Here is a 57671-nt window from a genome sequence, read left to right as displayed (position 1 = left end):
CGGGCGAAGGCGCGGGGGCGGGCACGGCGCAGGCGGACAGCAGGGCCGCCGCAGCCAGCGCGGCCGGCAGGAGGGGCGTGCGCAGCGTCATTGGCCCACCACCTTCAGGTTCTTGGTGGGGAATTCGGGGCGCTCGTCCTCGGCCGTGAACAGCACGGCGTCGCTCTTTTCGAGGTAGTAGACGTCGGTCTTGCGCGCCAGGTACTGGTTGTTGCGCACCACCGTCGTCGTCAGCACGAGTTCGGGGTTGGGCAGGCGCTTGCCGTGGCGCACGACCTGGGCGCCGTAGCTCACCTGCAGCTGGGCCTGGGCCGGCTGCAGCATGACGGTCACGCCGCTTTGCACGAGCTTGGTGATGATCAGCTCACGAAAACCCTTGTCGAACGGGCTGGGCTCGGCCGGCAGGGCCACGTGGACCGGCGTGGTGCGCTCGATGCCGGTCTTTTGCAGTGTCTCCAGCGTCTTGGCGACGACATCGTTGGCCACGGAGTCCCAGTGGCCGGCAGCGCCGATCTTGGGCTGGGCCGTGGCTTCGAAGTAGCTGGTCATCGGTGCATTGACGCAGCCCGCCAGGGCCAGGCAGAGGCCCGCCAGGGCCAGGCCGCCGGCGGATTTGAACGATCGCATGGATTTCTCCTCGGTGCGGGGGCGCGCTGCGGCGGATTGCTGCAGCTGCGCAAAGTGTCGATTGTGGCTTCGCCGCGAGGCACTGACAAGAAAGTGCCCCGTATCCGGATGTTGCCGTGCTCAGCCGTTGGCGCGCTTTTGCAGGATCTCGAAGGCAGGCAGGGTCTTGCCTTCCAGCACTTCCAGGAAGGCGCCGCCGCCCGTGGAGATGTAGCCGACCTTGTCCTCGATGCCGTACTTGGCGATGGCGGCCAGGGTGTCGCCGCCACCGGCGATGCTGAAGGCGTCGGACTCGGCAATCGCCTGGGCCACGACCTTGGTGCCGTTGGCGAACTGGTCGAACTCGAACACGCCCATGGGGCCGTTCCAGACGATGGTGCCGGCCTTGCGCAGTTGCTCGGCCAGGCGGGCGGCGGTCTCGGGGCCGATGTCCAGGATCATGTCGTCGTCAGCCACTTCGGTGGCCTTCTTGACGGTGGCGGGCGCGTCGGCCGCGAAGGTCTTGGAGACCACCACGTCGGTGGGAATCGGCACCTCGGCGCCGCGTGCGGCCATGGCGTCGATCACGGCGCGGGCCTCGCCGACCAGGTCGGCCTCGGCCAGGCTCTTGCCGATCTTCAGGCCCGCCGCCAGCATGAAGGTGTTGGCAATGCCGCCGCCCACGATGAGCTGGTCCACGTTCTTGGCCAGCGACTGCAGGATGGTCAGCTTGGTCGACACCTTGGAGCCGGCCACGATGGCGGCCAGCGGGCGGCGCGGATTGGCCAGGGCCTTGGTGATGGCGTCGATCTCGGCCGACAGCAGCGGTCCCGCGCAGGCAATGGGCGCGAACTGGGCGATGCCGTAGGTGGTTCCCTCGGCACGGTGGGCAGTGCCGAAGGCGTCGTGCACGAAGATGTCGCACAGCGCGGCCAGCTTGCGGGCCAGTTCTTCCTTGTTCTTCTTCTCGCCCACGTTCACGCGGCAGTTCTCCAGCAGCACGACCTGGCCGGGCGCCACCTGCACGCCGTCCACCCAGTCGGCGACCAGGGGCACTTCGCGGCCCAGCAGCTCGCCCAGGCGGCGGGCCACGGGCGCCAGCGAATCGGCGGGCTTGAACTCGCCTTCGGTGGGGCGGCCCAGGTGGCTGGTCACCATTACGGCGGCGCCGGCCTTCAGTGCCATCTCGATGGCGGGCACGGAGGCGCGCACGCGCGTGTCCTCGGTGATCTCGCCAGCATCGTTCAGGGGCACGTTGAGGTCGGCGCGGATGAAGACGCGCTGGCCCTGGGCCTTGCCCTGGGCGCACAGATCGGAGAAACGGAGAATGTTCATGACGGCGGCGTTGCGATCGGTGGCGATCGCCATGGAATTGAAACGAAAAAGAGGTAAAGCGCGGCCATTGTAGGCGGCGTGCCCGCCCCGGCAGCGGGCGGGCGCACCGGCGATCCGGGGCATCGGGAGCGCCTGTAATCCGGTTTCAGCCGGGCAGCCGGGCGCTCTCGGTCGCTCTGGGCCGCGCTGCGCCTACCAGCCCAGGCCGATATGCAGTGGCAGATAGACCGCCATGCCAAGCGCGATCGTTCCCATGATGCTGCGCTTGTAAAAAAAATACATGACCGCGCAAGCCAGGGCCGGCAGGCGCGCATCGACCACGGTGGAGATCAGCCGGCCGTTGGTCATCACGATCTCGGGCGCAATCACGGCCGCCAGGGCCGCCAGCGGCGCGTACTTGAGGCCGCGCTTGAGCCATTGCGGCAAGGGCACCTCGCGCTCGGGAATCAGGAAGAAGGCGCGTGTGAACAGCGTGATGGCCGCCAGGCCCACGCAGGCCAGCCAGGGCCACAGCCAGGACAGATCCATCAGAGCGTTTCCTTTTCCTTGGTTGTTTCCACGGGTCGGACGTCTTCGTCCAGCGGCAGCCGGGCATGGCGCTCGCCATGGGCTGTATCGGGCGGGAGAATCACCGGGCCTGGCTCCTCTTTTTCAGGCGCCTGCAGTGCGCGCAGGCGCTGCTGCAGCGATTCCGCCAGCAGGCCTGCGGCCACGGCTGCAGCGATGGCCACGAGGATATTGAGCTTGAGCGGCAGCGCAAAGGCCGCCACGGCCGCGCTGGCCGCAACCACGCCTGCCACCCAGGTGGCACGGTCGTTGAGCATGGACAGCAGCACGCCCATCAGGGCCAGCACGCCCGCAAAGCCCAGGCCCCAGGACAGGGGCACCTGGTCGGCCAGCAGGATGCCCAGCGTGGACGGGATCTGCCAGGCCAGCCAGTTGGTCGATGCGGCGCCCCAGAAATAGGGCAGCTGCTCGGGCTGGGGCCGGGCATCGGGGTAGCGCTTCATGAAGCCCACGAAGATCACGTCGCCGCTGAAATAGGCGATGGCCAGGCGGTGGCGCAGGCGCAGGTGGGCAAAGTAGCTGCGCCACATGCTGCTGAGGATGACGAAGCGCAGGTTCACGCAGATGGCCGTGAACCAGACCACCCACATGGGCGCGCCCACGGCCATCAGCGGAAGCACCGCCAGCTGGGCACTGCCGGCATAGACCAGCAGGCCCATGAACAGCGCCAGGGGCAGGGACATGCCGCTCTTGATCATGGCCACGCCCGTGACCAGGCCCCAGGCGCCTATGCCCAGCGCCGTGCCCGACATGTCGCGCACGCCGGTCATGAAGGCGGGATCGCGCGCAATGCCGCGTGCGCGTTCCACCAGGGGCTGCAGGTTCATGGCGTGCCGCCGCTGGCAGCACCGTCCAGGATGGCTCCTTCAGGCAGATCGAAGCCGCGCAGGAAATCGCCTGCCGCCAGCCGCTTGCCGCCCGCGCGCTGCAGCAGCGTCATGCACAGCACGCCCTGGCCGCAGGCCACGCGCACGCCGTCGGCGCCTGCGGACAGCACGGTGCCGGGCACTGCCGCCGCCACGGCGGCGGGGTCGGCGTGAGCCTCCCAGACCTTGATGGATTCATCGCCGTACTGCGTGGCGCCGCCCGGGAAGGGATTGAAGGCGCGCAGGCGCCGGGCAATGGCCTCGGCATCCTGATGCCAGTCGATCTGGCTTTCGGCCTTTTCGATCTTGTGCGCGTAGTTCACGCCCTCGGCAGGCTGGGGCGTGCGCGGCAGGCCGCCGCAGGCGCTCATCTCCAGCGCCTCGACGATAAGGCGCCCGCCCAGGTCGGCCAGCTTGTCGTGCAGGCTGGCCGTGGTGTCGTCGGCGGTGATGGGCAGGCGCTCGATCAGGCACATGTCGCCCGTGTCCAGGCCCGCATCCATCTGCATGATGGTGACGCCGGTCTCGGCATCGCCGGCCTCGATGGCGCGGTGGATGGGCGCGGCGCCGCGCCAGCGCGGCAGCAGGCTGGCGTGGATGTTCAGGCAGCCGCGCGGGGGCGTATCGAGCACCCACTGCGGCAGGATCAGCCCGTAGGCGGCCACGACCATGACATCGGCCTGGGCCGCTTCGATGGCGGCGCGGGCGGCGGCGGCCTCTTCGGGGTATTTGCCGTCCAGGCGCAGGCTGCGCGGCTGGGCCACGGCAATGCCATGCTCCAGCGCGCACTGCTTGACGGGCGAGGCCTGCAGCTTCATGCCGCGCCCGGCAGGACGGTCGGGCTGGGTCAGCACCAGGGGAACGGTGAAGCCCGCGGCGAGCAGGCGTTCAAGGGCAACGCGCGCGAACTCGGGCGTGCCGGCAAAAATGACTCTCATGCAATCCAGTAGGGACGGTGGGGACGGTGTGCAGGCTCAACGCCGATCGTCGTCATTGAACACTTCGTCGGTGAACATCACGCGGCGCACCACGCCGGCGGGGTCGATATGCACATGGGCCTGGCGGCGAATGCCATTTTCCAGGATACGGTAGGTCCAGATGTCGCCGTTGAAACTGTAGACCCTCTCGATCAGCGCAGGCGGGCCGAAGAGCTGGCGTACGCTTTCCCGGGTGTCCTCGCCATTGCGCAGGGCGTGGAAGCGTTCGATGGTGAGCGCCTGCTCCACGCGCACCAGGCGCTGGCTGGCGTCGAAATCCATGTGATAGACCTGCTGGCCTGCAGGCTGCCAGCTGTAGACCAGGCGCGTGCCGCCGCCGTCCAGCGGCAGGCTCAGGGTCGGGCGGCCCATGGAGCGCTCGATGTCGGCCCGTGGCGTGCCGGGCTTTTGCCACTCGGGTACGGTGCAGCCGACCAGCAGCAGGGACAGGGCCAGCAGCGCCCAGGCAACGAGGCCCGCGCCGTCCATCTTCCAGCGCGGCATGAAGCGAGGCGCTGGCAGGCGGGTCATGCGCGTTCTGCCTGTTTCTGCTGCTTGAGCAGCTTGGTCTTGATGCGGTTGCGCTTGAGCGGCGACAGGTATTCGACGAAGACCTTGCCCATCAGGTGGTCCATCTCGTGCTGGATGCAGATGGCCTTGAAGCCTTCGGCCTCGATGATGCGTTCGTTGCCGTTCTCGTCCAGCGCCTTGACCTTGATGGCCGTGGAGCGTTCGACACCGTCGTAGATGCCGGGCACGGACAGACAGCCTTCCTCGCCCAATTGCTTCTCGTCGCTGGCCCAGAGCAGCTCGGGGTTGATCAGCGCAAAGGGCTCGTCGCGGCCTTCGGAGACATCGACCACGACCACGCGTTCATGCACATTCACCTGGGTGGCGGCCAGTCCCACGCCCTGGGCGTCATACATGGTGGCGTACATGTCCTGCACCAGTTGGCGAATGCGGTCATCGACCTTGGCGACCGGCTTGGCGACGGTGTGCAGGCGGGGGTCGGGATAGCAAAGAATGGGCAGAATGGACATGGCGTGGTCGGTGAATGTCGTTATTTTCGCCACTTTTCTGCCTGGGCGCAGCGGGACGACGCAATAAGCGTTGCCCTCTCATGGCCTTGCACGCAGAATCTTTGCTGATTTGTAAGACCTGTATGGCCGTTCATGACAAGATCGGCCGTGCCGCAGTGCCTAGGAGGGACGCTGTGTCAGACACAAGAAGAGGAATTCCATGACTGCATTCGCCACAGCTCGTACCTGGACTGTTGCCTCGGCCCTGATCGCCGCGTGTGCGGCGGCCCACGCGCAGCAGTATCCGGTGACGCCATCGCAGCGCTCGGCAGCCCAGCAGGTGGCGCAGCAGGGCGTTCCCGTGGGTGAGCTGGCGCCCGATGCGCCCGACAGCTACACCGTCAAGCGCGGCGACACGCTGTGGGGCATCTCCGGCATGTTCCTGCGCCGTCCCTGGCGCTGGCCCGAGCTGTGGGGCATGAACATGCAGGCCATCGCCAACCCCCATCTCATCTATCCGGGCCAGGTGCTGTACCTGGACAAGCGTGACGGCTACGCCCGCCTGAGCACGGCCCGCCCCATGGGCGATGGCGGCGAGCCCGGCGTGGTCCGCATCACTCCGAGCACGCGCAGCGAATCCCTGGCCCAGGCGGCCCTGCCCACGCTGCAGCCCCATCTGATCGAGCCCTTCCTGGCCGAGCCCCTGGTCGTCGATGCGGAAACGCTGCTGCGCGCGCCACGCCTGATCGCCACCACGGACGAGCGCGTGCTCATGGCCAGCGGCGACCGCGCCTATGCACGCGGCACCGCCGAGGCGCCGCTGCGCAAGGGCGACGGCCTGCCGCGCCAGTACCGCGTCTTCCGCGATGCCGTGGCGCTCAAGGATCCCATCTCCGGCGAGGTGCTGGGCTATGAGGCCAAGTACCTGGGCCTGGCCGATCTCATCGAGGGCGAGACCACGCTGGAGATCGTCGACAGCAAGGGCGAAAAGCACCAGCAGAACTCTCCCGCCACGGTGGACCTGTCGCGTTCCAAGACCGAAATGCGCGCCGGCGACCGCCTGCTGCCCGCGCCCGAGCGCACCTACATGAACTACGCGCCCCACGCGCCGCAACAGGCAGTGAAGGCCCATGTGGTTTCCCTGTACGGTGATCAGGCCGTGCGCTGGGCGGCCAACAACCAGGTCATTGCCATCAACAAGGGCACGCAGGACGGCATGGACGTGGGCACGGTGCTGGAGCTGATACGCCGCGGCGCACGCATCGTGGACAAGACGGGCGAGAAAAAGGAAGAGGTGCAACTGCCCGACGAACACAACGGCCATGCCATGGTGTTCCGGACCTTCGATCGCGTCTCCTACGCGCTGATCATGGAGGCGCGGCGCGGTGTCGAGGTCGGCGACAGCCTGACCTCGCCGGCTCCTTGAGCCACCACGGCCTGCCGGCAGCGCCATGGCGGCCGCCCTGCAGTCCACGGACCGGTTGGCTCCTGACGAACTCTCTGCCTGGCTCCGGCTGCTGCTGACGCCCGGCGTGGGCCGCACCACGGCCCGGCGTCTGTTGGCGGCCTGCGGTGGTGCGCAGGACATCTGGAGCGGCCCGCCGTCCGCCTGGCACGGACTGGTGACCGCCGCTCAGGCCCATGCCCTGCAGACGGTGCCCCAGCGCCTGGAGCAGCTTGTGGCGGCCACGGCGCAATGGCTGGACCAGCCCGCTTCCGGGCAGTTGCATGCCGTGCTCGTGCTGGGCCATCCCCAGTATCCGCAGGCGCTGCTGCAGACCGAAGATCCGCCACTGCTGCTGCATGTGCAGGGCAGCGAGCGCTGCATGGCAGGGCCGGCGCCCTGGTTCCCCTATCCCCAATCCCTGGCCATGGTGGGCAGCCGCGGGCCGACGGTCCAGGGCGCGGCCAACGCGCGTGCCATGGCGCAGGCGCTGGCCGAGGCCGGCCTGTGCATCGTCTCCGGACTGGCGCAGGGCGTGGATGGCGCGGCCCATGAAGGCGCGCTGCGCGCGGCGCCACGCCTGGGCGGGCTGGGTGCTCCCATCACCATTGCCGTCGTCGGCACGGGCCTGGACCAGGTCTACCCGCGGCGCCATGCCGCCCTGGCCCGCGAAGTGGCCAGCCACGGGCTGATCGTCAGCGAATATCCGCTGGGCACCGGCCCCATGGCCGCGCACTTTCCACAGCGCAATCGCATCATTGCGGGCCTGTCCCAGGGCACGCTGGTGGTTGAGGCGGCCCTGCAGTCGGGCTCGCTGATCACGGCCAGGCTGGCCAGCGAACAGGGCCGCGAAGTCTTTGCCATTCCTGGCTCCATCCACGCGCCCCAGTCGCGCGGCTGCCATGCGCTGTTGCGCCAGGGCGCCAAGCTCGTGGAAACGGCGCAGGACGTGCTCGATGAGCTGCAGGGCACGACCACGCCCCTGCCGCTTCCCAAGCCTGTATCGGCAGCGGCAGCTTTCCAGTCCGCCCAGGACCCTGAGAGCGACGCCACCCTGCGCGCCCTGGCCCACGACCCGCTGTCGCTGGACGAGCTCATGGACCGCACAGGCATGGACGCCTCAGCCCTGCAGGCCCGCCTGCTGGAGCTGGAACTGGACGGCCGCGTGGAACGCCTGCCCGGCGGCCTGTTCCAGCGCCTGGCCCAGGCCTGATCTCAAAAACTGGCGCATCCCCAAGCGGGAGATGCCGAGCAAGAGCCGCCTCGCGGTGGGGGCGCCTAGCCGAGGGCATCGTCCCCCTCCCCCGCGAAGCGGGTAGAGAGGCGCCGTGCCTCAGGGGGAGCTTAGCCTTTCAGGGTTCGCCTGAATCTTCTGCAGCGCATCCCGCGTCGCGCGCACGGTGAGCGCCTCCTCGTCATGCACGGCCAGCAGGCCGGACTGCAGGTAGGAGGCCATGCGCCGCAGCTGCAGCAGGTGGCAGGTGCCATCGAGCGCGGCGAACAGGTGCAGTTGCTTGCGGCGGCTGCGCCAGGTGTATTGCACCTGGATGCGCGCGCCGTTGTGGTCCAGGGTGAACCAGCGGCCCGTCTCCAGAGAGGCCGCCCATTCCAGCATCACCGGCTCCACGGCCGTGTTCGTGCTCGGGATGACGTTGAGGCCGGCCGTGTCCACGCCCAGGATCATCTCGATGTTCTCGGGCGACAGCGGCATGTCCTCGTCGAGCATGCCGTCTTCATTGATGTACTGCTCCAGATGGGCCAGCCGCTGCGCCATGGCCTCGATGCGGGCCGGGGCGATGGTCGCGGTCTTGGAGACAAAGGCCTCGGCCAGCGTGTCGGTGACCAGCTTGATGCGCGTGGACTGGGCGTCGCCCGTGACACCGATCAGGGCCAGTCCTTCGCGCAGGGTCTGCAAAAGCGTCGGCAGCGTCTGGATCACGCGCGAGCGTTCCTGGCGCGTGGGCTTGGCGCTGGCGGCCCAGACCAGTTCGCTGGCGGCCTGCTTGAAGCGCATGGTGCGCGCGTCCTTGGCGCCGTGGCGCACGGCGGCCAGGGCCAGCACCTCGGTCCAGGTCTTGAACAGGAACTCGCGGATCTCCTTGCGCACCGGCATGTCGGTGAGCAGGTGGCGCAGCTCGATCGTGTATTGGATGGCCAGGGTTTCCTTTTGCTCCACCTGCTGGGCCACGGTGACGATCTTGGCCTTGTCCTGCGACTGGGTCAGGTAGCGCGCCAGGAAATCCTCGAACTCGCGCAGCACCAGCACGAACACTTTCTGGCCCGTTTCGGGGTATTGCTCGATGACCTGGACGATGCGCCGGATCTCGGACTCCAGCGCGCTGCCGCTGATGCTGGAGGCGTCGAATCCCATCACGCAGGAGCCCAGGCGGTCGATCAGCAGCCGGGCCGGATGGCGCAGGTTGCTGAAGAATTCCGGCTCGGCCAGTGCCACGCGCAGCACGGGCACCTGCAGCCGGGCAAACCAGACGCGCACCGAGGGCGGGATGCGGTCCTCGGTCAGGATGGCCTGGAACATCAGGGCCACGATCTCGATGGTGGCCTTTTCGCCCGAGGTGGTGGCCTTGCGCTTGAGGTCGGCCGAACGTTCGCGCACCTGCCCGACCAACTGGCCGATGGCAGCCGGGCTGACATCGATGTGCAGCGTGGTCAGGCCCTGGGCCAGCATCTGCTGGTACTGCGTCTGGGCCACCACGCGCTGCTCCAGCAAGGCCTGGGTCAGCGCGGCCGATGCGGGCGCCTGGGGCATGCCTGCGCCCACACCGGGCACCAGGCCCTGCACGCCCACGCCCGGCTGCATGAGCAGGCGGCGCAACTGGCCCACGACTTCCTGGGCGCGGTGGCGTGCGCGCGAAAGGGTTGTCAGGCCTACGGGCATGGCGGGCATCGCCGGCATCTGGCCATGGGGGGGCGCCGCAGTGTCGGGCGGGTAGGCGGCAGCGCCGGGCACGCCGCCCATCTGCGTGGGCGCATAGGCCGAGGAATGCTGTGATGCAGTGGCATGCTGCGATGCCGCAGCAGGTGGCGCGGCGGTCTGGCCCAGGCCCATGGCGCGCGTGGAGTTGCCTGCCTCGGTGCGCCGCACGCGCATGGCCACGTCCTGTGAGCGGGTGACGCCCTGGCCGTCCAGCAGCACATGGGCGGCCTGGTACTCGGTCACCAGCACGGGCGCCAGGGCCGTCTGCAGCAGGTCCAGCACGCGCTGCAGATCACCGCGCTGCAGGCCCGTGGCCAGCCATTGCTCGACCAGGTGCCGGCACACGGTTTCGGTGCGCAGGATATCGTCCGAGGGCAGCTCGCGGCCCTCGATGAACTGCATGCGCAGACGCAGCGTGTCGAAGGCCGGCGCTGCGGTCTCTCCCATGGCCAGGGCCATGCGGGAGGCCAGGATCTTGTTCTCCACCACATCGTCGCTGAGCAACTCGAACTGCAGCGCGCCGCGCTGCGGCACGGCGGCAGGCGCGGCTTTGGCCGGCTGCAGCGCGCCTTGCAGGGCCTGCATGCTGGCGTTCAGCCAGGCGTTCTGGTGCTGGCGGTAGTTGCCCCAGGCTTCACGCCGCTCCTGCATTTCGCGCTGCGTGCCCACGGCATGGGCCTGTTGCTCCATCTGCGCCAGCAGCTGCTGGGCCACGCCGGGCAGGCCCTTGCACAGTCCTCGCACCCAATGCAAACGCGCCTGCTGGCCCAGGGAGGACTGGGGGCCAGCAGGCGCGTTGGAAGGGTGGGGCAGGGAGGGCATGCCCGGGAGTGTAAGCCGGTCCAGGGCTAAAACATCCGCTTACACGGTGGCGCCGGCGTTGGGGTCGTTGGGGTCCGTGGAAGCCTTGGGCGCCTTGATCAGATCCTCGCGCTTGACGCCCAGCCACATGGCGATGGCGGCGGCCACGAAGACCGAGGAATAGATGCCGAACAGGATGCCGATGGTCAGCGCCAGCGCGAAGTAGTGCAGGCTGGGACCGCCGAAGAAGAACATGGACAGCACCATGGCCTCGGTGGAGGCGTGGGTGATGATGGTGCGGCTCATGGTGCTGGTGATGGCGTGGTCGATCACCTCGGTGGTGCTGAGCTTGCGGAACTTGCGGAAGGCTTCGCGGATACGGTCGAAGATCACGACCGACTCGTTGACCGAGTAGCCCAGCACGGCCAGCACGCCGGCCAGCACCGACAGCGAGAACTCCCATTGGAAGAACGCGAAGAAGCCCAGGATGATGATCACGTCGTGCAGGTTGGCGATCACGGCGGCCACGCCGAACTTCCACTCGAAGCGCATGGCCAGGTAGATCACGATGCCCAGCACCACGAAGCCCAGGGCCATCAGGCCGTTGTGCATGAGCTCGTCACCCACCTGCGGGCCCACGAACTCGGTGCGGCGCAGCGTGACTTCGGCGTCTTCCTTCTTGAGTGCCGTGAGTACTTGCTCGCTTTGCTGGGCCGAGGTCACGTCCTTTTGCACGGGCAGGCGGATCATCACGTCGCGCGATGTGCCGAAGTTCTGCACCGTGACATCGGCGTAGCCGAGGCCGGCGACCGTGTCGCGCACCTTGGCGATGTTGGCGGGCTGGGTATAGGCCACCTCCATCACGGTGCCGCCCGTGAATTCCACGGACAGGTGCAGGCCGCGGGTGAGCAGGAAGAACACGGCCAGCGCGAAGGTGATGAAGGACACCGCGTTGAGGATCAACGCGTACTTCATGAAGGGGATGTCTTTGCGGATGCGGAAGAACTCCATGGTCTTCCCCCTTTCAGTTGTTGGCGCCGGAATCGGCGACGCTGGATCCCTTGGCCGTCACCGAGCGCAGCTGGCTGGTGTCTTCAGGCTTCCAGACCTGGCCGATGGAAATGCTCTTGAGCTTCTTGCGGCGGCCGTACCAGAGGTTGACCAGGCCGCGCGAGAAGAACACGGCCGAGAACATGCTGGTCAGGATGCCGATGCAGTGCACCACGGCGAAGCCGCGCACCGGGCCGGAGCCGAAGGCCAGCAGCGCCAGGCCCGCGATCAGCGTGGTCACGTTCGAGTCCAGGATGGTGTGCCATGCGTTCTCGTAGCCCGCATGGATGGCCGCCTGCGGCGACGCGCCGCCGCGCAGTTCCTCGCGGATGCGCTCGTTGATCAGCACGTTGGAGTCGATGGCCACGCCCAGCGCCAGCGCCATGGCGGCGATGCCGGGCAGGGTCAGCGTGGCCTGCAGCATGGACAGGATGGCCAGCAGCAGCAGCACGTTGACCGACAGGGCCACCGTGGAGATCACGCCGAACAGCAGGTAGTACACGCACATGAAGGCCGCGATGGCCACCAGGCCCCAGACCACGGAGTGGATGCCGCGGTTGATGTTGTCGGCGCCCAGGCTGGGGCCGATGGTGTATTCCTCGATGATCTCCATGGGCGCGGCCAGCGAGCCGGCGCGCAGCAGCAGGGCCGTGTCGTTGGCTTCCGCCGTGGTCATGCGGCCCGAGATCTGCACGCGTCCGCCGCCGATCTCGGTGCGGATCACGGGAGCTGTCACGACCTCGCCCTTGCCCTTTTCGAACAGGATGATGGCCATGCGCTTGCCCACGTTCTCGCGCGTGATGTCCTTGAAGATGCGTGCGCCCTTGGCATCCAGCACCAGGTTGACCGTGGGCTCCTGGGTCTGGCTGTCGAAGCCGGGCTGTGCGTCGGTGAGGTTCTCGCCGGTCAGCACGACCTGCTTTTGCACGATCACGGCCTGGGCGTTGCGGTCCAGGTAGCGCTCGGAGCCGAAGGGCACGGGGCCCGAACCCAGTTCAGCGCCGCGCGCCTCGGAGGATTCGTCGACCAGGCGCACTTCCAGCGTGGCCGTGCGGCCCAGGATGTCCTTGGCCTTGGCCGTGTCCTGCACGCCGGGCAGTTGCACGATGATGCGGTCCAGGCCCTGCTGCTGGATCACGGGCTCGGCCACGCCCAGCTCGTTGATACGGTTGTGCAGGGTGACGATGTTCTGCTTGAGCGCCTGCTCCTGCACCTTGCGCAGGGCTTCGGGCTTGATGGAGGCCAGCAGCTTGAAGCCTGCGCCATCCGGCTCGGAGGTGGCCGCCAGATCGGGGAACTGGTCGGAGACCAGGTTGCGCGCGGCCGTGAGCATGGCTTCGTCGCGCACGCGGATCTCGACGGTGTTGCCGTTGCGCGAGACGCCGCCGTGGCGGATGTTCTTGTCGCGCAGCGAGCTGCGCAGGTCGCCGGCAAAGGAGTCGGCCTTCTTGGTCAGGGCGGCGGCCATGTCCACCTGCAGCATGAAGTGCACGCCACCGCGCAGATCCAGCCCCAGGTACATGGGCTTGGCGCCGACGGCCGTGAGCCATTGCGGCGAGCGCGACACCAGGTTCAGGGCCACGATGTAGGCCGGGTCGTTGGCATCGGGGATCAGGGCCTTCTGGATCACGTCCTTGGCCTTGAGCTGCTCGTCGGGCGTGTTGAAGCGCGCGCGCACCGAGGTGCCTTCGATGGACAGGACGTCGGGCTTGACATCGGCAGCCTTCAAGGCCTCTTCGACTTTCTGCAGCACGGCGTTGTCCACCTTGATGGTGGCCTTGGCCGAGGAGACCTGCACCGCAGGCGCCTCACCGAAAAAATTGGGCAGGGTGTAGAGCACCCCTACCAGCAGCGCGATCACGATGATCGCGTACTTCCAGACCGGATATCGGTTCATGATCGCGCTCTTCGCTCTTTGTAGACAGCAACGCACAAAAGGGTGTGCTGCCGCCTGCGCGGTCCGCACACCCGCAAGACAGGGACAGCGCTTACTTCAGCGTGTCCTTGGGCAGCACCTGGACGACGGCGCTGCGCTGGATCTGGACTTCCACACCCGAGGCGATCTCGATGTGCAGGAATTGCTCGGACATGCGCGTCACGCGGCCGATGATGCCGCCGGCCGTTGCCACTTCGTCACCCTTGGCCAGTGCCTCGATCATGGAGCGATGCTCCTTCTGGCGCTTCATCTGCGGACGGATCATCACGAAGTACAGCACCACGAACATCAGCGCCAGAGGCGCCATGCCCATCAACTGCGACATGAAGTCGCCACCGGAGGCTGCTGCTGCGGGTGCGGTCTGGGCAAAAGCGGAAGAAATAAACACGGGCAAGACTCCAGGATTGGAAGGTCGAAAAAGGGTCGCTGCGCACGCCGATATGCACGGGCCCGCGCAGGAGAACGGAGCATTGTATGCGTCAGCCCTGACCCACATGGGCTGCCAGGATCTGGCTGCTGCGGGTTTTTCGGCGACGATGGCTGCAACTGGCGGCCATCTGCCGTTTTTAAAGGGGCGGAGCGCGGTTTTTCGTGGTTTTTGCGCCCGGCGTGACGGCACTTGAAGCGGCCCCGGAGGCAACCGCGCCGCCCGCACCTCACGGTACGGGCGGCGGCCGCGATCTTACAGGACGCCCTTGTGGCGGGGCTGTCCGTGTGGTTTCAGGCCACGCCGACTGCGGGCTGTCCCGTGCTGCCCGCACCCCGTGACGGGGCGTTCCAGCGTGCCATCAGCGCCTTCCACTTGGTGCGGGCCGCAGCCAGGTTGCGCTCCTTGACGTGGCCGTAGCCGCGGATGTCCTCGGGAATGCTGGCGATCTCCACGGCCAGCGCCAGGCGCTCGGGCGTGAGCTCGGACAGCAGTCCTTCGATGCACTGGCGGTATTCCTGGATCAGTGCGCGCTCGGTGCGGCGCTCCTGCGTGCGGCCGAAGGGGTCCAGCGCCGTGCCGCGCAGGCCCTTCATCTTCGCCAGCACCTGCATGGCCTTGCGCATCCAGGGACCGTAGGACTTCTTGACCAGATGGCCCTGCTCGTCCTTGGCGGCCGACGACGGCGGCGCCAGGTGGTGGACCACGCGGTAGTCGCCCTCGAACATGCTGGCGATGCGCTGGCTGAAGGCCGCATCGGTGTGCAGGCGCGCGACCTCGTACTCATCCTTGTAGGCCATGAGTTTGAACAGATAGCGGGCCACGGCTTGCGACAGGCGCGTACCCGAGCCCGCCACGGCGCGCTCGGCGGCATGGACCTTGTCCACGAAGGCCTGGTACTCGGCCGCATAGGCGGCGTTCTGGTAGGCCGTGAGGAAGTCCACGCGCTTGGCCACCATCTCGGTCAGCGAAGGCTTCTTGACGAACTGGATCACCTGGGCCGTCTGGAACAGGGCGCGCACGGCAGCCAGGTCATGGGCGCAGCGGCGGCCCCACTCGAAGGCGGCCTTGTTGTTGTCGGCCTGCACGCCGTTGAGTTCGATGGCACGCATCAGCGCCGCATGCGACAGCGGCACGCGGCCCTTTTGCCAGGCGTAGCCCAGGATCAGCGGGTTGGTGTAGATGCTGTCGCCCAGCAGCTGCACGGCCACCTGCTCGGCGTCGAAGCTGCCCAGCAGCTCGGGGCCCACAGCCTGGGCCAGTGCGCTGGCGCAGCGGTCGTCCGGTGCCTGCCAGTCAGGGTTGGTGACGAAGGCTGCCGTGGGCGAGCCATGGCTGTTGAGCGCCACGAAGGTGCGGCCCGGCTGCATCACGGACATGGTGGTCGGCGTGGCCGTGACGATGGGGTCGCAGCCGATCACCAGGTCGGCCTTGGCCATGTCCACCTTGGTGGTGTAGATGGCCTCGGGACGATTGGCGATCTGGATGTGGCTCCAGGTGGAGCCGCCCTTTTGCGCCAGGCCGGCCGCATCCTGGGTGATCACGCCCTTGCCCTCCAGGTGGGCCGCCATGCCCAGCAGCGAGCCGATGGTGATCACCCCCGTGCCGCCGACACCGGCCACCACAATGCCCCAGGCCTGCTCGGCCACCGGCAGCACGGGCTCCGGGATGGCGGGCAGCATGGACAGGTCGCCCTTCTTCTCCTTCTTGGGCTTCTTGAGCTGGCCGCCTTCGATGGTGACGAAGCTGGGGCAAAAGCCCTTCACGCAGGAGTAGTCCTTGTTGCAGGTGTTCTGGTTGATGCGGCGCTTGCGGCCGAACTCGGTCTCCACCGGCTCGACCGACAGGCAGTTGGACTGCACCGAGCAGTCGCCGCAGCCCTCGCAGACCAATTCGTTGATGACCACGGTCTTGTCGGGAGTGGCCAGCGTGCCGCGTTTGCGGCGGCGGCGCTTTTCGGTGGCGCAGGTCTGGTCGTAGATGATGGCCGTGCAGCCCTTGAGGGTGCGGAACTCGCGCTGGATGCGGTCCAGCTCGTCGCGGTGGTGCACGGTCACGCCCTCGGCCAGCGCCACGCCGTCGTACTTGGCGGGCTCGTCGGTGACGATGACCAGTTTGGCCACGCCCTCGGACTTGAGGCTGTTCATGATCTGCAGCACCGAATGGCCCTCGGGCCGCTCGCCCACGCGCTGGCCGCCCGTCATGGCCACGGCGTCGTTGTACAGCAGCTTGTAGGTGATGTTCACGCCGGCCGCGATGCTCTGGCGTATCGCCAGCAGGCCGCTGTGGAAGTAGGTGCCGTCGCCCAGGTTGGCGAAGACATGGGCGTCCTTGGTGAAGGGCGCCTGGCCCACCCAGGTCACGCCCTCGCCGCCCATCTGCGTGAAGGTGCTGGTGGAGCGGTCCATCCACACCGTCATGTAGTGGCAGCCGATGCCGGCCACGGCGCGGCTGCCCTCGGGCACGCGGGTGCTGGTGTTGTGCGGGCAGCCGCTGCAAAACCATGGCACGCGGTCGCCCGTGGGCTGGCTCTGGGCCACCTTGAGCGCGGCCTCGCGGGCGTCCAGCACGGCAATGCGCTCGTGCATGCGCTGGGCGATGTGTTCGGGCACGCCGATCTTGGTCAGGCGCTGGACGATGGCGCGCGCGATGAGGGCCGGCGTCAAGTCCGCATTGGGGCGCAGCAGCCAGTCCTGGCTGGGATTGGGCACCGACCATTCGCCGCCGTGTTCGTCGCTGAACTTGCCGACCACGTTGGGCCGCACGTCGGAGCGCCAGTTGTACAGCTCTTCCTTGATCTGGTATTCGATGACCTGGCGCTTTTCCTCCACCACCAGGATTTCCTGCAGGCCGCGCGCGAAGTCGCGCGTGATGGTGGCCTCCAGCGGCCAGACCACGTTGACCTTGTGCACGCGTATGCCCAGCTGGCGGCAGGTGTCGTCGTCCAGGCCCAGGTCGGCCAGGGCCTGGCGCATGTCGTTGTAGGCCTTTCCGCTGGCGATCAGGCCGAAGCGGTCGTTGGGGCCCTCGATCACGTTGTGGTTGAGCCGGTTGGCGCGCACATAGGCCAGGGCCGCATACCACTTGTAGTTCATCAGCCGCTGCTCCTGCTCCAGCGGCGCATCGGGCCAGCGGATGTGCAGGCCGCCGGGCGGCATCTGGAAGTCCTCGGGCAGGATGATGTTCACGCGGTCCGGCTCCACCGAGACGCTCGCCGAGGACTCGACCACCTCCTGGATGGTCTTCATGCCCGACCACAGGCCCGAGAAGCGGCTCATGGCAAAGGCATGCAGCCCCATGTCCAGGATGTCCTGCACATTGCTGGGAAAGAACACCGGCGTGCCGCAGGCCTTGAAGATGTGGTCGCTCTGGTGGGCGGCCGTGCTGCTCTTGCTGATGTGGTCGTCGCCGGCCAGCGCGATCACGCCGCCGTGCCGGGCCGTGCCCGCCATGTTGGCGTGCTTGAACACGTCGGAGCAGCGGTCCACGCCCGGGCCCTTGCCGTACCACAGGCCGAAGACGCCGTCGAACTTCTTGGTCTCGGGATAGAGATCCAGCTGCTGCGTGCCCCAGACGGCCGTGGCGCCCAGCTCTTCATTGACGCCGGGCTGGAAGACGATGTTGTTGGATTCGAGGTGCTTTTTCGCGGCCCATAGCGCCTGGTCATAGCCGCCCAGCGGGGAGCCCCGGTAGCCGCTGATGAAGCCTGCGGTGTTCAGGCCCGCTGCAGCGTCGCGCTGGCGCTGCAGCATGGGCAGGCGCACAAGGGCCTGTACTCCGCTCATGAACGCACGGCCGTGCTGCAGAGCGTATTTGTCGTCGAGGGTGACCGTCTCCAGGGCGCGGCGCACGTCTTCGGGCAGTGGGGCATTCATGGCTTGTCTCCATCGATGGTCGGCGCCCTGTCATGTCCTGCCCGGAACGGGAAAGAGGCATGCACGGCACTCGTTGTCTGAACCAAATCGCCTTTTTTCAGTGTATTCGTGCTCGTCTGATAGGTCTTTGCTTTCTTTGCGCCGTTTCAAGTATCCTGAGCAAGGATCTTTCTTGAAAATGGTGTTTTGTGCAAACTTTGGACAAATTCGACATTGCCATCCTCGGCCACCTGCAGGCCGACGCGCGCCTGACCAATGCCGAGCTGGCCCAGCGCGTGGGCCTGTCGGCCGCGCCGTGCTGGCGCCGCGTGCGGGCGCTGGAAGAAGCGGGCTTCATCCGCGGCTACCACGCCGACATCGACCGCCACAAGATCGGCCTGGGCGTGCTGGCCTTCGTGCGGCTGGACGCCGTGCGCACGGCCGGCACGCTGACGCTGGAGATGGAGGACGCCATCCGCAAGCTGCCCGAGGTGGTCACCTGCCACTACATCAGCGGCACCGGCACCTTCGAGCTGCAGGTGGTGGCGCGCGACCTGGACAGCTTTGCGCAGTTCGCGCGCAACACGCTGCTGAACCTGCCCAACGTGAAGGACATGCAGACCAGTTTCTCGCTGGGCGAGATCAAGTCCAGCCATGCGCTGCCGCTGTCCCAGCTGGGACCCATGGCGGGCCAGGGACTGCCGGGCCAGTAGCCGCAGGCCGGCGGACTGGCCTATGAAGGTCGCGCCGAAGCGACAGTGTGCTCCTGTAGCAGGAGCGAAAAACGGTTGTCGTACAAGGCGGTGGTCGTGGTTATTAGTAAGGCAACCATTTCTGGCGCCACCCTGCGTTTGGCCCGAGAATCGGGACACATGGCCGCAGAACAATCAACACCAGACCCCGCCCAGCCACCCGCCTCAGAAACCGAGCCTTCCACCCAGCCCCCGGCCGAGCCCTCGGGCGCGGGGGCGCCGGGCACCCTGCTCGAGGACCCGTCCGGCATGGCCGCTGCCGACAGGGCGGCCGCCGAGGCCGAAGGCCAGAAGACGGCCCAGGCCCAGCAGGGCGTCTGGGCGCCGCTGTCCGGCCCCACCTTCCGCATGCTCTGGCTGATCTGGATGGCGGCCAATACCTGCATGTGGATGAACGATGTGGCGGCGGCATGGCTCATGACCTCGCTGACCACCTCGCCCGTGCTCGTGGCCCTGGTGCAATCGGCCTCCACGCTGCCCGTCTTCCTGCTGGGCCTGCCCAGCGGTGCGCTGGCCGACATCCTGGACCGGCGCCGCTACTTCATCGTCACCCAGTTCTGGGTGGCGGCCGTGGCTCTGGTGCTGTGCCTGTTCGTGCTCTCGGGCCGGATGACGGCGCACTGGCTGCTGGTGCTGACCTTTGCCAACGGCATCGGCCTGGCCATGCGCTGGCCCGTGTTCTCGGCATTGATTCCCGAACTCGTGCCCAAGCACCACCTGCCCTCGGCCATGGCGCTGAACGCGGTGGCCATGAACGCCTCGCGCATCATCGGACCCCTGGTGGCGGGCGCCATCATCGCCAGCCTGGGCAGTGCCTGGGTGTTCGTGCTCAATGCCGTGCTGTCCGTCATCTCGGGCATCGTGCTGATCCGCTGGAAGCGCCGCCACGTGGCCAACCCGCTGGGCCGCGAGCGCCTGCCCTCGGCCATGCGCGTGGGCCTGCAGTTCGTGCGCGAGTCGCCGCGCATGCATGCGGTGCTGGCGCGTACGGTGTGTTTCTTCCTGCAGTGCACGGCGGTGATGGCCCTGCTGCCCCTGGTGGCCCAGCGCCTGCACGGCCCGACCGAGGGCGGGGGCGGCGCCGAGACCTTCACGCTGCTGCTGGCCTCCATGGGGGCGGGCGCCATCGTGGGCGCCATGTTCCTGCCGCGCCTGCGCCAGGCCATGTCCAAGGAAAGGCTGATCCGGTCGGGCTCTGCCGTGCATGCGCTGGCTACGCTGGCCGTGGCCCTGTCGCCCAATGTCTACATGGCCGTGCCGGCCATGATGCTGGCCGGCATGGCGCTGATCTCCACGGCCAACGTGCTGGGCGTCTCGGCCCAGATGGCCTTGCCCAACTGGGTGCGGGCGCGAGGCATGTCCATCTACCAGATGTCCATCATGGGCGGCACGGCGGCAGGCGCCGCGCTCTGGGGACAGGTGGCCAGCATGGTGGGCGTGCGCGGCAGCCTCATGGTGGCCGCCGCCAGCGGCGTGGCCTGCATGCTGCTGGTGCAGCGCCTGGTGCGCGACCGCCAGATCGAGGAGGACCTGAGCCCCTCCAAGGCCTTCCAGCGCCCCGAGGTCAACATCCCCGAAGCCGGCCGCGTGGTCGTCACCATCGAGTACCAGATCGACCCCACCCAGGCCGAGGCCTTCCGCGCCCTCATGCAGGAAAGCCGCCGCAGCCGCATGCGCCAGGGCGCGCTGGGCTGGAGCCTGCTGCACAGCATGAGCCACCCGGAGCGCTACGTGGAGCAGATCATCGACGAGTCATGGACCGAGCACCTTCGCCGCTTCGACCGCGTCACCGCCGCCGACGTGGCGCTGCGCGACCGCAAGCTGGCGTATCACAAGGGCAAGGAACCGCCGCGCGTCACGAGGTACTTCGATACCCCCTGAGGCGCTGCGCGCCTTCCCCCAGAGGGGGACGGCGCCCTCGCAGCGAGGCGGCTCTTGCTCGGCGCCCCTGGCGTTGGGCCGCGCCAGAGCGAGGGACAGTGGATAGAGGTGTGTCTGCGCTGGTCTTGTGCCATGCGGGGCGAGCCTTGGCGCAAAGGATAAAACCGGCGCACCCCAAAGCGGGAGGAAGCGGCGTAGCCGCTCAGGGGGTCACCTCAAGTGCGGTGCCTGGCTCGCCAGGGCGCGCGGCCAGAAGGCCCACAGGCGCAGGTTCTGCTTGATGCGGCCTGCCAGGTCGCCGGCTTCGGGGCCCCAGCCCATGAAGTAGTCGGCGCGCACGGCGCCGACGATGGCGCTGCCCGTGTCCTGGGCGAAGACCAGGCGGTTCAGCGCCACGGTGGGCCCGGATGTGGACAGCCAGACCGGTGTGCCGTAGGGGATGCTCTGCTTGTCCACGGCGATGGAACGGCCTGGCGTCAGGGCCACGCCCTGGGCGCCCTTGGGGCCGAACTGCAGGTCCAGGCCTTCCAGCGGCTCCTCACGGAAGAAGACGTAGCGCGGGTTGCTCCACAGCATTTCATTGACGCGGCCGGGGTTGGCGGCCACCCAGGCGCTGATGCCGGGCCAGGTGGCGTCGCGCACCAGTCCCTGGTCCAGCAGCCAGCGGCCCACGCTCTTGTAGGGCTGGTCATTGGTGCCCGCAAAGGCGACGCGGATCGTGCGTTGCGCGCCTGTAGGCTCGGTGATGTTCAGGCGCCCCGATCCCTGGATGTGCAGCACCATCGCATCGACGGGGTCGCGCAGCCAGGCGATGGCGCGGCCTGCCAGGGCCGCCTGGGCCTCTGGCAGGGTCTCGATCTGCTGGCGCGAGAACCAGGGCTTGCGGCTGCCGAAGCCGGCGCCGGCCGGCGTCTTGTACAGCGGCACGTTGAATCCGTCGCCGGGCAGGCGCCGCGCCTCGAACAGCGGCTCGTAGTAGGCGGTCAGCATGCCGTCCGGGCCGCCGCCCAGCGCCTCGATGCGGTAGGGTTGCAGATTGGCCATGAGCCAGGCGCGCTGCTCGTCGCCCGTGGCGATGCTCAGCTGGCGCACATCGCGGCACAGGCCTGCGAAGACCGAACTGGGTCGTTCGCAGTTCTTGAGCCACGCATTCCAGGCTTCGTGCAGCGCGTCCTCCTGCAGGCCGGGCAATTCGCTCCAGTCGGCCGCGATCCAGCGGCTCTTGGTGGGCGTGTTGGTGACCAGCGGGGGCCTGGGCGTGACGGCGGGAGAGCCGCCCGGCTGCAGATCGGGTACGGGCGAGGGGTCGTAGACCGGCTTGGTGGTGGTCGTGCAGGCGACCAGCGTCCCTACAATCAGCGCCATCGCGGCATGGCGCAGGAGGTGGAAATTCATGGGGTTGATTTTGCTCGAAGCACTGCTGGCCTTGGTGATTCTGGTCGCTATTGTGTGGTGGACCATGTTCTCCGGACGCCGCAAGGGCGAGTTGCCCGTGGACACGCCACGGGATTCGCATCCGTCTCCAGACAAACCCTCTCCCGGGCAGGATCGCAGCGGCCCGTGACGGCCGTGGAGGCAGCCTCGCGGAGCGGGCGCCGTCCTACGGGTATGCCCTGCCCGCACTGATAGGCTGTGCGCAGCCTGCTTTCCACAATGGGGACCCTGGCGCTACCGCACGGTGCGTTCCCAAGATTCAAAAGGAGTTTCCAATGCGCAAGCACATCGTTCTGGCCGCCGCAACGGCGGCCGCACTGTTCATCTCCGGCTGCGCGAACATGAGCGACACCCAGCGCCGCACGGCCACGGGCGCTGGCGTGGGCGCTGCAGCCGGCGCCGTGCTGGGCGCCGTCACCGGCGGCAGGGCCGGCACGGGTGCCGTGATCGGCGCTGGCGTGGGTGCACTGGGCACCTACATCTGGTCGCAGAACATGGAAAAGCAAAAGCGCGAGATGGAGCAGGCCACCCAGGGTACGGGCGTGAACGTGAGCCAGACGGCTGACAACCAGCTCAAGCTCGACATTCCCAGCGACATCTCGTTCGATACCAACCGTTCCGACATCAAGGGCAACTTCGCTCCCATCCTGGACCGCTTCGCCGAGGGCCTGCGCAACAACCCCAATGCCGAGGTGCGCATCATCGGCCACACGGACAGCACCGGCTCTGACGCCATCAACAATCCGCTGTCGCTGGACCGCGCCAACAGCACGCGCAACTACCTGACCATGCGCGGCGTCTCGGGCGCCCGCATCGCCACCGAAGGCCGTGGCTCGCACCAGCCCGTGGCTTCCAACGACTCGGCCAGCGGCCGTGCCATGAACCGCCGCGTGGAGATCTTCGTGGGCGAGATCCCGCAGCAGCACCAGCAGCCTCAGTATCAACAGCAGCCGCAGTACCAGCAGCCCCGCTGACCCGGGCTCTGTGCCAGATGCAACGCCCCGCAACGCGGGGCGTTTTTGCTTGGGCGGGCACCGGCATTGCCCTATGCTGGCTCCCATCCATCAATGGGGAGTCGTATGAGTGAAGCAAGCACAGCGGGCGCGGCCGACGTGGTCAGCCCGCTCGACAAGGGCCTGGGCGCGCTGTCCGCCCCCTGCGCGCCGCAGGACGCTGCCGCGCAGGGGTGGAATCTGCTGCGGGAAGACTTGAGTTTGCCGGTGGCCGTGCTGTCGCAGTCGCGCCTGTCGCACAACCTGGCCTGGATGCAGCGCTTTGTGGATGCCTACGGCGCCCAGCTCGCGCCCCACGGAAAGACGACCATGGCGCCCCGCCTGTTCCGCCAGCAGATCGACGCGGGCGCCTGGGGCATCACGCTGGCCACCGCTCAGCAGACGTGCGTGGCCCATGCCCATGGCGTGCGCCGCGTGCTCATGGCCAACCAGTTGATCGGCCGGCGCAACATGGCGGCCGTGGCCGAGCTGCTGGCCGATCCTGGCTTCGAGTTCTTCTGCCTGGTCGATTGTGCCGAGCAGGTCGAGCAGCTGGCCGCCTTTTTTGGCGCAGCGGGCCGGTCCGTGCAGGTGCTGATCGAACTGGGCCCCCCCGGCGGGCGCACGGGCGTTCGCTCCGATGCGCAGATGCAGCCGCTGCTGGACGCGCTGGCCCGGGCCGGTGCCGGCGTGCGACTGGCCGGGATCGAGGTCTACGAGGGCGTGCTCAAGGAAGAAGAACCCATCCGCACCCTGCTGCGACGGGCCGTGGACTGGCTCCAGCGGCTGGCGGGTGAGGGCCGGCTGCAGCGCAGCCCGGCCGTGCTCACTGGCGCCGGCTCGGCCTGGTATGACGTGGTGGCCCAGGAGTTCGGCAAGGCCGACATTGGCGGTCCGCTGGATCTGGTGCTGCGCCCGGGCTGCTATCTCACGCATGACGCGGGCATCTACCAGGCAGCGCAGCGGCGCATCGACCAGACCAATCCCGTGGCGCAGCAGATGCGTGCCAGCCTGCAGCCTGCGCTGCAGGTCTGGGCCTATGTGCAGTCGCTGCCCGAGCCCGGCCGCGCCATCGTGGCGCTGGGCAAGCGCGATACCGCCTTCGAGGCCGTGCCGCCCCGGCCCGCGCTGCGCTACCGCCCCGGTGATGCCGCGCCGGTGGCCACACCGCCCCATTGGGAGGTCACGGCCATGATGGACCAGCATGCTTTCCTGAAGGTGGCCGAGGACGATGGCCTGCGCATAGGCGACATGCTGGCCTTCGACATCTCCCACCCCTGCCTGACCTTTGACAAATGGCGGCAGTTGGCCGTCGTCAATGACCGCTATGACGTGGTGGACGTGATTGCCACGTATTTCTGAAGGGGTCAGCCGTGTGTGCGCAGCAGGTTGGCCAGTTCAACGGCCGACTTGACCTGCATCTTGTCGAAGACGCGCGCGCGGTGGACCTCGACGGTGCGCACGCTGATGTCCAGCTGGTCGGCGATGAGCTTGTTGGGAATGCCCTCGACCACCAGGCGCATCACGTCGCGCTCGCGCTCCGTCAGCTCGTTGAAGCGTGCACGCACGGCTTCGCGCGCACGGGTTTCAGCCTGGTGCTGGGCCGACAGTTCCAGCGCCTGTTCGATGCGGTCCACGAGGGCATTGTCCGAGAAAGGCTTCTCGCAGAAGTCGAAGGCGCCGCGCTTGACGGTGTCCACGGCCGTGGGCACGTCGGCATGGCCGGTCAGGAAGATCACGGGCATGCCTGCGATCTGGTTGCGTTCCAGCATGAGGTTGAACAGCGCCAGCCCGCTCATGCCGCCCATGCGCATGTCCAGCAGCAGGCAGCAGGGATTGCGTGGCGGTGGGCGCGACTGCAGCATGGCGTCGAAGGCCTCTGCGCTGTCATAGCATTCGCTGAGCAGGCGGCGCGAGCGCAGCAGCCAGGCCAGCGCTTCGCGGACATCGGTGTCGTCGTCGACGATGTAGACGGTGGCGTCGGGTACAGGTTCCATGGGCCTATTGTTCCATTTGTTCCATTTGTTCCATTGGTGCCATCTATGCCTGCACCTGCGCAGGGCTGTGCGCCGGCAGCGTGAAGGCGAAGACGGTTCCGCGCGGGCTATGGGGGCTGTGCTGCAGGTGGCCGCCATGCTGCTCGACCACGGTACGGCACAGGCTCAGGCCCAGGCCCATGCCCTCGTTGCGCGTGGTGAAAAAGGGCGTGAACAGCTGCTCCGCCACATGCTGGGGAATGCCGGTGCCGCAGTCGATGACGGCGAACTCCACCCAGCTGCGGCGCGTGCTGGCGGCCGCACGGCGCACGCGCAGCTGCAGCTCGCGCTCCATGGTCTCGGGCGAGTCCATGGCCTGCATGCCGTTGCGCGCCAGGTTGAGCAGCACCTGCTCGATCATGGTCGGATCGCACAGCACGGGCGGGAGGCCGGGCTCGATGTCGGTGGTCACGCGCACGCCCAGGTTGCGTGCCTGCAGGCTGATCAGCGGCAGCACGGCGTCTATGAGTTCGGCGGCGCCTATGACTTCGCGGGACTGGTCGCGCCGCCGCACGAAATCGCGCACGCTCTTGATCACGCGGCCTGCGCGGTCGGCCTGGAAGCTGATGCGCTCCATGGCCATGCGCAGGTCCTGCAGTTGCTGGCGCAGCCGGGCTTCATGGTCCGAGATGGCGCTGCCCGCACCTGCACCTGCACCTGTGCCCGTGCCCGTGCCATCGTCGCTCCCCAGCATGTTCAGCGACCCCGTGGCGTAGCTGGAGATGGCCACCAGCGGCTGGGTGAGTTCATGGCTCAGCAGCGAGGCCATCTCGCCCACCGTGGCCAGGCGGGCCGTGGCCTGCAGGCGCTCCTGCGAGGCGCGTGAGATCTCTTCCATGCGCTTTTGCTCGCTGATGTCGATGAAGGCACTCATCCAGCCGGTGTGCTGGCCCTGGGCATTGATCAGCGGCGCCTCGAAGATCAACACCGGAAAGCGCGTTCCGTCCTTGCGCATGAAGATGCTTTCATGGCCCTCGCGCGGCGGCGGGGCGTTGCCGGACAGGCGGCTGTCGCGCCGGCGTGCGTAGATCTCGGCGCGCTCGGGCGGCCAGTAGGGCGCAATGCTCAGTCCCAGCAGTTCCTCGGCCGTGAAGCCCACCATGCTGCAGAAGGCCGGGTTCACATAGCTGATGCGGCCCTGCAGATCGCGCGCGCGCAGGCCCGTGACCAGCGAGTCCTCCATGGCCTTGCGAAAGGCCAGCGCATCGCCCAGATCGCGCTCGGCGCGCAGGCGTCGGCGGTTGTCGCGTACCAGCACGGCGACCACGGACACCAGGGCGATGGACATCAGCGTCACCAGGGCCGTGAGCACGTTGGGGAATACGCTGGGCGCGCGGTGCCAGCTGTCCATGCGCAGCACCAGGGTGCTGCCCGGCAGGTCCAGCAGCTGCTGCGCCGTGAACATGCGCGTGCCGCGCCAGGAGGCGCCCAGCAGGGCCAGGCGCGTGCCGTCCGGCTCGGTGAAGGACACTTCCTGGGTGCGCGGCAGGTTTTTGCTGACCTGGGTGATCAGCAGGCTTTGCAGGCTGTAGGTGCCGATGACAAAGCCGATGATGTGGCCGCTTTGCGTCAATGGCAGGCAGACCTCCATCATCTCCGTGCCCAGGCCTTCGGCCAGCAGCTGGAAGTAGCTGGGCGAGTAGGCCGGGCCGTTGAGGCGGCGCGCGTGGGTGCAGGTCAGCACGGCCTCCGGATGGGTGTTTTGCGTGCGCAGCTGGTCTTCCCACTGCACGTTGCGGTAGGGCGTCTCGGCATGGGAGCGGATCTGCAGGCCCGCATCGCGCCATTCGATGCGCATCAGCTCGCGGCGCACCTGCAGCAGCTCGGCGGCGCGGGTCTTCCACTCGGCAGGGTCGTTGTCGGGCGCGTTCAGCGCCTGCAGGTCCTGCAGGTTGCGGTTGAGGGCGGCGCGTATGTCTGCCACGGCATTGGCGGTGTCGCGCTCCAGCTTGTCCTGGACCTGGGAGGCCTCATAGCGTCCGGCCAGCCAGACCATGGTGATGAGCATGCTGGCCACCAAAGCGACCAGCAGGCTCCACAGCGACCAGCGCCGCCAGGCAGTGCGCCAGCGGCGCCAGGGCCAGCGGCCTTCGGCAGGGGCGGGCGTGGACAGGTGCAGCGGATTCACAGGACGCGGTGCTCCAGGGCCGGCAACTGGCGGCGCACATGCGCCAAGCGCTCGCGCTTGATCTCGCCCAGCACCACACCGGCACCCTCGGCCTGCTGCGCCAGCACCATGCCCCAGGGGTCGGCCAGCAGGCTGTGGCCCCAGGTGCGGCGGCCGTTCTCATGGTGGCCGCCCTGGGCGGGCGCCAGCAGGTAGGCCTGGTTTTCGATGGCGCGGGCGCGCAGCAGCACCTCCCAGTGGGCCAGGCCCGTGATGTGGGTGAAGGCGGCGGGCACCAGCAGCAGGTCGGCACCCTGCTCGGCCAGTCGGCGGTACAGCTCGGGAAAGCGCAGGTCGTAGCACACGCTCAGGCCCAGGCGCCAGGACTCGCCCTCGCGCGAGGTGATGTCGCAGGTCACGGGCGTGTGGCCGGCCTGGACCACGGCGGCCTCCGTGTAGCGCTCGCGGCCGTTGTCGTAGTGGAACAGGTGGATCTTGTCGTAGCGCGCCACGCATTCGCCCTGGGGCGAGAACACCAGCGAGCTGTTGAGCACGTGGGCATCGTCATCGGCCACCAGGGGCAGGGTGCCGCCGACGATCCACAGCTGCAGCTCGCGCGCGGCGCGGCCCAGGAAGTCCTGGATGGGGCCTTGGCCGAAGCTCTCGCGATAGGCCAGCTTGTCGGTATCGCGCAGGCCCATGGCACAGAAGTATTCGGGCAGGGCCGCGAGTTCGGCGCCCTGCTCGCGCGCCTGACGCAGCAGGGCCATGGCCTGGTCGAGGTTGGCGCGCACATCGGGTTCCGACACCATTTGCAGGGCTGCGATTTTCATGGGTTCTCTCCTGAAGGGGCTGACTCGGTGGCGGTGGAGGGCGTGCGCGACGGTGTGTCAGAGGGCGTTGCGGCCCGGCGGCGCGGCAAGGCAGTGACCTGGGGATCATCCCAGCTGCCGTCGATGCGGAATTCCTTGGTGGCTGCCGCAATCAGCGGGCCCCGCAGCAGCACCTGCGCCAGAAAGCTGCCCAGGCCGATCACGGGGTTGATGGCCGTGGCCACCAGGGAGGCGGTCATCGCGTTGATCTCGGGCACCACCACCACGTGCAGATTCTGCGTCTCCTGGACCAGGTCTGCCGTGCCTTCCATCAGCACGGCGGCGTTGACGCCCTTCATCTGCATGTTGTTGGTGCGCGCCACGCCATCGGTGATCTGCACATCACCGCGCATGAAGTCGAAGGCAAAGCCGTTGCTGAAGACATCGCGGAAATCCAGCGTCAGCCGGCGTGGCAGCGCCTGCAGGCTGAGCACGCTCAGCAGCTTGGCCAGGCCCGGTTCGGCCTTGAGGAACTGGCCGGTCTGCACATCCAGGTGCATGGAGCCCGAGAGGCTGCGGAAATCGGGCGTGATGGGCGAGCCCGTCCATCCCGCCGAGCCCTGCAGGCTCCCCTTGCCATTGCCCACCACGCCGGGCATGTCAAAGCGCGTGAGCAGCTTGCCCACGTCGCGCAGGTCCAGCTGGAACTGCAGCTGGCTGCGCCCCGGATGCTCGGACTGCCCCTGGGGCAGGCGCCACTGGCCGTTGGCCGTCAGCGTGGCCTCGGGCGTGGAAATGTTGAAGCGCGACAGCTGCCATTCGCGTGCCGCCGCGTTGCCGGGCACGGGGCGGTTGCGGGCCTCGACCTCCAGGCGGCCCAGCGCATGGCCCGACAGGTGCATGTCGTCCACCACGATCTGCAGCGCCGGCAGCTGGCGCGGCCCTTCGTTGAACAGGGCGTCCACGCGTTCGGACTTGGCCTCCGGCACCGTCAGGCGGGACAGCCGGGCGACCAGTTGCCCTTCGGGCTGGGCGTCCGTGCCTTCGCGAAAGCCCACATAGCCATCCAGCTCCTGGGAGGTGAGGTTGCTGTGCCACGAGCCACCATCGCGCGAAATGCCCGCCACCACATCGTGCAGCTGCCGCCCCTTGGCCTGCAGTTGCTTGACGCGCAGGCTCAGCCGATCGGGAAGGTATTCGCGCGCAGGGTCCGTGGCGGCGTCGGCTGGCTCTGGCATGGCGCCGTTGGACTGCGGCGCCAGCGCCAGCCAGTCGTCGATATTGAAGAGCGGCAACTGCACATGGGCCTGCACGCCCTGGCCCGAAGTGGGGGCGGTGCCCGCTTCCTGGCCGATGAGGATGCTGCCGTGCAGCACGCGGCTGTGCTTGCCACTGATGTCGCGCTCATAGAAGACCGAGCCCGTGTCGCCTAGTTGCACGCTGATCTGGTCGCGCAGCGGGGCATCGGGCGAGGTGAAGCTGGCGGGTGCGAGCTGGTGGCTCACGTTCAATGGCTGGATGGACTCCGCCGCCTTGCCCAGCGGGGCGGGCAGGTTGATGCGCATGCCTTGCAGGCTGGACTGGACCTGGATTTCGGGTGTTCCGCGCCGCACCTTCAGCAGCAGGGAATAGGGCGACTGGCCTTCGGCATGGCGGGCCAGGTCGGCCACCCAGCCCAGTTCCCTGGCTTCGCGCAGCCCCTGTGCCGTGGCCGTGCCCTGCACGCGCACTTTGACGGACGATTCGGTGGCCGGCGCATTGCGCGCCAGCGCCTGCATGCCGCCATCGGCGCGCAGCTCACCGCCCAGCGCGCGCGCCTGCAGGCCGGCCAGCGAGAAGCCGGTTTCTGAGAACTTGACGGCCCCGCGCAGCTGGCTCAGATGGGGCGTCTGATCATCGAGCTGCAGGGAGTTGCCCGCCAGCGTGACCTGCCCGGACACCTTGCTGCGGTCCAGATGGTCGATGGGCAATTGCAGTTGCAGGGCCAGTTGCGCGGCGCCCGTGGCCTCGCTGCCGTCCAGCACGTGCCCGGTCAGCGCCGACAGGGCCGAGGTCTTGACCACGCCCAGCATGTCGGCCAGCGGGCCCTGGCCCTTGGCGGTCACGGCCACCTCGGTGTGGGCCAGGTTGGGAATGCTGGCCTGGATGTCGCGCATCTGCAGCTGCGGATAGCCGGCGAACTGGCCGCGCGCATTGCGCACGGCCATGGAGGAGCGGTCAAACACCAGCTCGCCGGACAGATCGACCAGGGCCGGCCAGGGCGCCTCGCCATGCGTGAGCAGATGGGGCGGCACATATTCATAGTGCACGTCATGCAGCTTGGCCGCGATGTGGAACTCGCCCTGGCTGGGCTTGTCGGCCGGTACGTGGTCCAGGTTGCCGCGCACCTTGAAGTTCACCGTGCTCGCGCGCCCGGCGTGTATGGCCTCGCGCACATAGTGGCGCGCGTCGGCGGGAATCTCCAGCGGCAGGTAGCGGTGCACGCGCGTGCCGTCGGCGTTGCGCAGCTGGCCCTGCAGGTCCAGCACGCCGGGAAAGCGCGGCTGCCTGTCGCTGCCGTCGCCGGTATGCCATTGCGCGCGGGCCTCGCCTTCGGTGTCGTCATTGGCAAAGCGCAGGCTGGGCACCTGCACGCTGATGGCCTGGCCGCGCAGTTGCCAGCGCAGGCTGGCCTGCAGGCGGTGCAGCGGGATCTCGGGCTCCTCGAACACGCCGGGGAACGACAGCGACGCCGGCCGCTGCTCTGTGCCCTCCATCTCCAGCTGGGCCTGGCCGCCGTCCTGGTCCAGCGAGAAGCGCGCGTTCAGGCCCTTGAGGCCGGGCATGCCCGGCGCCGCGGGGCCTTCGGACGATGCCACGCCGTTGATCGACAGTTGCTGCAGTTCGCCACTGGCCTTGTACTGCTGCAAGGACTCCAGCGGGCCGCGCCAGCTTCCCTGGAACTGGTGCAGACGGCCGGCCGGTGCCAGATCGGCCAGGTGCTGCTGCACCTGCTCTGGAAGCGGCAGGCGCTGGCCCAGCTGGGCGAGGATGGCCAAGTCAATGCCATCGGCCTGGAACTCGCCGTGCTCACCCAGCGCCCCCTGCGTGCTGGCGCCGGCGGGGTTGTAGCGCGCGCGCAGATTGCCAGCCGGCCAGTGCAGGCCGTCGCCCGTGGAAAATTCCAGGTTCTGCGCAGCGAAGCGCCAGCCGTCCTGGTGTTGCACGCTCAGCCTGCCCGTCAGGGCCTGCAGCTTCAGCGGCTGCAGGTCTTCGCGCCACTGCAGCTGCAGCGCGTTCACGGCCACGTCGGCCATGGCGCCCACGGGCTGGCCCTGGCGCAGGTCTATCCAGGCGCGCAGCGCGCCCCGGCCCTGCTGCAGGCGCAAGCCAGAGATGTCTATGTACTGGCCAAGCTGGGACAGGTCGATCTGCGTGAACATCGCATGGGCCTGGCCGCTCCAGCGGCGCCAGTTGCCCTCGTGCGTGGACAGCAGCGGCTCGCGGAACAGGCCGGTCAGCATGAAGCGCTCGCCCCAGCCCTCGGGCGGCGTGGCATCCAGGCGCAGTCCGTGGCCCCAGCCCTTGTTGCGCAGCACCAGGTCCACATCGCGCAAGGCCAGCGGCGGAGCCTGGCGCAGTTCGTCCAACCACAGCAGGCTGCCGCCGCGCAGGGCCAGTTCGGTCTGGGAAAACAGCCAGTCGGCGGCGGCATTGTCCCCGCCGGCCGAAGGGCTGATCTCGATGCCGGCCACGAAGACTCGGCCATCGGCCGCGCGGCGCACCACGAGTTCAGGACGGTCTATGTAGATCTGTTCCACGCCCAGGCGCATCAGCGAGCGTGCCGAAACGGCGACCACCACGCTGGGCAGGCGCAGGGCGTCTGCCGAATGTTCGGGGTCTTGCACCACCACGTCGCCCAGCTCGAAGCGGGGGACCAATCCCTCGCTGCGGGCCGTGATGCTGCCTATGCGAACCGGTAGGCCCAGCGTGCGTGAGGCCAGGGATTCCAGCTGAGGACGCCATTCGCCGATTCGCGGCACAATCCAGCCATGGAGCACCCCCCACACGGAGGCGAGGACCAGCCAGAAGGCCAGGACCAGCCCCAGTGACCACCGCGCAAGGCCGGCCATCCAACGGGTCAGGCGTGTGGGGTGCGGTTTCGGTTCGATCATCGGCGGCATCAGCTATGACGGGAATTATGACCGGCGCCCTCAGGGCCTGGGCGGTAACCAAGGGTTGCTGCAATCCCTCTGCGCGTGAGTGGCCGCTTCTTTCGCGTTCCGTATGCAATCCTCAGTTCACGCAATGGCAGGTACGGCCTTGAATGTCCCCGCACAGGCCGCCTATTCCCGTTTTCACCAACGGCTGCACCGTCGCTATGGCGACGAGCTGAGCCTTTTGCCGCCGGGTCCGCCCGAGCGCGCGTCCATGGAGCAGGCCCTGGCGGCACTGCTGGAGCGTGGCCTGGATCTGTCGGCTGCGCTGCGTGTGCTGCGCCAGCTGGTCATGGAGCGCACCATGGTGCTCGACTGCGAGCAGCAGGCGCCGCTGGCCGTGGTCACGCGCGCCGTGACCGAACTGGCCGAGCTGGCGCTGGAGCGCGCCTGCATCCAGGCGCGCGCCGAGCTCGACGCGCGCCATGGCGCGCCTCAAGGCCCCGACGGCCGGCCAGTGCAGCTGTGGATCATCGGCATGGGCAAGCTGGGCGCACGCGAGCTCAACGTCTCCAGCGACATCGACCTGATCTACGTCTACGAGCAGGACGGCGACACCGCCGGCCTGCCCGATGGGCGCGGGGTGATCTCCAACCACGAGTACTTCGCGCGCGTGGTCAAGGGCATCTACGGCCTGATCGGCGACACCACCGAGCACGGCTTTGTCTTCCGCGTGGACCTGGCGCTGCGTCCCAACGGGAACTCGGGGCCTTCGGCCGTCTCGCTGGCCTCGCTGGAGGAGTATCTGCAGACCCATGGACGCGAGTGGGAGCGCTTTGCCTGGCTCAAGAGCCGCGTCGTGGCGCCCATGGACTGCGTGCGCTCCCAGCAGGTGCAGGCGCTGCGTGCCGTGGTCCTGCCCTTTGTCTTTCGCCGCTACCTGGACTACGCGGTCTTTGATGCGCTGCGCTCGCTGCACCGCCAGATCCGCGAGCATGCGGCGCGGCGCAGCGCGGGCCATCCGGGCCGCTCCAATGACGTCAAGCTCTCGCGCGGCGGCATCCGCGAGATCGAATTCACCGTGCAGCTGCTGCAGGTGGTGCGTGGCGGTCAGTTCCCCGAACTGCGCTGCCGCCCCACGCTGGAGGCGCTGGGCCGCCTGGCGCGCGCCGGCCTCATGAGCCAGGAAGTGGCCGACGCCCTGGGCTCGGCCTACACCTTTTTGCGCCGTGTCGAGCACCGTATCCAGTACCTGGACGACCAGCAGACCCATGTGCTGCCCTCCCGCGACGATGACCTGGAATGGATTGCGCGCACCATGGGCTTTGCCGATGCCTGCGCCTTTTTGCACCAGCTCGATGCCCATCGCGAAAAGGTGGCCGAGGAATTCGACACCCTGCTGGGCGGCTCGGCCCAGCCCCAGTGCGGCTCGGGCCGTTGCAATGGCGCGCGCAGCCCCGCCCAGGGCACGCCGCGCGAGATAGACGGCCTCATGGAGCAGTTGCCGCCAGCCCTGGCCGCCCATGTGGCCGACTGGCGCGGCAATGCCCGCATCGCCAACCTGCGCGACGAGGCGCGCGGCCGGCTGTTTCGACTCGTGCAGCGCACGGCGCAATGGGTGGCCGAGCGCAGCGTGCCCGAAGACGCCGCGCTGCGCTTTCTGAACTGGCTGGAGCCGCTGCTGCGCCGTGAAAGCTATCTGGCCCTGCTGCTGGAGCGCCCCGCCGTGCACGAGCGGCTGCTGGACCTGCTGGGCGCGGCACGCTGGCCCGCGCGCTACCTGCAGCAGCACCCGGGCGTGATCGACGAGCTGGCCAACGAAGCCATGCTGGGCGAGCGTTTCTCGCCCATGGACTTCGAGCATGAGCTGGCCCTGCGCCTGGCCGCGCTGCAGGCCACGGGCGAGGACGATGACGAAACCCTGCTGAACCTGCTGCGCCGCGCCCACCATGCCGAGGTCTTTCGCACGCTGGCGCGCGATATCGAAGGCCGCATCACGGTCGAGCAGGTGGCGGACGATCTCAGCGCACTGGCCGACTGCGTGCTGCGGGTGACGGCCAGCTGGTGCTGGAGCCGGCTCAAGAACCGCCACCGCGAGTCGCCGCAGTTCGCCATCATCGGCTACGGCAAGCTGGGCGGAAAGGAGCTGGGCTACGGCAGCGACCTGGACATCGTCTTCGTCTTCGATGACGAAGACGAGCACGCCTCCGAGATCTATGCCGCCTTTGTGCGCAAGCTCATCAACTGGCTGGCCGTCAAGACGGGCGAGGGCGACCTGTTCGAGATCGACACCGCGCTGCGCCCCAACGGCAACTCGGGCCTGCTGGTGACCAGCTTCGCCTCCTATGCCAACTACCAGCAGCAGCGCGGCAGCAACACGGCGTGGACCTGGGAGCACCAGGCCATGACGCGGGCGCGCTTCGTGCTGGGCAGTGACGATCTGCAGGCCCGCTTCGATGCCGTGCGCGAGGCTGTGATCACCGCGCCTCGCGACCCCTCGGCGCTGCGCGACGAAATCGTCGCCATGCGCGAACGCGTGCGCGGCGCCCATCCGGTGCGCGGCGGCCTGTTCGATGTCAAGCACAGCCCGGGCGGCATGGTCGATGTGGAATTCGCGGTCCAGTACCTCGTGCTCTCGCAATCAGCCTCGCACCCGGAACTGATGGCCAACCTCGGCAATATCGCATTGCTGCAGCGCGCCGAACAGGCAGGATTGATCCCGGCCGGCGTAGGCCAGCAGGCGGCCCGGGCCTATCGCGAACTGCGCCGCCTGCAGCACGTGGCACGGCTGGATGAGCGCTCGGCACAGCTGGTGCCAGGGCAGGCCGAGCCGCTGAGTGCGCCCGTCAAGGCCTTGTGGGATGCGGTTTTCGCCAACGCCGTTGCGGCTTGACGATGTGAAGCAAAGAAGGCGGCTTGCGGCTGCGAACGCCTTCACTTCAGCATCCGTGGAAATTGGCCTACAGCAGGATCGCGGGCATCCTCAAAATGTTACATTTTTCCTGCCCACGACCCCTGGAACTTCTGCAAAAGTAGCTCATCTATTGAACAGCTTGTTGAGAGAGAGTACCCAGACCGAATTTCACGTTGCGAAGCCTCTGGGGCCACAGTCCTGAACTGTTCCGCCCGAAGCGCTTCTCCTCCCTCCCTCTCTTTATTCGTTTCGGGATGCTTCGCAACTTTTTTATGCCAGCAAAAAGGCCACCCATCGGGTGGCCTTTTTGCATTCCCGGGCTGGTGCGGCGTCAAGGCTGGGGAGGGCGCGTGGCTGCAAAACTGGCACGCTCGGCCAGCTTGGCCTGCAGTGCGGCCAGATTGGGGTGGTCGGCGCGCCAGTCCAGCTCGGGAAAGCGAAAGTCCAGCCAGCCCAGTGCGCAGCCCACGCACACGTCGGCCAGGGTGAAGTGGATGCCGCAGCAATACGGCTTGTCGCCCAGCCCCTGGGACATCACGTTCAGTGCAGCCCGCACCTTGGCAAGCTGGCGGTCTATCCAGGCCTGGCAGCGCTGTTCTTCGCTGCGGCCATCCCAGGTGGCTTCGAGGCGGGCCAGCGCCCCGGCATCCAGCAGGCCATCGGCCAGTGCTTCCCAGGTCTTGATCTCGGCGCGCTCGCGCCCCGTGCCGGGGATCAGCTTGCCTACCGGGGAAAGTGTGTCCAGATATTCGACGATCACGCGCGAGTCGAACATGGCATCGCTGCCGTCCATGACCAGGCGCGGCACCTTGCCCAGCGGGTTGCCGGTGCCGGGCGACAGCTCGCGGCTCCAGGGGTTTTCCTCGACGAACTGATAGTCGAGCCTTTTCTCTGCCAGTACGACGCGTACCTTGCGTACGTAGGCGCTGGTGGAGGAACCTATCAGTTTCATGGCAATTTTCCGTGGCGAAGAGGCGGCCCATGGGCGGGCAGCAGATTCTATGCGCTGCCCGGCGATCTCCCCCTCGGCCCCCGTTTTTGCCGCGCGCACCTACAATCACGGCCCATGAATCTGCCGCACATCTCCGCCCTGTCCCCGCTCGACGGCCGCTACGCCGCCAAACTGTCTCCTCTGCGCCCGATTATGAGTGAGATGGGATACATGCACCGCCGCGTGCAGGTGGAGGTCACCTGGTTCATCGCCCTGTCGGATGCCGGCTTTGCCGAGTTCAAGCCCCTGTCCGAAGGCGCGCGCGTCTATCTGCAGGACCTGGTGAAGAACTTCTCCGAGGCCGATGCCGTGGCCATCAAGGACATCGAAAAGACCACCAACCACGACGTCAAGGCCGTGGAGTACTGGATCAAGGGCAAGTTCGACGGCCGTCCCGAGCTGCTCAAGGCCGCCGAATTCGTGCACTTTGCATGCACCAGCGAAGACATCAACAACACCAGCCACGCGCTGCAACTGCGTGCCGGCCGCGACAGCGTGCTGCTGCCCGCAATCTCCGGCATCACGGCCAAGCTGCGCGAGATGGCCCATGCCTATGCCGCCGTGCCCATGCTCAGCCGCACGCACGGCCAGACCGCCAGCCCCACCACCGTGGGCAAGGAAATCGCCAACGTGCTGGTGCGCCTGGAAAAGGCAGCAGCGCGCATTGCCGAGGTCAAGCTCCTGGCCAAGATGAACGGCGCCGTCGGCAACTACAACGCCCACCTTTCCGCCTGGCCCGAGTTCGACTGGGAAGCCTTCAGCAAGAACGTGATCGAGTCGCCCGAGCCCCAGGGGCTGGGCCTGAGCTTCCAGCCCTACTCGATCCAGATCGAACCGCATGACTACATGGCCGAGCTGTTCGACGCCATCGCGCGCGCCAACACCATCCTCATCGACTTCTCGCGCGATGTCTGGGGCTATGTGTCCCTGGGCTACTTCAAGCAGCGCCTGAAGGCCGGCGAGATCGGCTCCTCGACCATGCCGCACAAGGTCAACCCCATCGACTTCGAGAATGCCGAAGGCAACCTGGGCCTGGCCAACGCCCTGCTCAAGCACCTGGCCGAAAAGCTGCCCATCTCGCGCTGGCAGCGTGACCTGACCGATTCGACCGTGCTGCGCAACATCGGCGTGGCCATGGGCTATGCCACGCTGGCCTACAGCTCGCTGATGACCGGCCTGAACAAGCTCGAACTCAACGAAGAGCGCCTGCAGGAAGACCTGGACAACGCCTGGGAAGTCCTGGCCGAGCCCATCCAGACCGTCATGCGCCGCTACGGCGTGCAGGGCGCCTACGAAAAGCTCAAGGAAGTCACGCGCGGCAAGACCGTGCAGGCCGAAGACCTGCACCGCCTGATCAACGGCCTGGAAATCCCCCAGGCCGACAAGGACCGCCTGCTGGCCATGACGCCTGCCTCCTATGTGGGCAAGGCGGCCGAGCTGGCGCGCCGCGTCTGAGTTGATGCAGGCCCATGGTGCCGGCACTTCGGCGCGATCCAACAATTTCGACGCGCTGAGACTGCTGGCCGCACTGCTGGTCATCTGGAGCCATCAGTTCGCGGTCATGGGCTTGCCGGTTCCCCAGCTCCTGCACAACGAGCCCGGGGCGCTGGGCGTGGTCATCTTCTTTGCCATCAGTGGCTATCTCGTCACCTTGTCCTGGCTGGCTGACCCGCATCTGGGGCGCTTTGCGGCGCGCCGGGCGCTGCGTATCTGGCCCGGCCTCATCGCAGCCGTCCTGCTCTGCGCTTTCGTGCTCGGGCCCTTGGTCACTACCTTGCCCTTGAAGGCCTATCTCGCGCATCCATTGACGTGGGACTATCTGCGCAACCTGTGGCTGGACACACAGTTTGCGCTGCCGGGCGTATTTGATGGCAACGTGCTGGCTTCATCGGTCAATGGTCCCTTGTGGACCATCCCGCTGGAAGTGGGCTGCTATGCCTTCCTTGCTGCAGCCGGAGCCCTGGGTGTGATGCGCTGGCCCTGGGTTGCTCCCCTGGCATTTCTTGCGCTGCTTTTGGGCATGCAGTGGCACTACAGCCCAGCGCCGGGTGCTGCCATGCCTGCCTGGTCGTTCGGACTGCAATACGGCATGGTGTTCGCGCTGGGCGCGACGCTGGCCTGCTGGCGCCATCTGTGGATAGAGCGCCGCCCGTTGGCGATGACTGCAATGCTGCTGCTGCTTGCCGTCCTCTACTTCAAAGGCCCGGCGATCATTGCGGGCCAGGCACCCTTGCTGGCGCTTGCAGTTTTTTCCGTGGTGGCAGGATCGGCATCCACGCCCCTTCTCAAGCATGCAGGGCATTTCGGCGATTTCTCTTACGGCCTGTACATTTACGCCTTTCCCGTGCAGCAGCTGGTGGTCTGGCATTTCGCGGACCGGCTCGGCTATGGCGCAGCTCTGGCCTGCACCGTGGCCGGCACGGGCCTGCTGGCCGTGCTGTCCTGGCATTTGCTAGAAAAGCAGGCACTGAACTTCAAGCCTGCCCGGCCCGCTTCGGGTGCTCCCAAAATCCCTTCGTCGCATGTGACGGGCTGACCCTCACCTGCCGAACTACCTGTCTCATGGCCCTCAAATCCACCATCTTCAAGGCGAACCTGTCCATCGCCGACATTGACCACGGCTACTACGCCGACCATGCGCTGACCCTGGCTCGCCATCCCAGCGAAACGGACGAACGCATGATGGTGCGCCTTGTGGCCCTGGCCCTCAATGCCCACCAGCTCAGCGACATGTGCAACGGCGACGGCACGCTGGCCTTTGGCGCGGGCCTGTCCGATCCCGAGGATCCCGATGTCTCGCTGACCGACTTCACGGGAGCCAAGCGCCTGTGGATCGAGGTCGGCCAGCCCGAGGAAAAGCCCATCGCCAAGGCATGCAACAAGTCCGATGCCGTAGTGCTCTACGCCTTCCACCATGCGGCGGAAGTCTGGTGGAAAGGCCTGGAAGGCAAGCTGGCACGACTGAACAAGCTGCAGGTCTGGCGGATTCCCTCCGAAACCTCCCAGTCGCTGGCGGAGCTGGCCGAGCGCAGCATGCAACTGCAGGCCACCATCCAGGAAGGCGCATTGACGCTCAGCAGCAATCTGGGCACGGTCTTCATCGAGCCGCTGCGCTGGAAGTAGCCGGGCACTGGCCCAAGCAAGCCACTGTCTCAGTCAGGCAACTGCATCCGGACGGCCTGGGCGAAGGACTCCACCGTCCAGCCCGCGCCCAGCAGCATGCGGCGAGTGGACAGCCGGTCCATGACATCGTCGGGCACATTGCAGCCCAGATGGATCAGCGACTTGCTCTCCGTGATGCCCACATAGCGGCCGTCATAGCTGCGCGCCAGATGGTTCCACAGGCCGTGGGCACCCGGCGACTGGCGTGCGCCGCTGACGAGGCAGGTGCCCGTATCGAGCACGCTGCGGTAGACGGCGCTGGCGATGCCGCGCCGCTGGTAGTCCGGCGCAAAGCGCGAATGGGGCGAGCGCACGCGGCGGTCGGTGCGCTTGTCCACTTCGACCAGGCGATTGAACACCGTGTAGCCGGCCAGGCAGCGCCGCTCCATATCCTCCACGTAGGCAAACCATTCGCCGTCGGCCTCCCGCCAGTGCAGCTGGAACTGCGGATCGTGAAGCGGACGTCGCTCCAGGCCGTGCAGCTTGTTGCCGGGCTGGTACAGGCGCTCATGAATGGCTTCGAGCTCGCCCTCCACCAGCGGCTGCATCACGTCGATGCGCAGTTCGGTGACGTGGTGCGGCCGCAAGCGGGCCGAGGCGCGATGCGCCACGGCATCACGCAGATGGCGCCAGAGGGTGGAAAACGAGGGCCCGGCTGGGGCAAAGGCTAGACAGGTCACGGCAAAGCTCGCTTTGTCGGCAGGCCTTGTGGCCCGGCAGACGCGTGAAAATCCAACCGCCTTCAGTTTCAAGGTGAAGGCGGCGCAAGAAGAGCGGATTCAGTGAAGCGACGCTGCCCGGTTCCGCGCAGGGCAGCGCATCAAGACCGTGCGGCCTGTCTGGGGCCGATGTTCAGCCGCGCTGCATCGCGCTCGCGCAGGCGAGCGGCCGTGGCAGGCCAGGCCTTGCCGGCCGGCACGCGCGTGCTCCCCGCATCACTTGCCGTGAGGCGCATGCAGGGGCGGGCGCGGCGGTGGCTGGAAGCGGCGGTCTGCAGCATGGGGGCTGATGTTAGGCCGCCTGCAACATCGCACTGGTTCGGTGCGATATACGGCAATCAGCTGGGTTTGCGCGATATGTCCGCGCGCTCGGCCGCACGCTCTGCATAACGGGTAAAGCGCCAGGAGTCGCCTTCTGTCGTGATCCTGCGCCATACGGCACGCTTCTGTGGTGGCTCCATGGCGGTCCACATCTGCACTTCGTCGAAGCTGCGGCCACAACCCTTGCATTTCTCGTCGCCCTGGCTGGTGGAGCAGATGGCGATGCAGGGCGTATCGGGGGTCGTGTCGTACCAGGCCAGCCAGGCTGCCATGGCGTGCGAGGGAAAGCCCTCAACCTGCACTTCGGTCTCATGCCAGAAGATCATCAGCGCGTACACCTCGGCCAGGGCCCGTACTTCGGGCTGCAGCAGCACGCCGTCCGGGGACGGGTGGCGCTCTCGCCAGTAGTTGATGGCGGCTTCGATATCGGTGATGTGCAGTGCGGTCATGGACGGGCAAGGGGAAGGGACAGCGATGATAAGGCGCATGCCAGTCCTCGGCCGGGCACTGCTGCAACACTCCATCAGCTTCAGGGTTGCTATGAATAGTGAAGCGTTGGGGGCAGATGTATAAAAGGAGTGCGGGATGTGTTGCTTGTGCTTTCCGTGGAATTGAAGGGTTTTTTCACTTGCGTGCCGCAGCGGCTTTGTGTTGCAATCCGCAGGTTCGAAGGGGAGTAGCTCTCTGCCGGCAGGGGTGGTTGCAAAGCCACCGCGCCGGCATCGGAATGGTCGTCAATACGAAGCGCAAGCTTCCGGCCTTCCGGGCTGCGGTGCATACCGCAGCCGAGCAAGACCTTTGATGGACCTGATGACGGTCGATCAAGGTGTTCTCCCCTGAGCCAGGCATGTCCTTGCCCGGGTAGGCGCTGTGTCGTCGCATCGGTCTTTCTGTGCTGGTGGGTGTTTCTCCAGGAGGGAGGAGTTCCCGCCGGCCGTACTCAACAGCGAGGACCTTATGGACTTGGACTTTCTGACTCACGCCCCGTTCTGGGTGGCCCTGGGCCAAATCATCATCATCGACATCCTGCTGGGCGGGGACAACGCGGTCGTGATCGCGCTGGCCTGCCGCAAGCTGCCGCCCGCGCAGCGCAAGAAGGGCATCATCTGGGGCACGGCTGGCGCCATCATCCTGCGCGTCATCCTGATCGCCTTCGCGATGACGCTGCTGGCGCTGCCCTTCCTGAAGTTTGTCGGCGCACTGCTGCTGGTGTGGATCGGTATCAAGCTGATTGCGCCTGATGAAGATGGCCATGACAACATCCAGGGCAGCGACAAGCTGCTGGCGGCCATCAAGACCATCATCGTCGCCGACCTGGTGATGAGCGTGGACAACGTGATCGCCATCGCCGGCGCCGCACAGAGCTCGGGCGAACACCAGCTGCTGCTGGTCGTGCTGGGTCTGTTGATCTCCATCCCCATCATCGTCTGGGGCTCGCAGCTCGTGATCAAGCTGATGGAGCGCTTCCCCATCATCATCGTGGCCGGCGGCATGCTGCTGGGCTGGATTGCCGGCGGCATGCTGGTCACCGACCCCGTCTTCGCCAATACGGAGAAGTGGGACTGGATGGTCAAGCTGCCCCAGACCGACATGCTCAAGTACGGTGCCAGCGTGTTCGGAGCCCTGCTGGTGCTGGCACTGGGCAAGTACATCGCTTCGCGCCGTCCTGCTCCCAAGGCGGATGCCCACGGAGCTTGATTTCCTGAAAAGTTGAGGTTGGCGCCGGGTTGGCCTGTCTGGCCTCCCGCGCCGATTCGCGACAATCCAGTGCAAGGGCGGCTTTGACCGCCCGCCTGTCCCACCCCGCAAACCCAGTTCGACAAGGACTTGCTTTGAACCCCATCATCGTCTACGTGGATGACGCTTCCTACGCCCTGCCTCTGGTCCAGGCCCTGGCCGCCTCGCCGCAGGCCCAGTCCTCGCACTGGTTGCTGGTGGCCTGCGCACCGCGCATAACCCACCGTGTCAGCAAATGGGTGAGCCACAGCGCACGCGAAAGCTGGCGCGGCAAGTGGGCCGACAAGCTGTTTGCCCAGTTGCTGCCGGTGTTCGGTGACAGTGCAGGCCGAATCACGCCGGTGCTGGCCAAGGGGCCGCTGGCCGAACTGGTGGCCCAGCTCCAGCAGGAGCATGGCGCGGCCCAGATCGTCGATGCGCGCCGCCCCAAGCAGGAATCCACGGCCCCAGCCGTGGCGCCTGCAGCCCCGCTGGGTCGGCGCTGGAATCTTCCGGGAACGCTGGCGGCCATCGGCGCGCTGATGGGCCTGGTGTTCGAGGAAGCGATGGTCTAAAGGCTGGCATCTGCCTGGCTGCTCTGGTCAGGCGATCACTGTCAGGACGGCATCCCAGAAAACGGGATGCCGTTTTTCATGGAGTTCTCCGGTCCACGGTTCCCAGTGCGCCGCCTCAACCCGGATCTGCCGGCTGCTGCTATGCTGCCCGCATGAAAATCCTGATCAAATGGCTGCTCAGCGCCGGTGCCCTGCTGGTCGTGGCCTATCTCTATGGCGGCGTGCAGGTCAACAGCTTCAGTTCGGCCATGATCGCGGCGCTGGTCATCGGCCTGCTCAACGCGGTGCTGCGGCCCATCCTCGTGGTGCTGACGCTGCCCGTGACCATCGTGACGGTCGGGCTGTTTCTCTTCGTGGTCAACGGACTGATGTTCTGGGCAGCCTCGGGCCTGCTCAGCGGCTTTCATGTCGCGGGCTTTTGGGCGGCCATGCTGGGCGCGCTCATCTACTCGCTGCTGGGCCTGGCCATCGAGTCACTTCTCGCGCGCCTGTTCCCTTAGCAGCTCCTCCACGGCACGCAGCCGCGTGTCCACGATGGAGGCTTCAATGAAATCCACCTTGGGCCCGCCCTTGCGGGCCAGTTCCTGCGCTGCCTTGAAGCGATCCACCGCGGCCGCATAGTCGTAGTGCGCGACCTGGGCCTCGGCCTCGGCGCGCAGCGCGCGCAGCTCCTGGCCCTGAGAGCGCTGAACCTGGGCCAGCAATTGCCAGGCGCTGGCATCGCGCGGGTGGTCCGTCACCCAGGTCTGCAGCGGGCCTGCCATGCTGGCGGCGCCCTGCTCGCGCAGCAGGATCTGCGTGCGCATCAGCAATTCCGGCCTGCGCACGGCGCGGTTTTCGATCACATTGACGGTGGCCAGGCTGGGGCCGCTTTCCGTTGTCTTGGCGGGAACGGATTCCGTGGGACTGGCCTGGGCAGGTGCGGCTGCAGGCAGGTAGAGCGGTGGCAACGCCTGCAACGCGGCGCCGGGCTTGCCGGCTGTCAGCTCCAGTTCGGCCTGCAGCAGCTTGGCCTGCCGCAGGGCGCCGGGATCGGCGGCCGTGGCCGCTTGAAGGCGCCCGGACATTTCCCGCGCCTCGGCCCAATCGCGCAATTGCACGGCGCTCAGTGTGGCGGCATACAACTGTGCCACCTGCTGGGTCGGGGTTTGGCTGCCAAAGCTGGTGGAGCGCGGCAGCTCGGCCCACTGGCGCAGCACGTCCACGCCCGGGCGCGACAGCACGCGGGCCCGTGCGGCCATCATCACGTGTTCCAGGGAAGGGGCGGGCGCGGGCGCAACGCCGCGCGGCAGGCGTGAATGCATGTCGGCCATGCGCTCCGTGGTCAGCGGATGGCTGCGCAGATAGGGCCAGCTGCCGTTGTCATTGAGCCTATTGGCCTGCTGCAGCTTGTCGAACATGGTGACAAAGCCCTGCGGCGCAAAGCCCGCAGGCGCCATCAAGCCATAACCCATGCGGTCGGCCTCGCGCTCCATGTCGCGAGAGAAGTTCAGCTGGTTCTGCACGGCCAGCGCCTGGCCGCCCATCATCATCGCCATGGCGGCATCCGGGCTGCGGCTGGCGGCCAGGGCGCCCAGGATCATCGAGCCGATCATCAGCGGCGTCTGCTTGCCCTGCTGGGCAATGAGCCGCGCAATGTGGCGCTGGGTGACGTGGCTCAATTCATGCGCCAGCACCGAAGCCAGTTCGTCGCGCGTGCTGACCACGCCGATCAGTCCCAGGTGCACTCCCAGATAGCCGCCGGGCAGCGCAAAGGCGTTGACCGAGCGGTCCCGCCCCAGCAGGATCTCCCAGGCAAAGCGCTCTTCCAGCTCGTCCGACAGCTCGCCCCGCGTGCGCGCCGCATCGACCAGGTGCTGCCAGATGCCTTCCACATACTCCTGCAGTACCGCATCGTCAATGTAGTCCGGATCGCGGTACAGCGAGCGGATGATGCGGTCACCCAGGCGCCGCTCGTCACTGGTAGTCGTGGCTGCGCCGTCGCCCAGCGTTGGCAGGCGCAACTGGGCCTGTGCGGGGGCATGCGTTGCGATGGTGAGGGACGCGGCCAGCAACTGCAGGCCAACGGCGAAACGTGTCTTCAGGCGTGATGGGCGCATGGGCAGGTAGGAGGCCAGAAGGCCGGGCCCTGCACCTTGATGCCGGGCGGTGGAACACCCCACTATGATGCCTCGGTTCGCCGAACGTTCACGGCAGGACTGACCAGCGTGTCAGGTCTGCCGTAGACCGGCCCGTGCATTTTTTGGAGTTGTGCCATGTCTTCCCTCACCCATTTCGACGCCCAGGGCCAGGCCCACATGGTCGATGTCGGCGCCAAGCCTGCCACCCACCGCATCGCGGTCGCCGAAGGCCGCATCACCATGCAGCCCGCCACCCTGGCCATCATCCAGAGCGGCACCGCCAAGAAGGGCGACGTGCTGGGCATTGCGCGCATCGCCGGCATCATGGCCGCCAAGAAGACCAGTGACCTGATTCCGCTGTGCCATCCGCTGGCGTTGACGCGGGTGGCTGTGGAGTTTGAGCTGTTGGCCGAGGCATCTGCCGTCCGCTGCATGGCCACGGTGGAAACGGTGGGGCCCACGGGCGTGGAGATGGAGGCGCTCACCGCTGTTCAGGTCGCCCTGCTCACGGTCTACGACATGTGCAAGGCGGTGGACAAGGGCATGGTGATGGAGGGGGTGAGGGTCGTGGAGAAGCGAGGGGGCAAGTCAGGAAGTTTGAATGCCGCTCATGCAGTAATCAAGTCAACGATATAAACCTACTGGACGGTGAACTGAAGCATGGGAACCTGATCGGCTTCAAATTGCATGCGGGCTGATTCGCTATTGAAGATGGGGGCATGATCTCCCACGACGACCACCTTGACCCCGTGCATTTTCTTGTCGTTGATCATTTCTGATAATTCTTCAAAGAATTGAGTGTGCAATTGATGGTAGGTGCACAGTTGAGATTCGTATATTTCTCCAAATGCCAGCTTGCAGATGCTCTCGCGGAAATTGCTTACATCTCTCTCATCATAAGGGGTGTGTGAATTAAGTGTCATCCAGTAGACAAATGTCTTCGGTGCTGATGAGAGTTTCTCTTTTGCTATGCTGAAAAGGTACTTGTCACAATATCCAGGGAATGAATAGCATTCTGTCTTTCGGGATATTGGAAGAATTTCCTTGAATATCATTTCGTGAAATCCGACTACTGGATACCATTCCAGTCGTCCATACATGGTGCTGTGGGCGCCGTGCAACGATACCGTTTTGTAGCCTTTGGAGTGAAGCAATGCGGGAAGGCATTCTCCGACTGAATTTTCGTCGCTGGATATGTTCTTGAATTTCAGTTTTGTGGGAATCTTTCCGCACAGCTCGCGAAATTCGCCGAATATGGTGGAGCCTACGGCGTGTATACTTCCAGTTTGAATATGGGATGAGTGAGGGTTGGATGTTATCGCTGTAATCTGTTTTTCCAATATGGAATTGTCTTTTGGTTTTCCCCAGGATTCAGCAATTATGAGAAGTATTTTGTCGGGCAGGGGCCCGGAAAGGGAGAGAGACGCTGCGGAAGGCTGGGTTATCTTGTGATACTCCACATTGTCATTGCTGGTGAGGAAGAACGCCTGCTCGTTCAATGCCTGCAAATTTCCTATGAAATAGGAAGAACTGCCAAAAATGAGGTCACTGCGATCAAGGTATGAGGGATGGGTGAAGTTTCCTTCACGAAATGAAAATGCCCCTTGGAGCAAGGCCAGTAATATACCTGTGGTGAACACACGCTTCCAATTGATTGATTCCAGAAGCTTGATGGATTTGATGAATAGTAGTGCTATTATTCCGGAGCAGACAGCCAATGCTGCCAAGTAGGAAGGCTTGGCCTCAAAGGCAAAGCTTGTAATCGTGCTTATCTGTGAATAGTTGAAAAGGTAAAATACTTTTGTCATTCCCAGGAATATTTCCTGAGAAATAGAAAATATGAAGGCGGCTGATCCGATCCACTTGAAGCCAATCGCCACGAGAAAGAAGGATAGAAATATCTCCGCGCTGATGAAATATCTCTTATAGCCAAAGTGTATGGATATCCATTGAAACAATCCATTCAATGCAATAAATATTGCAAGGAGTAGCCATTTCGGTGCATCAATGGTTTGAATGATATTCTTGAGGTTTTGGAGAATCATGGCTCATGATGGTTAGAATCCATCGACAGGCGCAAAGGATTTTATTTCGGCTGTTCGGGAATCAATGAAGGCAACCCATTCCAGGCTTCGAAAACTGGTCAATGGCAGCCATGCCAGATATTGTTCCGAAAGCCCGCTGTCTCTGATCGCTTGATCAATCAATTGATGTTGGGTGGGATGCTTATTCCTCAGTAATTCCACATTCTTGGCCCTCTCCAGCACCGCTGCCTTGCTCATTTCATAAGGCTGCCACCAATCGGGTCGCATGGATGGATCGATTCCGGCCAAAGATAAATCAAGGCTTTCCAGAAATTCCTGTCCTCCTTGGGGTGTTCTTGTGCCGATGATCCGGGGACCCATCCATGGCAGAACCTGTAATCCACCTTGTCTGGGTTGTAGTTTTTCTGGTGAGATATCTGCTGCAGTGATGACTCGAAAACGATCTGTCTCAAAAACTGTATATACCGGCCTGGCCTGGCTCAAGGTGAAAAGGCCATAGATCAGTGCTGCCAGCTGGAGTATCATGACCAGGCTCAGATCCTGAATAAGTTCGCGTCGAGGCTTGCGAGGATTGAAAACAATGGCAGTGAGTGCTGGGCCGCATATGACATCTACACCAATGATCAGCAAGAAAAGGCTCCTGCCGCCAACCAGCTCGCGGTAGGGGAAAGGAAACCACAGCCAAAATACCAAAAAGGCAATACCTGTTGCAATAGCTGAACTAGCAAGGAGATGCAAGCTTGCTGCACGCAAAGCGCTTTTTACTCTACTGTCCACAATTGTGTGTGATTTAAAATATGTAGAATGCTGGGCCACAGCATTGCGAGGCAAGGAAATCTATTTCCTTGCATCTTCGCGGTTTGTAATTTGTAAAAAATGCAAAAATATCTGTTTTTGATAAAAAAAGGAGCGCAAAGCGCTCCTTTTTATCTATCGAAAAATATTTCGATATCAGCGGCATTCAGCAGGGGAGTACTTTGCCAGAACGCCGATGTCGAGAGGTGTGAAACCACCGCCCAGACGGCGACCAGTGGACAAAGCAGTCGTCGCAGTCTCGCCAACACAAGCCCAGTCAAGAGCACCAGATTTACCCGCAGCCCATGCGGTCGGCAGAGTTACGGCAGCTTCACTTGCAGTGCCTGTGCGCATACGAGGATACAGTTGCAGCAAAACGCGGCTACCCAGGCTGCCGACATTGGCCGCATTGTAGCGAATTGCGATATGTTCAGCTGCAGCACCAGTGGCGGACGAGCCAGCAAGAGCAGAAGTGCCGTTGTCGCTGAAGAACACAGCGTTTACAAACTTGGAATTTGCGCCCGTGCCGCCTGCTTGTGCGTTCCATGTAGCAACAAAACGTTGATAGTCATTCAGGCTGGCAACTCCGTCGGTAGCCAAGCCAGAACGGGCTGGCTGTGCAAGGCCGAGGCCTTCAGTGATACGCGAGCGCACCGTGTAATCCTGATAAGCCGGCAGCGCAACGGCTGCCAAAATGCCGATGATCGCCACGACGATCATCAATTCGATCAAGGTAAAACCTTGCTGGATGGAACGCTTCATGAACTTCTCCTCATAGGGGTTGATTGCATGCTCTGTCGAGCAAGAGCCGTGCCAGCTGTGCTGGAGGGACCGAAGGTCCTTGCAATGTAGGGTTTGGTTGCAACTTACACGGTTGATGCGCATTCTCTGACAAATTGATCCAAGTTGCGTGACATTTTTGTCAAGGATGGTGAGCTTGCTAAAAATGCATTGGCGTAGCTTGTCAGTAGATCAAGCCGGTCCTTCAGGCCACCAGGAACTGCATCTGGGTGCCAGCGAGTTCCAGCGTGTCGCCATGCTGCAGCGGTGCAGCGCGGCGGCCGATTTCCTGGCCGTTGAGCTTGAGGCTGGGGGCGTCGCCTTCCAGCTGGGCCAGCACGAAGCCGTGGTGCTTCTGGGTGATGGAGGCCACGGCCACGCCGGGCTTGCCCAGGGTGGTGACGACCTTGACCAGGGGGACTTCGCGGCCGGCGGCGTTGCCGTTGAGCATGCGGATGGCGGCCTGGCGCGTGGCCAGGCCGGCCATGGAGGGGGGCAGGGTGTGGTCGAAGCCCGAAGGGGTCTCCGAGCTGAACTGCGAAGGCAGGTCCGCTTCGGCCAGCGGGGCGGGGCGGGTGGCCTCGACGGCGGCGGCAATGGCGGCAAGGGCCGAGCGCGAGGAGGCGCTGGCCTGCTGCTGGACGAAGCGGATCTTGTACTTGCCGATGTCCAGCAGGTCGCCGTGGTTCAGGGTCTGGCGCAGTATGGGCTGGCCGTTGACATAGGTGCCATTGGTGCTGCGCAGGTCTTCGATGATGACGGCACCGTCGACGATGCTGAGCACGGCATGCTCCCCGCTGACCGCGAGGTTGTCGATGACGATGTCGTTGTAGGGGCGGCGTCCCAGCGTGGTGCGCTCCTTGATCAGCTGCACTTCCTTGATGACGGCGCCGTCGATGGAGATGACCAGGGTCGGCATGCTCAAAATTCCTTTGTTATGCCCGGCTTGCACTGCACTGGGTGATCCGGAGCTGGGGTCTATCCAACTATTATGTCTGCGGCCCGGGCACGCCGGAGTCCGTCATCGTATTTGATACAGGCTATGGCTTGTCTTTGACCGATTGTTGGGTGTGCAATCATTTTTGACAATTGGAACCTGGGGTTTCTGCGTACGCAAGCGCGTCCATCGGATGGGTTCTGCCGTCGATCCCTGCGCTCTGTCTGGGCTCAATCGATGGCAGCGCAGGCGGCAGAGGGCGGGTTGGCCTGGAGTTCGATGAGCGCTGCGCTGATGTTGTCGTTTCCGCCTGCTTCATTGGCGGCCGTGAGCAGCGAGGTCAGCAGCACGGGCAGCGGGCTGGACTGCTTGAACAGGGCGGCAATGGCGTCGTCATCGAGCATGTCGGTAAGGCCGTCGGAGCACAGCAGGATGCGGTCGCCAGGCTGCAGCGGCCATTCATTGAAGTCGGGTGTGACGTCCTGGGTCACGCCCAGGGCCTGGGTGAGCAGGTGGCCCAGGCCGGACTGCCGGGCTTCGTGGTCCTGGATGCGGCCTGCATCGATTTCTTCCTGGAGCCAGGTGTGGTCCCGGGTCAGGCGCAGCAGTTGGCCATCGCGCCATCCATAGGCCCGCGAGTCGCCGAGGTGGGCCAGCATCAGCAGGCCGGGCAGCAAAGCGGCTGCGATGACGGTGGTGCCCATGCCGCGGCAGCCGGGTGTTTCCTGGGCGGCGGTGAGGATGGCGGCGTTGGCCAGGTTCAGGGCATTGGCAAGTGACTGCTGCAATTCCTGGCGGGCCTGCGGCGTGTTGGCCACGGGCGCCTCGGTGGTGGTGCTTTGCAGCGCCACGGATACCAGGCTGATAGCCATGGCGCTGGCGACTTCGCCGGCGTTGTAGCCGCCCATGCCATCGGCCAGCACGGCAATGGGCCAGGGCTGGGCGCTGGGGTGGATGGTGACGGCGTCCTCGTTGTTGTCACGGCGCCGGCCCACATCGGTGCGTGCAACCATGGCGCAGTACTGGGCAGGAGCTTGCTGCCGGGTGGGTTGGTCCGGGATTTTGGGGGCGCTGGGCATGGTGGCAAAGGACGGATTCGGCGGTGGTGCCATCAGTCCCTGGTGTGCAGATGCAATGGTGAAGACCGGTGCACAGCGTAAATGAAAACAGTGCGCGCAAGTGCCCGGAATGCGCGGGCGCAACGGCTCGTCAGCTTGACGCCACATCAAGATGGGTCCTCACAAAGCAAAAACGCACTGCCGGGGCAGTGCGTTCGTGATGCGGCGACGGTGCTGCCTGCGGCAGCGTCAGGCCTGGGCTGCGTGCTTTGCGCCGGAGCGAGCCTGCAGGAACTTGCCAATGCCCACGACCAGCACGGCGCCGGCTGCGGCCGCCACATAGTGCAGCCAGGGGTGGCTGATGGCGTAGCCGTGCAGCAGGCGGTCGTTGACGATGGTTTCTCCGCCGACCCAGCCGATCAGGGCGGCGCCCAGCGTGATGATGACGGGGAAGCGCTCCATGAGCTTGATCATCAGCGTGGAGCCGAAGATCACCAGCGGGATGCTGATGGCCAGGCCCAGGATCAGCAGGACCATGTTGCCCTGCGCAGTGGCGGCCACGGCGATCACGTTGTCCAGGCTCATCACCAGGTCGGCGATCAGGATGGTGCGGATGGCGACCATCATGCTGCCATGGCCCTTGGATTCGCCTTCATCATCTTCTTCGCCGGTCAGCAGCTGCAGGCCGATCCACAGCAGCAGGCAGCCGCCCACGATCTGCAGGAACGACAGCTCCAGCAGCTTTGCCGCGACCACGGTCAGGATGATCCGCAGCACCACGGCGGCGCCGGAGCCGAACATGACGGCTTTCTTTTGCTGTGCGGGAGGCAGCGAGCGTGCTGCGAGGGCGATGACGACGGCGTTGTCGCCAGACAGGATGATGTTGATCCAGACGATCTTCAACAGGCCGATCCAGAAATCGGCGCTTTGCAGGTATTCCATGGTTTCTCCGCTGTTATGAGTTGAAAAGCGCCAGGGCAGTAGCCTCTGGCGCTTTTTCTTTTTTGGAGTCGTCAGTGTAGGGCGGACTTGCCGCCTTACCGATTCGTAATTCTGCGTAATTTCTTCCTGGGGCGAACCCTGGATGTCACGCAGAACCGGTGCCGCTTAGATCAGGCCCTTGAGCAGGCGGCCCATTTCGGAGGGATTGCGGGTGATGACGAAACCGCACTCTTCCATGATGGCCAGCTTGGCGTCGGCCGTGTCGGCGCCGCCGGAGATCAGCGCGCCGGCGTGGCCCATGCGCTTGCCGGGAGGGGCGGTGACACCAGCGATGAAGCCGACGATGGGCTTTTTCATGTTGTCCTTGCACCAGCGGGCAGCTTCGGCTTCGTCGGGACCGCCGATTTCGCCGATCATGATGACGGCGTCGGTGTCGGGATCGTCGTTGAAGGCCTTCATCACGTCGATGTGCTTGAGGCCGTTGATCGGGTCACCGCCGATGCCCACGGCCGACGACTGGCCAATGCCCAGTTCGGTCAGCTGAGCCACGGCTTCGTAGGTCAGCGTGCCGGAGCGGCTGACCACGCCGACGCGGCCCTTCTTGTGGATGTGGCCGGGCATGATGCCGATCTTGATCTCGTCGGGCGTGATCAGGCCGGGGCAGTTGGGGCCCAGCAGCAGGGTGCGCTTGCCGCCTGCAGCTTCCTTGGCGCGCATCTTGTTGCGCACTTCCAGCATGTCACGGACGGGGATGCCTTCGGTGATGCAGATGGCCAGGTCCAGGTCGGCTTCCACGGCTTCCCAGATCGCGGCGGCAGCGCCTGCGGGGGGAACGTAGATCACGGAGACCGTGGCGCCCGTGCCTTGTGCGGCTTCCTTGACGGAGGCGTAGATTGGCACGTCGAAGATCTTTTCGCCGGCCTTCTTGGGGTTCACACCGGCCACGAAGCAGTTCTTGCCGTTCGCGTACTCGATGCATTTTTCCGTGTGGAACTGGCCCGTCTTGCCCGTGATGCCTTGGGTGATGACCTTGGTGTCTTTATTGATGTAGATAGACATGGTGTGTTCTCCGGGCCTGCTTACTTGACGGCTTCGACGATCTTCGTGGCCGCTTCGGCCATGGTGTCGGCGCTGATGATGGGCAGGCCGGACTCGGCCAGCATCTTCTTGCCCAGTTCTTCGTTCGTGCCCTTCATGCGCACGACCAGGGGCACTTGCAGGTTCACGGCCTTGCAGGCAGTGATCACGCCGGTGGCGATGGTGTCGCACTTCATGATGCCGCCGAAGATGTTGACCAGAATGCCTTCGACCTTGGGGTTCTTCAGCATGATCTTGAAGGCTTCGGTGACCTTCTCGGGGGTGGCGCCGCCGCCCACGTCCAGGAAGTTGGCCGGCTCGCCGCCGAACAGCTTGATGGTGTCCATGGTGGCCATGGCCAGGCCGGCACCGTTGACCAGGCAGCCGATGTTGCCGTCCAGCGAGATGTAGGCCAGATCGAACTTGGAGGCTTCGACTTCGGCGGGATCTTCTTCGTCCAGGTCGCGCAGTGCCACGATTTCGGGCAGGCGGAACAGGGCGTTGGCGTCGAAGTTGAACTTGGCGTCCAGGGCAATGACATTGCCCTTGCTGTCACGGTTCAGGGGGTTGATCTCGACCAGCGAGGCATCCGTGTCCATGTAGCACTTGTAGAGCTTCTGGCAGATGTCGATGAACTGGGCAGTGGAGTCGGCAGGCATGCCGATGCCCTTGGCCAGCTCTTCGCCCTGGGCCTGGGTCAGACCGACCAGGGGATCGACGAAGATGGTGATGATCTTCTCGGGCGTGGAGTGGGCCACTTCCTCGATGTCCATGCCGCCTTCGCTCGAAGCGATGAAGGCCACCTTCTGCGTGGCGCGGTCGGTCACGCACGACAGGTAGTATTCCTTCTGGATGTCGGCGCCGTCTTCGATGTACAGGCGGCGGACCTTCTGGCCTTCGGGGCCGGTCTGGTGCGTTACCAGCTGCATGCCCAGGATCTGGCCAGCCAGTGCCTTGACGTCGTCGATGCTCTTGGCAACCTTCACGCCGCCGCCCTTGCCGCGACCACCAGCGTGGATCTGGGCCTTCACGACCCACACGGGGCCGCCGAGCTTCTGGGCGGCCTCGACGGCCTCTTGCACTGTGAACGCAGGGATACCGCGAGGTACAGGCACACCAAACTGACGCAAGATGTCCTTGCCTTGGTATTCATGAATCTTCATGATGTCTCTCTCAAACAAATAGGGGGGGATTGACCCGGTAGCCCTGGGGTGCTGCCTCAAGGCGGAGTGACCTGGCAATCGCCGAATGTACCATGCTGCACTGCGCCATCCGACACGCCCCCATGCGCAGAATCCACAATTTCCTGCGGGCCAAGCAGCATGCCAGGAACTGTGCAATGCATTGATATGTCAGGGAAAAGACGGTTTCCCGACATTTCCTCCAGACGCCACAGCTCTTTTGTCTTATAGAGGATCTGCAGGCGGCCCTGCCCGCCGTTTGTAACAGGCGCATGTCAGCGGCCCTGGATCGCCGCTGCCAACCGTTTTGCGACAACGGGCGCAGGGGGACCCGGTTTCGGTGAGAATCCGCAGCTGGAACGCGGCAATGGTGCCGCAGCGGCTCCAGGAGGGCCGCGCAGCAGGAGAAATACAGCGATGGCAAAAGTCTTTATCGATGGCGAAGCAGGCACGACAGGGCTGCAGATCCGTGAGCGTCTGGTCGATCTGTCCGGCGTGGAGCTGGTCAGCATTGCGCCCGAGCTGCGAAAGGATCCTGCTGCCAAGCGTGCGCTGATCGCCGGCGTGGACCTGGTCATCCTGTGCCTGCATGACGACGCTGCGCGCGAAACCGTGGCCATGGTCGACGCCATCGAGGCCGAGACCGGCCGCGCCATCAAGATCATCGATGCCTCCACCGCCCACCGCGTGGCGCCGGGCTGGGTCTACGGCTTTCCCGAGCTGCGCAAGGGCCAGCTGGAAGCCGTCAAGGCTGCCACGCGCGTGGCCAACCCCGGCTGCTATGCCACGGGCGCCATCGCACTGCTGCACCCGCTGGTGGCGGCAGGCCTCATTCCAGCCGACTACCCGCTGAGCCTGCCCTCGGTGTCCGGCTACTCGGGCGGCGGCCGCAGCATGATCGAAGCCTACGAGGCCGGCACGGCCGCGCCTTACGAGGCCTATGCGCTGGGCCTGTCGCACAAGCACATTCCCGAAATCCTGCACTACACGGGCATGACGCGCCGCCCGGTCTTCATTCCTGCCGTGGGCAATTTCCGCCAGGGCATGCTGGTGCAACTGCCCCTGCATCTGGACCTGCTGCCGGGCGCGCCCAAGGCCGCCGATCTGCACGATGCGCTGGCCGCCCACTACGCGGCGACCAACACGCCCGAGCAATGGGTGTCGGTGCTGCCGCCCACCGAAGACATGAAGCTGGCTGCCGATACGCTGACCGACACGAACAAGCTGGAGCTGCGTGTGTTCGCCAATGAGCAGTACCGCCAGGCCGTGCTGATCGCCCGTCTGGACAACCTGGGCAAGGGCGCCAGCGGCGCCGCCGTGCAGAACCTGCAGATCATGCTGGGCCTGTGAGGCCCCCCGCGCCCCCGTCCTTGCCGGGCCGGCGCGGTCCGGTCTGGGGCCATGTACTGGCCCTGGCCGTGCTGTGTCTGCTGATCGTTGTGTTCGCCTGGAAGCTGCGGCCGGCATTGCCTTCCTCATCGCGCCTGCTGCTGAGTCCGCTGCTGGGCAATATGGAAGCCTGCCTGGTGCAGGACGGGCTGCGCGAGGATTTTCCCAAGGAATTCCAGCAGGTGCCTGCCAGTTGCCTGGGCCCTCAGGGCTCGGCCGCGGAAATGGTGAAAGCCACGCTGCAGCGCTTGGGCCGGCCGCAGGGCGAGGGGCTGGAGCTGGGCTATACGCTCAGCGTGCCTCTGCTGCGCTATGTGCAGTGGAACGGCCGGGCCTGGGAAGTCCGGGGCGAGGCGCTGGACCGCGTGGTGCGCACGGTGGCGCAGGCGCAGCGGCCCGTGGTGCTCTACCTGTTCGCCACGCATTTCGAGGTGCACTCCCAGGCCGAGGAGCGCCTGGCCGCCGATCCCGCCAATCTGGCCTGGACGCCCAAGGGACCGCTGCCGCTGGACACCTATCTGGGCGCGCGCATCTTCCCGTGGTCGGTTGCGCGGCAGGACAATGAAATCACGCGCGTGCGCAAGCTGGTGGTTGATGCCCTGGCCGAGCGCATGTGCGCTGCGGGCGATGCCGCCATGCATCCGCTGCGTGCGCTCACCGTGCTGGGCGAGACGCACCAGCTGTTCCCGGGTTTCGAGGCCGGCATGGGGTTCGCGGCCGAAGGCTATGCGGTCACCGACTACAGCCCTGCATCCGTGGCGGGCTTCCATGCATTCCTGCGCCAGCGCTATGGCGACATTGCGCGGCTCAATGCCCATCTGAAGTCGGAGTTCGCCAGCTTCGATGCGGTGGAGCCTCCGTCGCGCAACATCCGCAGCGAGCCGCTGCAGAACTTCTTCCAGCACATCGACAGCTATGCGGCTGGCACGGTCCCGGTGTCCGGCTGGGTCCACTCGCCCGACGCGAAGCTGCAAAAGCAACTGGCCGTGGCCGTCTTCGTGGACGGGCGCCCCTACTCGCACGCCCCCGTGCACATGCACCGCCAGGATGTGGCCCAGGCCAAGCCTGATTTCCTCACGCCCGATGTGGGCTGGCGTGCCGACATCCGCTATCCGGCGCTGGGCGAGGGCCTGCACCGCATCGACGTGGTGCTGCAGGCCGGCGGGCGCAGCCTGGGCCTGCTGGCCACGCGCCAGATCGCCGTGATGGACCGCCACCAGGGCGAGCCCAGGCCCCATGCCGCCGAGGCCTTGCCTGACTTCGGCAAGCTGCCCGATGGTGTGGAGTTCTGGGTGGACAGCCCGCAGGACCGGCTGGCGCTGTTCTACAACCCGCTGGTGACGGACTGGAACGATTTTCGCGAGCAGCAGGTGGCCGACTATATCCAGGGCTTTTCCGAGCACATCGGGCACGGCTGCCTGGGCCGGGTGCCTCGCTTTGCCCACCAGCTCAACCCCCATGCGAATCCGAGCTGGGACGCCAGCCGCTACGCCGTGGAGCGCAGCCTGCAACGCATGCCGGGGCTGTCCCTGGGTGTCAGCCTGTATGGCGAAGACACCTATGGGCCGCTGGTCGGCCAGATGCTGCGCCGCTATGGCCACACGGCCTATGGCGTGACGGAGTTCCATCCGCTGGTGGCACTGTCGCCGCAGCGGCTGGAGAAAGTGCTGACCATGCACCGCCGCCAGGGCGCGCGCTTCCTGTCCTTCTTCATGGAGGCGCGTCCCGAGGACGCGACCGGCACGCAGTCCAGCAACGAGTTCTCCTTCGATGCGGACAACCGCGCGCACGGCTCGGACGCGCTTTACCGCTCGCTGCGCCAGGTGCTGCAGCCGCACTGACCTGCCGCGCGCAGCCTTTCCCATGTCTTCAGCGCACAGCAGTTCCCCTGCAGCCGCAGGCCGGGCCACCGCCATCGGCCTGCTGGCCGTGGTGTGCTGGAGCTGCACCGTGGGCCTGATGCGCTCGGTGGCCGAGCCGCTGGGCGCCGTGGGCGGTGCTGCCATGCTCTATACGGTCAGCGCCTTGTGCGTGGCCGCCGTGCGCGGCCTGCCCAGGCCGTCGCAGTGGCGGGCCATGCATCCGGCCTACTTCTGGGGCTGCGGCCTGCTGTTTGCGGTCTATGAAATCTGTCTGTCGCTGGCGATCGGTCTGGCGCAGGACCGCGCCCAGGCACTGGAGCTGGGGCTGATCAATTACCTGTGGCCCAGCCTGACCATCGTCTTGGCGGTGCTGCTGCGCCAGCAGCATGCGCGCTGGTGGCTGTGGCCCGGCGTGCTGCTGTGCCTGTGGGGTCTGACGCGCGTGCTGGGCGGCGAGTCCCTGCAGATGCATGACATGGCAGACCACATGCTGGCCAATCCGCTGGCCTATGGACTCGCCTTTGGCGCGGCCCTGCTGTGGCCCTGCTATTCGCTGGCTGCTCGGCGCTGGGGTGGGGGGCACAATGCCGTGGGGTTGTTCCTGATCTGGACTGCGCTGGCGCTGTGGATCAAGTGGCTGTGGCTGGGTGGCGAAGGCGGCATGCACTGGTCAGGCACCGTGGTGCTGCAGCTGCTGGGCGTGGGCGGGCTCACGGCCATGGGCTACAGCTGCTGGGAGCACGGCATACAGCACGGGCATCTGGCCGTGATGGCGGCGGCCTCGTACTTCACGCCCGTGTTCTCTGCCTTGCTGGCCAGTGCCTGGCTGCAGGTGCAGCCGGGCTGGGGCTTCTGGCAGGGCGTGGCGCTGGTGACCGTGGGGTCGCTGGTGTGCTGGGGCGCAACCCGGCGCGTGGATTAGTTGCCTTCGTCTGCAGCTCCGTCATCCCAGTCTTCGCTGCGCCCGCGCAGCACCTTGCTCGCTATTTCTCCGCCAAAGCCGCGCGCGGCCAGAAAGCGCATCTGCTTGAGGCGTTCCTGCGGGGTGGCCGGCGGTGAGCCGAAGCGCTGGCGCCATACGGCATGGGCGCGCTGCAGTTCGGTGGCGCGCAATTGTTCT

Annotated in this window: 50 protein-coding genes (2 of these 50 running past the window's edge); 18 read left to right on the top strand and 32 right to left on the bottom strand. The window is 65.9% G+C overall.

Translation table 11 applies throughout. The annotated features are described in order from the left end of the window. From PO605_RS25375 to def, 8 genes are all read right to left on the bottom strand, one after another. A protein-coding gene (locus tag PO605_RS25375; RefSeq protein ID WP_017407706.1) for a FlgO family outer membrane protein crosses the window boundary here: on the bottom strand, positions 1-91 show its 5' portion. Its footprint begins 509 nt before the window's first position; the window shows 91 of its 600 coding nt (coding positions 1-91); the start codon lies at positions 89-91; its stop codon lies off the left edge, out of view. Then, positions 88-627, bottom strand: coding sequence for a hypothetical protein (locus tag PO605_RS25370; protein WP_016449355.1), 540 nt, complete (start codon positions 625-627; stop codon positions 88-90). Before PO605_RS25370 ends, PO605_RS25375 begins: the two co-directional genes overlap by 4 nt. A gap of 120 nt (positions 628-747) precedes the next feature. After that, complete coding sequence (locus tag PO605_RS25365; RefSeq protein ID WP_026062985.1) at positions 748-1941, bottom strand: phosphoglycerate kinase; 1194 nt, start codon at positions 1939-1941, stop codon at positions 748-750. 192 nt (positions 1942-2133) lie between these two features. Continuing rightward, positions 2134-2469, bottom strand: coding sequence for an AzlD domain-containing protein (locus PO605_RS25360; RefSeq protein WP_012202761.1), 336 nt, complete (start codon positions 2467-2469; stop codon positions 2134-2136). Further along, entirely contained in the window at positions 2469-3335 is an 867-nt protein-coding gene (locus PO605_RS25355) for an AzlC family ABC transporter permease (protein ID WP_046986000.1), read from the bottom strand. Before PO605_RS25355 ends, PO605_RS25360 begins: the two co-directional genes overlap by 1 nt. After that, the gene (fmt, locus tag PO605_RS25350; protein WP_047472838.1) at positions 3332-4312 is read right to left on the bottom strand and encodes a methionyl-tRNA formyltransferase; all 981 of its coding nucleotides are present in this window, start codon (positions 4310-4312) and stop codon (positions 3332-3334) included. The genes PO605_RS25355 and fmt overlap by 4 nt, the downstream gene beginning before the upstream one ends. Positions 4313-4348: 36 nt before the next feature. Continuing rightward, complete coding sequence (locus PO605_RS25345; protein ID WP_034366210.1) at positions 4349-4882, bottom strand: membrane protein; 534 nt, start codon at positions 4880-4882, stop codon at positions 4349-4351. Then, the gene (gene def / locus PO605_RS25340; protein ID WP_016449360.1) at positions 4879-5391 is read right to left on the bottom strand and encodes a peptide deformylase; all 513 of its coding nucleotides are present in this window, start codon (positions 5389-5391) and stop codon (positions 4879-4881) included. The genes PO605_RS25345 and def overlap by 4 nt, the downstream gene beginning before the upstream one ends. Positions 5392-5590: 199 nt before the next feature. Between def and PO605_RS25335 the strand changes: the two genes are divergently transcribed. Together PO605_RS25335 and dprA are read left to right on the top strand one after the other, a co-directional pair. Continuing rightward, positions 5591-6796 (top strand): LysM peptidoglycan-binding domain-containing protein, encoded by a 1206-nt coding sequence (locus PO605_RS25335; protein WP_047472839.1) that lies wholly within the window; start codon positions 5591-5593, stop codon positions 6794-6796. 25 nt (positions 6797-6821) lie between these two features. Further along, the gene (gene dprA / locus PO605_RS25330; RefSeq protein ID WP_047472840.1) at positions 6822-8027 is read left to right on the top strand and encodes a DNA-processing protein DprA; all 1206 of its coding nucleotides are present in this window, start codon (positions 6822-6824) and stop codon (positions 8025-8027) included. A gap of 120 nt (positions 8028-8147) precedes the next feature. On the opposite strand, the gene PO605_RS25325 is transcribed toward dprA, so the two are convergent. The 5 genes from PO605_RS25325 to PO605_RS25305 form a co-directional block, all read right to left on the bottom strand. After that, a complete protein-coding gene (locus tag PO605_RS25325; RefSeq protein ID WP_047472841.1) occupies positions 8148-10571 on the bottom strand; it encodes a DUF1631 family protein in 2424 nt (807 codons plus the stop codon). A gap of 39 nt (positions 10572-10610) precedes the next feature. After that, entirely contained in the window at positions 10611-11561 is a 951-nt protein-coding gene (secF, locus tag PO605_RS25320; protein WP_016449364.1) for a protein translocase subunit SecF, read from the bottom strand. Between the two features lie 13 nt (positions 11562-11574). Continuing rightward, on the bottom strand, positions 11575-13497 hold the full coding sequence (gene secD, locus PO605_RS25315) for a protein translocase subunit SecD (protein WP_016454252.1): 1923 nt from the start codon (positions 13495-13497) through the stop codon (positions 11575-11577). A 91-nt stretch (positions 13498-13588) separates the two neighbouring features. Beyond that, positions 13589-13924: a preprotein translocase subunit YajC gene (gene yajC, locus PO605_RS25310; protein ID WP_016449366.1), complete on the bottom strand. Its 336-nt coding sequence runs from the start codon at positions 13922-13924 to the stop codon at positions 13589-13591. A 332-nt stretch (positions 13925-14256) separates the two neighbouring features. Continuing rightward, complete coding sequence (locus PO605_RS25305) at positions 14257-17838, bottom strand: indolepyruvate ferredoxin oxidoreductase family protein (RefSeq protein ID WP_047328048.1); 3582 nt, start codon at positions 17836-17838, stop codon at positions 14257-14259. Positions 17839-18026: 188 nt separating this feature from the next. On the opposite strand from PO605_RS25305, the gene PO605_RS25300 reads away from it, so the two are divergent. Together PO605_RS25300 and PO605_RS25295 are read left to right on the top strand one after the other, a co-directional pair. Further along, the gene (locus PO605_RS25300) at positions 18027-18530 is read left to right on the top strand and encodes an Lrp/AsnC family transcriptional regulator (RefSeq protein WP_016449368.1); all 504 of its coding nucleotides are present in this window, start codon (positions 18027-18029) and stop codon (positions 18528-18530) included. Positions 18531-18689: 159 nt separating this feature from the next. Then, a complete protein-coding gene (locus PO605_RS25295; protein WP_374006324.1) occupies positions 18690-20450 on the top strand; it encodes an MFS transporter in 1761 nt (586 codons plus the stop codon). A gap of 210 nt (positions 20451-20660) precedes the next feature. On the opposite strand, the gene mltA is transcribed toward PO605_RS25295, so the two are convergent. Continuing rightward, positions 20661-21845 carry a murein transglycosylase A gene (gene mltA / locus PO605_RS25290; protein WP_017404060.1) on the bottom strand — a complete coding sequence of 395 codons (1185 nt, stop codon included), beginning with the start codon at positions 21843-21845 and terminating at the stop codon, positions 20661-20663. Between mltA and PO605_RS25285 the strand changes: the two genes are divergently transcribed. The 3 genes from PO605_RS25285 (at position 21844) to PO605_RS25275 (ending at position 24238) form a co-directional block, all read left to right on the top strand. Further along, the gene (locus tag PO605_RS25285; protein WP_016449371.1) at positions 21844-22014 is read left to right on the top strand and encodes a hypothetical protein; all 171 of its coding nucleotides are present in this window, start codon (positions 21844-21846) and stop codon (positions 22012-22014) included. The genes mltA and PO605_RS25285 overlap by 2 nt on opposite strands. A 145-nt stretch (positions 22015-22159) precedes the next feature. After that, entirely contained in the window at positions 22160-22858 is a 699-nt protein-coding gene (locus PO605_RS25280; protein ID WP_016454249.1) for an OmpA family protein, read from the top strand. Positions 22859-22963: 105 nt separating this feature from the next. Continuing rightward, complete coding sequence (locus PO605_RS25275) at positions 22964-24238, top strand: amino acid deaminase (protein ID WP_047474560.1); 1275 nt, start codon at positions 22964-22966, stop codon at positions 24236-24238. A 5-nt stretch (positions 24239-24243) separates the two neighbouring features. Here the strand turns inward: PO605_RS25275 and PO605_RS25270 are convergent, their stop codons facing one another. Genes PO605_RS25270 through PO605_RS25255 form a run of 4 tightly spaced genes read right to left on the bottom strand, consistent with a single transcriptional unit; the run spans position 24244 to position 31985 of the window. Beyond that, positions 24244-24873 (bottom strand): response regulator transcription factor, encoded by a 630-nt coding sequence (locus PO605_RS25270; protein WP_012202778.1) that lies wholly within the window; start codon positions 24871-24873, stop codon positions 24244-24246. A gap of 43 nt (positions 24874-24916) precedes the next feature. After that, a complete protein-coding gene (locus tag PO605_RS25265) occupies positions 24917-27040 on the bottom strand; it encodes a two-component system sensor histidine kinase NtrB (RefSeq protein WP_047474562.1) in 2124 nt (707 codons plus the stop codon). Next, positions 27037-27852, bottom strand: a complete 816-nt coding sequence (locus tag PO605_RS25260) for a carbon-nitrogen hydrolase family protein (RefSeq protein WP_016454246.1) — start codon at positions 27850-27852, stop codon at positions 27037-27039. The genes PO605_RS25265 and PO605_RS25260 overlap by 4 nt, the downstream gene beginning before the upstream one ends. Then, positions 27849-31985, bottom strand: coding sequence for a YhdP family protein (locus PO605_RS25255; RefSeq protein WP_047474563.1), 4137 nt, complete (start codon positions 31983-31985; stop codon positions 27849-27851). The genes PO605_RS25260 and PO605_RS25255 overlap by 4 nt, the downstream gene beginning before the upstream one ends. A 133-nt stretch (positions 31986-32118) precedes the next feature. Between PO605_RS25255 and glnE the strand changes: the two genes are divergently transcribed. Beyond that, positions 32119-34860, top strand: coding sequence for a bifunctional [glutamate--ammonia ligase]-adenylyl-L-tyrosine phosphorylase/[glutamate--ammonia-ligase] adenylyltransferase (gene glnE, locus PO605_RS25250; RefSeq protein WP_047474565.1), 2742 nt, complete (start codon positions 32119-32121; stop codon positions 34858-34860). Positions 34861-35212: 352 nt separating this feature from the next. On the opposite strand, the gene PO605_RS25245 is transcribed toward glnE, so the two are convergent. After that, on the bottom strand, positions 35213-35833 hold the full coding sequence (locus PO605_RS25245) for a glutathione S-transferase family protein (protein WP_016449378.1): 621 nt from the start codon (positions 35831-35833) through the stop codon (positions 35213-35215). Between the two features lie 114 nt (positions 35834-35947). Here PO605_RS25245 and purB point away from each other — a divergent pair, with 114 nt between their 5' ends. The 3 genes from purB to PO605_RS25230 are packed head-to-tail and all read left to right on the top strand — an operon-like array spanning position 35948 to position 38995. Continuing rightward, positions 35948-37327: an adenylosuccinate lyase gene (purB, locus tag PO605_RS25240; RefSeq protein ID WP_017404067.1), complete on the top strand. Its 1380-nt coding sequence runs from the start codon at positions 35948-35950 to the stop codon at positions 37325-37327. Positions 37328-37331: 4 nt separating this feature from the next. Next, complete coding sequence (locus PO605_RS25235) at positions 37332-38408, top strand: acyltransferase family protein (RefSeq protein ID WP_047474587.1); 1077 nt, start codon at positions 37332-37334, stop codon at positions 38406-38408. A gap of 26 nt (positions 38409-38434) precedes the next feature. Continuing rightward, a complete protein-coding gene (locus PO605_RS25230) occupies positions 38435-38995 on the top strand; it encodes a YaeQ family protein (protein WP_017404069.1) in 561 nt (186 codons plus the stop codon). Between the two features lie 29 nt (positions 38996-39024). Here the strand turns inward: PO605_RS25230 and PO605_RS25225 are convergent, their stop codons facing one another. The 3 genes from PO605_RS25225 to PO605_RS25215 form a co-directional block, all read right to left on the bottom strand. Continuing rightward, complete coding sequence (locus tag PO605_RS25225; protein ID WP_043790902.1) at positions 39025-39714, bottom strand: hypothetical protein; 690 nt, start codon at positions 39712-39714, stop codon at positions 39025-39027. A 140-nt stretch (positions 39715-39854) separates the two neighbouring features. Further along, a complete protein-coding gene (locus tag PO605_RS25220; RefSeq protein ID WP_047474567.1) occupies positions 39855-40034 on the bottom strand; it encodes a hypothetical protein in 180 nt (59 codons plus the stop codon). Positions 40035-40091: 57 nt separating this feature from the next. Further along, the gene (locus tag PO605_RS25215; RefSeq protein ID WP_047474569.1) at positions 40092-40523 is read right to left on the bottom strand and encodes a DUF3717 domain-containing protein; all 432 of its coding nucleotides are present in this window, start codon (positions 40521-40523) and stop codon (positions 40092-40094) included. 508 nt (positions 40524-41031) lie between these two features. On the opposite strand from PO605_RS25215, the gene PO605_RS25210 reads away from it, so the two are divergent. The 3 genes from PO605_RS25210 (at position 41032) to PO605_RS25200 (ending at position 42865) form a co-directional block, all read left to right on the top strand. After that, positions 41032-41772 (top strand): TerC family protein, encoded by a 741-nt coding sequence (locus PO605_RS25210; protein WP_016449385.1) that lies wholly within the window; start codon positions 41032-41034, stop codon positions 41770-41772. Positions 41773-41906: 134 nt separating this feature from the next. Beyond that, positions 41907-42365 (top strand): hypothetical protein, encoded by a 459-nt coding sequence (locus PO605_RS25205; protein WP_047474571.1) that lies wholly within the window; start codon positions 41907-41909, stop codon positions 42363-42365. A 152-nt stretch (positions 42366-42517) separates the two neighbouring features. Next, the gene (locus tag PO605_RS25200; RefSeq protein WP_012202791.1) at positions 42518-42865 is read left to right on the top strand and encodes a phage holin family protein; all 348 of its coding nucleotides are present in this window, start codon (positions 42518-42520) and stop codon (positions 42863-42865) included. Here the strand turns inward: PO605_RS25200 and PO605_RS25195 are convergent. Beyond that, complete coding sequence (locus tag PO605_RS25195) at positions 42839-44464, bottom strand: M48 family metalloprotease (RefSeq protein ID WP_047474573.1); 1626 nt, start codon at positions 44462-44464, stop codon at positions 42839-42841. The two genes, PO605_RS25200 and PO605_RS25195, sit on opposite strands and share 27 nt — an antisense overlap. Positions 44465-44620: 156 nt before the next feature. Between PO605_RS25195 and moaC the strand changes: the two genes are divergently transcribed. Beyond that, the gene (moaC, locus tag PO605_RS25190) at positions 44621-45121 is read left to right on the top strand and encodes a cyclic pyranopterin monophosphate synthase MoaC (RefSeq protein ID WP_034366225.1); all 501 of its coding nucleotides are present in this window, start codon (positions 44621-44623) and stop codon (positions 45119-45121) included. Positions 45122-45123: 2 nt separating this feature from the next. On the opposite strand, the gene PO605_RS25185 is transcribed toward moaC, so the two are convergent. The 8 genes from PO605_RS25185 to sucC form a co-directional block, all read right to left on the bottom strand. Next, positions 45124-46530, bottom strand: coding sequence for a sulfatase-like hydrolase/transferase (locus PO605_RS25185; protein ID WP_272207049.1), 1407 nt, complete (start codon positions 46528-46530; stop codon positions 45124-45126). 12 nt (positions 46531-46542) lie between these two features. After that, a complete protein-coding gene (gene tfpZ / locus PO605_RS25180; protein WP_272207048.1) occupies positions 46543-47361 on the bottom strand; it encodes a TfpX/TfpZ family type IV pilin accessory protein in 819 nt (272 codons plus the stop codon). 120 nt (positions 47362-47481) lie between these two features. Then, on the bottom strand, positions 47482-48087 hold the full coding sequence (locus tag PO605_RS25175) for a pilin (protein WP_034366228.1): 606 nt from the start codon (positions 48085-48087) through the stop codon (positions 47482-47484). Positions 48088-48310: 223 nt separating this feature from the next. Further along, a complete protein-coding gene (locus PO605_RS25170; RefSeq protein WP_047474576.1) occupies positions 48311-49024 on the bottom strand; it encodes an FHA domain-containing protein in 714 nt (237 codons plus the stop codon). Positions 49025-49272: 248 nt separating this feature from the next. After that, positions 49273-50055 carry a PP2C family protein-serine/threonine phosphatase gene (locus tag PO605_RS25165; RefSeq protein WP_047474588.1) on the bottom strand — a complete coding sequence of 261 codons (783 nt, stop codon included), beginning with the start codon at positions 50053-50055 and terminating at the stop codon, positions 49273-49275. Positions 50056-50349: 294 nt separating this feature from the next. Continuing rightward, on the bottom strand, positions 50350-51042 hold the full coding sequence (locus tag PO605_RS25160; RefSeq protein WP_016449393.1) for a TerC family protein: 693 nt from the start codon (positions 51040-51042) through the stop codon (positions 50350-50352). Between the two features lie 165 nt (positions 51043-51207). After that, positions 51208-52101 carry a succinate--CoA ligase subunit alpha gene (sucD, locus tag PO605_RS25155; protein WP_016449394.1) on the bottom strand — a complete coding sequence of 298 codons (894 nt, stop codon included), beginning with the start codon at positions 52099-52101 and terminating at the stop codon, positions 51208-51210. A gap of 20 nt (positions 52102-52121) precedes the next feature. Further along, complete coding sequence (gene sucC, locus PO605_RS25150) at positions 52122-53282, bottom strand: ADP-forming succinate--CoA ligase subunit beta (protein ID WP_016449395.1); 1161 nt, start codon at positions 53280-53282, stop codon at positions 52122-52124. A 435-nt stretch (positions 53283-53717) separates the two neighbouring features. Between sucC and argC the strand changes: the two genes are divergently transcribed. From argC to yddG, 3 genes are read left to right on the top strand one after another with little or no spacing between them, the layout of a single operon-like run. Next, on the top strand, positions 53718-54650 hold the full coding sequence (gene argC, locus PO605_RS25145; RefSeq protein WP_047474578.1) for an N-acetyl-gamma-glutamyl-phosphate reductase: 933 nt from the start codon (positions 53718-53720) through the stop codon (positions 54648-54650). Further along, positions 54647-56530: a hypothetical protein gene (locus PO605_RS25140; protein WP_016449397.1), complete on the top strand. Its 1884-nt coding sequence runs from the start codon at positions 54647-54649 to the stop codon at positions 56528-56530. Before argC ends, PO605_RS25140 begins: the two co-directional genes overlap by 4 nt. Before the next feature lie 22 nt (positions 56531-56552). Then, positions 56553-57473 (top strand): aromatic amino acid DMT transporter YddG, encoded by a 921-nt coding sequence (gene yddG, locus PO605_RS25135; protein ID WP_047474580.1) that lies wholly within the window; start codon positions 56553-56555, stop codon positions 57471-57473. Here yddG and recX read toward each other — a convergent pair. Next, positions 57470-57671 carry the 3' end of a recombination regulator RecX gene (gene recX, locus PO605_RS25130; RefSeq protein ID WP_047474582.1) on the bottom strand. It continues 278 nt past the right edge of the window, so the window shows 202 of its 480 coding nt (coding positions 279-480); its start codon lies beyond the right edge, outside the window; the stop codon is at positions 57470-57472. The genes yddG and recX overlap by 4 nt on opposite strands.

Source organism: Delftia sp. DT-2 (genome assembly GCF_028401915.1).
Taxonomy (GTDB): domain Bacteria; phylum Pseudomonadota; class Gammaproteobacteria; order Burkholderiales; family Burkholderiaceae_C; genus Comamonas; species Comamonas tsuruhatensis.
Note: the sequence above shows the minus strand (reverse complement) of the source record. Positions and strands in the feature narration are given on the sequence as shown.

Coding starts and splice junctions, on each gene's coding strand:
- PO605_RS25270 (WP_012202778.1), bottom strand. CDS start 24,873: ATGGAACCTGTACCCGACGCCACCGTCTACATCGTCGACGACGACACC.
- sucD (WP_016449394.1), bottom strand. CDS start 52,101: ATGTCTATCTACATCAATAAAGACACCAAGGTCATCACCCAAGGCATC.
- PO605_RS25280 (WP_016454249.1), top strand. CDS start 22,160: ATGCGCAAGCACATCGTTCTGGCCGCCGCAACGGCGGCCGCACTGTTC.
- PO605_RS25185 (WP_272207049.1), bottom strand. CDS start 46,530: ATGATTCTCCAAAACCTCAAGAATATCATTCAAACCATTGATGCACCG.
- PO605_RS25360 (WP_012202761.1), bottom strand. CDS start 2,469: ATGGATCTGTCCTGGCTGTGGCCCTGGCTGGCCTGCGTGGGCCTGGCG.
- PO605_RS25220 (WP_047474567.1), bottom strand. CDS start 40,034: ATGCTGCAGACCGCCGCTTCCAGCCACCGCCGCGCCCGCCCCTGCATG.
- PO605_RS25345 (WP_034366210.1), bottom strand. CDS start 4,882: ATGACCCGCCTGCCAGCGCCTCGCTTCATGCCGCGCTGGAAGATGGAC.
- secD (WP_016454252.1), bottom strand. CDS start 13,497: ATGAACCGATATCCGGTCTGGAAGTACGCGATCATCGTGATCGCGCTG.
- PO605_RS25160 (WP_016449393.1), bottom strand. CDS start 51,042: ATGGAATACCTGCAAAGCGCCGATTTCTGGATCGGCCTGTTGAAGATC.
- glnE (WP_047474565.1), top strand. CDS start 32,119: ATGGCAGGTACGGCCTTGAATGTCCCCGCACAGGCCGCCTATTCCCGT.
- PO605_RS25365 (WP_026062985.1), bottom strand. CDS start 1,941: ATGAACATTCTCCGTTTCTCCGATCTGTGCGCCCAGGGCAAGGCCCAG.
- moaC (WP_034366225.1), top strand. CDS start 44,621: ATGTCTTCCCTCACCCATTTCGACGCCCAGGGCCAGGCCCACATGGTC.
- PO605_RS25285 (WP_016449371.1), top strand. CDS start 21,844: ATGGGGTTGATTTTGCTCGAAGCACTGCTGGCCTTGGTGATTCTGGTC.
- sucC (WP_016449395.1), bottom strand. CDS start 53,282: ATGAAGATTCATGAATACCAAGGCAAGGACATCTTGCGTCAGTTTGGT.
- PO605_RS25325 (WP_047472841.1), bottom strand. CDS start 10,571: ATGCCCTCCCTGCCCCACCCTTCCAACGCGCCTGCTGGCCCCCAGTCC.
- PO605_RS25195 (WP_047474573.1), bottom strand. CDS start 44,464: ATGCGCCCATCACGCCTGAAGACACGTTTCGCCGTTGGCCTGCAGTTG.
- PO605_RS25255 (WP_047474563.1), bottom strand. CDS start 31,985: ATGATCGAACCGAAACCGCACCCCACACGCCTGACCCGTTGGATGGCC.
- fmt (WP_047472838.1), bottom strand. CDS start 4,312: ATGAGAGTCATTTTTGCCGGCACGCCCGAGTTCGCGCGCGTTGCCCTT.
- PO605_RS25165 (WP_047474588.1), bottom strand. CDS start 50,055: ATGGTTGCACGCACCGATGTGGGCCGGCGCCGTGACAACAACGAGGAC.
- PO605_RS25295 (WP_374006324.1), top strand. CDS start 18,690: ATGGCCGCAGAACAATCAACACCAGACCCCGCCCAGCCACCCGCCTCA.
- purB (WP_017404067.1), top strand. CDS start 35,948: ATGAATCTGCCGCACATCTCCGCCCTGTCCCCGCTCGACGGCCGCTAC.
- PO605_RS25170 (WP_047474576.1), bottom strand. CDS start 49,024: ATGCCGACCCTGGTCATCTCCATCGACGGCGCCGTCATCAAGGAAGTG.
- mltA (WP_017404060.1), bottom strand. CDS start 21,845: ATGAATTTCCACCTCCTGCGCCATGCCGCGATGGCGCTGATTGTAGGG.
- yddG (WP_047474580.1), top strand. CDS start 56,553: ATGTCTTCAGCGCACAGCAGTTCCCCTGCAGCCGCAGGCCGGGCCACC.
- PO605_RS25175 (WP_034366228.1), bottom strand. CDS start 48,087: ATGAAGCGTTCCATCCAGCAAGGTTTTACCTTGATCGAATTGATGATC.
- argC (WP_047474578.1), top strand. CDS start 53,718: ATGGCAAAAGTCTTTATCGATGGCGAAGCAGGCACGACAGGGCTGCAG.
- PO605_RS25210 (WP_016449385.1), top strand. CDS start 41,032: ATGGACTTGGACTTTCTGACTCACGCCCCGTTCTGGGTGGCCCTGGGC.
- PO605_RS25230 (WP_017404069.1), top strand. CDS start 38,435: ATGGCCCTCAAATCCACCATCTTCAAGGCGAACCTGTCCATCGCCGAC.
- PO605_RS25355 (WP_046986000.1), bottom strand. CDS start 3,335: ATGAACCTGCAGCCCCTGGTGGAACGCGCACGCGGCATTGCGCGCGAT.
- def (WP_016449360.1), bottom strand. CDS start 5,391: ATGTCCATTCTGCCCATTCTTTGCTATCCCGACCCCCGCCTGCACACC.
- PO605_RS25335 (WP_047472839.1), top strand. CDS start 5,591: ATGACTGCATTCGCCACAGCTCGTACCTGGACTGTTGCCTCGGCCCTG.
- PO605_RS25260 (WP_016454246.1), bottom strand. CDS start 27,852: ATGAAAATCGCAGCCCTGCAAATGGTGTCGGAACCCGATGTGCGCGCC.
- PO605_RS25275 (WP_047474560.1), top strand. CDS start 22,964: ATGAGTGAAGCAAGCACAGCGGGCGCGGCCGACGTGGTCAGCCCGCTC.
- PO605_RS25305 (WP_047328048.1), bottom strand. CDS start 17,838: ATGAATGCCCCACTGCCCGAAGACGTGCGCCGCGCCCTGGAGACGGTC.
- secF (WP_016449364.1), bottom strand. CDS start 11,561: ATGGAGTTCTTCCGCATCCGCAAAGACATCCCCTTCATGAAGTACGCG.
- PO605_RS25370 (WP_016449355.1), bottom strand. CDS start 627: ATGCGATCGTTCAAATCCGCCGGCGGCCTGGCCCTGGCGGGCCTCTGC.
- PO605_RS25215 (WP_047474569.1), bottom strand. CDS start 40,523: ATGACCGCACTGCACATCACCGATATCGAAGCCGCCATCAACTACTGG.
- dprA (WP_047472840.1), top strand. CDS start 6,822: ATGGCGGCCGCCCTGCAGTCCACGGACCGGTTGGCTCCTGACGAACTC.
- PO605_RS25200 (WP_012202791.1), top strand. CDS start 42,518: ATGAAAATCCTGATCAAATGGCTGCTCAGCGCCGGTGCCCTGCTGGTC.
- PO605_RS25235 (WP_047474587.1), top strand. CDS start 37,332: ATGCAGGCCCATGGTGCCGGCACTTCGGCGCGATCCAACAATTTCGAC.
- PO605_RS25245 (WP_016449378.1), bottom strand. CDS start 35,833: ATGAAACTGATAGGTTCCTCCACCAGCGCCTACGTACGCAAGGTACGC.